The sequence below is a fragment of the Gloeotrichia echinulata CP02 genome (assembly GCA_038087035.1).
GTDB lineage: Bacteria > Cyanobacteriota > Cyanobacteriia > Cyanobacteriales > Nostocaceae > Gloeotrichia > Gloeotrichia echinulata.
The window spans coordinates 230,686-287,763 of the sequence record CP051187.1 but is presented as its reverse complement, the minus strand read 5'-3'; the positions used below and the strand labels follow the sequence as shown (position 1 = coordinate 287,763).

Below are 57,078 nucleotides of genomic sequence, written 5' to 3'. Positions count from 1 at the left end.
CAAGTAACTTATCTCATAATATCGTCTTAGAAGCGAAAGCTTTGACTCGTCGCTTTGGTGGTCTTGTGGCGGTAAATAATGTATCTTTCGCCGTCAGTAAAGATGAAATTTTTGGTCTGATTGGTCCTAATGGTGCTGGTAAAACAACATTGTTTAATTTGATTACGTCCTTAATTTCGCCTTCTAGTGGTGAGTTACTTTATCAAGGTGCTGCAATTTCTCAACTGCGTCCCCACCAAATTGCAGGTTTGGGTATCGCTCGCACTTTTCAAAATATCCGCTTGTTTGGTGAATTATCGGCTTTAGATAATGTCATTATCGGCAGACATTTACATACCAAAAGTGGTATGATTACAGGGGTTATGGGATTGCCTTCAGCGCTTAAAGAAGAACGCAAAACTAGGCGGAAAGCTTTAGATTTATTGGAGCTTGTAGGCTTGAGCGATCGCGCTGAGGAAAAAGCCAAAAATTTTCCTTACGGAGACCAACGCCGTTTGGAAATCGCCCGCGCTTTAGCCCTAGAACCGCAAATATTACTCCTCGATGAACCCGCAGCGGGGATGAATCCTCATGAAAAGCAGCAACTGAGTGAATTTATCCGCAATCTCAGAGAACTGTTTAATTTGACGATAATTTTGATTGAACATCATGTACCTTTGGTCATGGGTTTGTGCGATCGCATTGCTGTTTTAGATTTTGGTCAATTGATCGCTTTGGGTGAACCATCTGTGGTCAGAAATGACCCGGCTGTGATTGAAGCTTATTTGGGTAATGAATGAGGATTTTAACCGCAGATGAACGCCGATACACGCCGATATGTAGAGGATAAGCAAGATTTCACGATTTTAGAGGTTCAAGACCTTGATGTGAATTATGGTGGAATTCAGGCTCTGAAAAAAATTAATTTAACTATTAAAAAAGGCGAGGTGGTGACGTTAATTGGTGCTAATGGTGCGGGGAAAACTACCACGCTCCGCGCTATATCAAAAATAGTTAATCCTCAAAATGGGAATATTATTTATAATGGCAGAAATATTACTCGCCGTCAAGCGCATGAAGTGGTAAAACTTGGTCTAGCTCATTGTCCTGAAGGACGTAGGGTATTAGCTAGGCAAACGGTTTTTGATAACTTATTATTGGGTGCTTATATTCGCAGTCATCAAGCAGAGATTAAGGCAGATATTCAACACCAATTTGAGTTATTTCCCAGGTTAGCACAAAGACGCAATCAACTAGCAGGAACCCTCAGCGGTGGTGAACAACAAATGTTAGCGATCGCTCGTGCTATCATGAGTAGACCACAACTGTTACTCTTAGATGAACCTAGCCTGGGTTTAGCACCAGCTATTGTCAGAGAAATATTCACCATTATTCAAAATTTGCGGGCTACAGGCGTGACAATTTTATTAGTAGAACAAAATGCTAATCTCGCCTTGCAAATTGCAGACCGGGGATATGTACTCGAAGCCGGTTCTATTACTTTAACAGGTGCGGCTGCAGAATTAATTAGTGATGAGCGGGTGAAAAAGGCTTATTTGGGATAAAATTTGCGCGAAAGGTACAAATATATGATACAATTACCAACTAAAAGCCTAACTTTAGAAGAGTTCTTGAAACTACCAGAAACAAAGCCGGCTAGTGAATATATCAATGGTCAAGTAATTCAAAAGCCAATGCCTCAAGGAAAACATAGTATACTTCAAGGAGAACTAGTTACCAATATTAATGGTATAGTAAAGCCTCATAAAATTGCCCTTGCTTTTCCAGAATTACGGTGTAGTTTTGGCGGACGTTCGATAATCCCCGATGTAACTGTGTTTGCTTGGGAACGCATTCCCCTAGATGAAAATGGAGATGTAGCAAATGTTTTTGAAGCGCATCCAGACTGGACAATTGAGATTCTTTCCCCTGAACAAAGACCAACTAAAGTAACTGGAAATATTTTACATTGCCTCAAATATGGTACTAGTTTAGGTTGGCTACTTGATCCAGATGAGCGTTCAGTTTTAGTTTATCCGCAAAAACAACAACCAGAACTTTTACAAGAAGAACATGATATATTACCAGTTCCAGATTTAGTTAGTGGTCTCAACTTAACTGTAGGACAATTATTTGCATGGTTAAAGTTATAGCTTTTACTGAGCAACTGTAGGGTGTGTTAGGCGCATTATTTGAGCTAATTTCTCACCAAACAACTATCCTAGCGCCTAACGTAACGGCGCATCAGGTGCGTTACGGCTAATTCTAATTTTCTCCTTGTCACAAATTCTTTCATAGCCGTAACGCACCCTACTTATAGAGTTTCTCGCCCTAGTAAGGTACACCCGTAGGGCGCCGGCAAAACGTGCCCCTACACCGCGTGATACAATTTTGTACCTCACTTAACTGAGAATCGCTATTAAAACTGTATGACAATTATTTGAATTATTGAAATTATGAGGATATATAATAATGGGTTTTAAACTAGAAAACCTCATTCCCTGGGGACGTTCTCTCAGGGAATACATCAAAATGTTTAATTTAACTGCTGAAGAATTAAACTCAAATATACTTGATTGTGCTGGTGGTCCTGCTAGTTTTAATGCCGAAATGACCCGCCAAGGGTATAAAGTTATCTCTAGCGATCCCATTTATCAATTCACAGCAGATGCAATTTACCAACGTATTCAAGACACTTATCAACCAGTAATAGAAGGTGTCAAAGCAAATCTAGAAAACTATGTTTGGCAAGATATCCAGTCACCGGAAATGATGGGTGAACTTCGCATGTCAGCGATGAATCAATTTTTGGCAGATTTTCCTCTGGGAATTACAGAAGGAAGATATATCAAAGCTGAATTGCCTAATTTGCCTTTTGTAAATCATCAATTTGATTTAGCTTTGTGTTCCCACTTGCTATTTAGTTATTCTGACTTGTTATCAGCAGAATTTCATTTAGCATCAATTGTAGAACTGTGCCGAGTTGCCAAAGAAGTACGCATTTTCCCACTGGTAAATATATCTGGTGAACCGTCTCTCTGGGTGCAACCAGTGATAGATGAATTACAACGTCAAGGATATGCAGTAGAAATCAAAAAGGTGCCCTATGAATTTCAGAAAAATGGTAATCAAATGTTGCGTGTTCGAGAAAAACTCTAAATTACTTACTAACCATTGTCGGTAAATGTTACTATATAGCGGATACGTGGTTTCGCAAAAACAGGATGAACGATTTTCTTGATCGCAAACTCTCTAAACGCTTTCGCAGCTTTGATTATAATGGCAACGGCTTTATTGAGCGCAGCGACTTCGAGATGTCAGTCGCACGTCTGGCTGAGGAATTCGGTCATGAACTTGAATCCCCCGCTCGACAACGGCTGCTCGATCTCAGCCTAGGCTTATGGGATCAATACTTGCAAGTCGCCGACACAAACGGCGACGGACGTATCAGCGAGGCCGAGTACAAAGAAGCATTTGCGTTGGGACTACTAGAAACTCCTGAAGCATTTGACGCTGGCTATATGCCTTTCCTTTGGGCGATTATGGATATCGTTGACCAAGATGGCGACGGTAAGCTGACCGTTACTGATGAGATTCGCTGGACTAGCGCCTGGATGAATCTATCCGAGCAAGATTCTCGCGAAGTATTCCGCCACCTTGACCAGGACGGGGATGGCTTCATCACCACCCATGACCTGCTCGAAGCCATCCGCGCTTATTACTTCGACGACGATTCGCCCAATTCTCCCGCCTACTGGCTGCTAGGCCCCCTCGATTCATAGCTCAAATTCTGCGTGAGTAATCTCCTAGTCACGTATTTGCTGGACTTCCACCGACATTTATTAACAAACCGGTAAAGATGGTACAAACACCCACCGAACTAGAAACCATCTCCATTGAACTGCCAAATGCGATTACTTTGCACGTCACCCCTCAACAGTTCGAGGCGTTGGCGATCGCCAATCGAGATTTAAGGCTAGAACTCACAGCAGATGGAGAATTAATCGTGAATCCCCCCACAGGAGGCGAATCAGGTAAGCGCAACCTGAGTATCAGCAGACAACTCGGTAACTGGTACGAAGTTCATGAAGACTTAGGAGAAGCCTTTGACTCCTCCACTGGATTTATCCTTCCCAACGGCGCCCGTCTTTCCCCAGATGCTTCCTGGGTGAGTCGCCAACGGTGGGAAGCACTCACCCCCAAAGAGCGAAAAGGATTCGTACCGCTTTGTCCCGATTTTGTTGTCGAGTTGCGTTCTGAATCAGACAGCCTCACCCAACTGCGCTCTAAAATGCAGGAATACATGGACAACGGCGCCAGATTGGGATGGTTAATTAACCCGCAACAGCGACGTGTGGAAATTTATCGAGCCGGAGTCGCTGTCCAAATGTTAGAAAATCCTACCGAGTTGTCTGGTGAAGAGGTACTACCTGGGTTTGTTCTCCATCTCACGCGAGTGTTTGCGTAATAAACTAGGACTTACGCACTTTCGACGAGGAAAACTCTAAATTACCTACGAACCCTTGTCGGTAAATGTTACAATATAGCGGGTACGTGGTTTGGCAAAAACAGCATGAACGATTTTCTTGATCGCAAACTCTCCAAACGCTTTCGCAGCTTTGATTATAATGGCAACGGCTTTATTGAGCGCAGCGACTTCGAGATCTCAGTCGCACGTCTGGCTGAGGAATTCGGTCCCATAGCCGTATGTCATGGGTTTGTAATTTATGTGAATCTGTTGTGTCATTTTTAACTCATGCGAACCATGCTACTGAGCAGAAATGCCTTTACTAAATAATACTTAAAGCCATTATCTGTTCTGCCATTTCAAAATTAGATGTGACATTTTGCACATCATCTAAGCCTTCTAGGGTATCAATTAACTTGAGAAGCGATCGCGCTTGATCGGGGGCGGTAACTTCCACAGTATTACTGGGAATCCAGCGCAATTCGGTATCAATTACCTTAAAACCTTTGTTTTTGAGGGTTTGGCTGAGGTTCTCTAAATTTTCTACCTCGCTAAACACTTCAGCCGTTTCATCCTCGGTCATTTCATAGTAATCGGCGCTACCTTCAAGGGATGCTTCTAAAAGCTGTTCTTCGTCAACCACTCCCTCGACCACACAAACGCCTTTTTGAGCAAACATCCAGCCTACGCAACCAGTTTCACCAAGATTACCACCGTTTTTACTAAAAGCTACACGCAAATCAGCAGCGGTACGATTACGGTTATCGGTGAGGGCTTCAATCAAAATTGCTACACCACAAGGGCCATAACCTTCATAGCGAATTGCTTCTAAAGTGGTGTTATCCCCACCGAAAGTACCCGCACCTTTGGCGATCGCCCTTTCAATATTATCATTGGGAATACCCGCCGCTTTCGCCTTGTCAATGGCGGTGCGGAGTTGAAAATTCCCCGCTGGATCTGGAATACCGCTTCTAGCTGCAACTATAATCGCCCGCGACAGCTGCGTAAAGGTGTTTCCCCTTTTTGCATCCACTACCGCCTTCTGACGCTTAATATTTGCCCATTTACTATGTCCTGCCATAATCGGAAGTTATTTAGACTGTATTTCAAGATTAGGATACAAGTAGGGGATTCGGGAATGGGGATTGGGGAGAAGTTTTAGCCTCTCAACGAGAAACTTCTGGTTTGAAACGAGAAACTTCTGGTTTGAAACGAGAAACTTCTGGTTTAGAACGAGAACCTTCTGGTTTAGAACGAGAAACTTCTGGTTTAGAACGAGAAACTTCTGGTTTGAAACGAGAACCTTCTACTTTAGAACGAGAAACTTCTGGTTTGAAACGAGAACCTTCTACTTTAGAACGAGAAACTTCTGGTTTGGAAGAAAAACAAAGAACATGGGGAAATATTTTAGCAGTTTCATGCTGATAATACTGGTGGGAATATTGGCTGTAAGTGGATGTCAGGCTTTGTTACCTAGTGCTAAAGAAAGTAATGTGATTCATATTACCCTATGGCAAGGAGTGAATCCGCCGCCAAATCGGGATGTATTGCAAAAGCTGGTAGACAAGTTTAATCAAACCCACCCAGATATTGAAGTAGAGTCGCTGTATGTGGGACAACAAGACCAGCAAATGCCTAAGATTTTAGCAGCAGTGGTGGGCAATGCACCTTGTGATTTGTTGTGGTACAATCCCACAATTGCCGGTCAATTGGTGGAACTGGATGCGCTAATTCCTTTAGATGCAATGCTGGAAAATTCACCACTCAAAGCCGAAATTGACCCTGCTTTATTTGGATCAATGGAATACCAAAGGAAGCTTTGGTCTTTACCTTTTGCGACAAATAATGTTGGCGTGTTTTACCGTCCGAGTTTGTTCAAAGCAGCGGGAATTACTGAATTACCGCGCACGTGGGAAGAGTTACGCCAAATAGCCAAGCAATTAACCCGTGATACTAATGGGGATGGGCGCATAGATCAACATGGTATCATTCTACCTTTGGGTAAGGGAGAATTTACAGTATTTACCTGGTTGCCATTTATGTGGAGTGCTGGGGGAGAGTTGGTGAATGGTGATGGACAAAATCCAGCAGGTGTGATGTTGTCAGATAATCCAGGCGCGATAGCCGCTTTGCAATTTTGGCGGAATTTAATTACAGATAATAGCGCTATTTTGTCAGAACCGGAACGCGGTTATGAAATCGGTAACTTGGTAGCTGGTAAAGTTGCAATGCAGATAACTGGCCCTTGGAGTTTAGGAGAATTTAAACAGAGCGGCGTAGATTTTGCTGTGTTTCCCATTCCGGTAGATAAACAACCAGCAACTAGTATTGGTGGCGAGAATTTATTTTTATTCAAAACTACACCACAACGAGAAAAAGCCGCCTTTAAGTTTGCTGAGTATGCTGCTAGTGCAGAATTTCAGACTGAATTGGCGTTAGGAACAGGCTATTTACCTATAAATTTAAAATCGCGTCAAAGTGCAAAATATCGAGAATTTATGCAGCAACAACCACAGATAAAAGTATTTTTAGAACAGGCAAAAAATGGGCGTAGCCGTCCGATTTTTCCTGGTTATAATCGAATTTCTGATAGCTTAGGACGGGCGATTGAATCTGTATTGTTGGGTAAAAGTTCGCCTGTAGAAGCGTTGAAACTAACCCAGCAGAGATTAGATTTAATTTTTAAGTAATCCGCCGAACCCGTGACAAATGGGGATTGCACTTCTCTGCGAGACGCTACGCGAACGGCTCCGCTCAGTGACCAGGGATTGGGGATTAGGGATTGGGGATTGGGGATTACCCGAATTTCTCACCACATCTCAATAATTAAATGAGTAATGAGTAATGAGTAATGAGTAATGAGTAATGAGTAATGAGTAATGAGTAATGAGTAATGAGTAATGAGTAATGAGTAATGAGTAATGAGTAATGAGTAATGAGTAATGAGTAATGAGTAATGAGTAATGAATCTTACTTCTTACTTATTACTTCGCCCGTGAGGTTCGCGCTTTGGGAGAGACCAATGACAAATGACCAATGACAAATGACCAATGACAAATGACCAATGACAAATGACCAATGACCAATGACCAATGACAAATGACCAATGACCAATGACCAATGACAAATGACAAATGACAAATGACAAATGACAAATGACAAATTACTTCTGAAATTCAGCTAATAACCAAGCACCAACTTGACCCTGATTCATTTGACGAGTTCGGCGTAAAGCATCATTGAGTAAAGAAATTTGCAAACCTGGTAATACCTGAGATTCTGTAATTCTTCGACTACCTTGATTTTCCATAACAAAAGCGATTACTTGGGCATTCTTAACATCTATTATCCAGTATTCAGCTATTCCTAAATCTTCATAAAGTAGCCGTTTTTCACCTTTATCATCAGCTAGAGAACTATTGGCTACTTCTATTACTAAATTTGGCGGTCGATATATATCTAAATTAATGATTGAAGTTCCGAAAGGAATGACATCAGCATTTTCGCCAATGTAATAAGACACATCAGGTTGGGCATCATCAAAGCCTGTTTTGCGGTAGGTGCAGTTATCCTTACCATTTAAAGCAATAAATTTAATACTGCCAAACAGGTTAACAGCAAATATAATAATTGTGTGGTCACTGGCGTGATCATTTCCTACTGGTGGCATTTCAATCCTCATTTTTTGATTGTGGTAGTAGCACTTGGCTTTTTCATAGGCTGGGTCTTCAACTATTTGGATATATTCATCCCAAGTTGCTGTCACCCAGGTATCGGTGGGGATTTGTGTTTGGATTTTGTTCATAAATTATCATCCACTTCATCAACTTATTGGCTTTAGTCTAACGCACCACGTTGTGTGTCGGTGCGTTAGGCGCACCAAGGAAATGTTGTTTGCAACCAAGCAGATGGAAATCTGTGCCTAACAGACCCTACTTACAGCACTTCCTATTCAGATGAGGTACAAAATTGTATCACGCGATGTAGGGGCACGGCACTGCCGTGCCCTTACCGATGTACCTCACTAGGGCGAGAAACGCTATAATTGCTCAACTTTTCAAAACGACCTGAAAAGAATTTAAATACCCGGTAATGGTTTTAGCTAAAGTTTGGCGTTGTTTTTTACTAACTATAGCCGTGACTTGATACAAACGCCCCTCAGCAAAATACATCCTGGTTTTAGTAACTTTCCCGATAGAATTGATATACTCAATTTCTTTACCAGGATGACCATTAGAACTGCGAATATTTCTCTGACTAATCAGATTGCTTTTCGTAGTTTTCAAAGCCATAGTCTGTGCATTATTCAGTATTTGTTGAGGGTTTGCCATTTGACCATAGGCATAAGGAAAGTCATTGTAAGCAACTATATATGCTACTTCCTGCTTTGGCGGTTGAGCTACAAATAGTTCTAAATTAATTTCCCCCATGTAGGTTTTTTGAGATTGGGTATCTCGTTTAGGCACTCCTGGCATTAAAACACTAAAGCGCCCATCAGGAGCGTTGAATAATGTCCATTTAGGCTGTATTACCTCAGAAACTTTTGGTTTAACTGGTAAAACAGACTTCTTTGCTTGAGAGGTGCTGGCTTTAGCTGGCGCCACAGTCGTTTTTGGTTGACGAGCCTCAACTAATGCAGTTCCACTACATACACAAGTGGCGATAATTAATGACAAAAAAACCTTAATTGTCATGGTTTTTGCTTTTTATGCTGCTGATATAACGGATGATATTTGTAAGTTAGTGGAAATAAAAATCACTAAGTCAAAGTCCCAAATCAAGCATATTCTGCCATGTCCCATGCTCCATGCCCTATACTCAAACTAGTAATATTTATTTTCACCAACTTACTTAGTTGTTATAACCTAGCCGCAGATAAAGCAGCACCAATTAATCCGACTTGTTGATTGAGAATAATATACACCGGTATTTCTTCGAGGATGGAACGCATCCGGCCTTTTTGGGTGAAATTTAACAGAAAGCTGCTATTTTGCATCAAAGGCAGTATTTTTGGAGCAATGCCACCAGCAATATATAATCCACCGTAGGGTAGGAGTTTAATTGCCAAATTGCCGGCTTCTGCACCATAGGCTTCGATAAATAATTGTATCGTTTGTTCCGAGAGGCGATCGCGTCCTTCTAATGCAGCCTTACCAATTACCGCACCAGGATCAACGCTTTTCTCTGGTTGTCCGGCTTCTTGTTCCCAAGTTCTGACGGTTTGGGCGATGTCTGGTGATTCTGTAGCCATTTTGCGGTCGCGCAAAAATTGGTAAATGGAGACAATCCCCTGTCCCGAAACTACCCGTTCTACAGAAACACGTTGGATATCATGTTTATCCAGCAGGTATTTCAATAGCAGAAATTCTAACTCGTTACGAGGGGCAAAATCAGCGTGTCCACCTTCGGAAGGAAAGACTTGATAGTGATTTCCTTGCTTGATTAAAAATCCTTCTCCTAAACCAGTACCAGCACCGATGACAGCTATGGGTGCTTCTGGTTGGTGTTTACCGACTTGTAAAGTCAGCAAATCTTGTTTGGTTAAGCCAAAAATTCCATAACCAACAGCAGCAAAGTCATTGATCAGAGAGACGGAGGAAATGTTTAGTTCTTGTTGTAGACGTTCGGTATCCAAGTACCAAGCCAAATTCGTCAACTTGGCAGTATGATTAACCACAGGCCCAGCGATCGCAAAGCAAGCTTTTTGGGGTGTCGGTGCCTTAGCTTGTACCAAAAACTGCTGTACTATCGGCACTAAGTCAGGAAAATCTCCACTGGGGTAACTTGCTTCATGGATAGTACGTAAACCTGGTGAGTCGGATGTCTCAACCAATCGCAGAATCGTTTTTGTGCCGCCAATGTCTCCTGCTAATAGTAAGGTCATATAATTTGCAATTAGTTGAATCTAGTGAAATCGAATCGCCGTCTCTACCTGGGTCAAATGGGAAGTATCTCCCTTGAGTTCTAATAACCATTCTGAGTCTTGACGTACCACTTTGACTAAGGAACATAAGGAAGCCTTAACTTCCGTTTTCGCAATTTCCCCGACTAACCCCATTGCCCCACCTAGGACTGATGCACCATGTGCTACCAGTAGTATATCTTCGGGAAAGTATTCAGCCGCAAGACATCTAGCAGTTTGTCCAGAACGTTCCCGCACTTGTTCGTGAGTTTCAGGATACTTTGCAGCTATCCGTGGAGTGTAGCTGAGGTCAATTCTGGGAAATAATTTTTTTAACGCTAGAGTTGACAGTCTTTCTGGTTCTTCTGTCATCCAAGCCGGATTTAGCCATTCACTCAAGCCTGTTTCTAGTTTAATGGGCAAATCCAGCACTTGGGCGACGGCGTTGGCGGTTTGTACCGTTCGCAGAAAAGGTGAAGCAAAAATCTGAGTAATATTTTCTAAGTACAAGCGCTTGGCTAGCTGCTGTGCTTGGACAAAACCATCATCAGACAGAGGTGGATCGTAGCGTCGTTCAGCGGTGAGAAACCAATCAGGGTTTACGAAGTCGAGACGGTTGGCGTGTCTTGCTATCCAGACAATTTGACTCATGAGTTTAGAGATTAGGGCGAATTGATTTTTTCGCTGTACTGATACAGCCCGCTGATGCGGGCTGCAAATTACATCTTATGCTGAAGCTTTCTGCTCTAATTGTTGTAAATCGACCCACGCTGTAGGGGTTTAGCAATGCTAAACCCCTGCGAGAACTGTGGTTGTTCAAATCATTCATATTTAGTTTCTCCCGACAAAATCTTTACTCAATCATTCATTTTTCATTAAAAATAGAGAATATAGCGTTAATTATACTTGATAAACCAGTTAAATGACCGGAAATTTCTCAGCAATTGTAGCAGAAATATACATAGAAACTTCACATAAATAACAAGACTCTGACACATGAGTTTGTGATAGTTACATTGTTGGTTCGTTGAATGAAATCAATTAGGAGTCTCAAATGAATAAGTTTGCTAAAGCTTTACTTCTTTCTCTAGTACTTGTTGGACCTGTAGCTATTGCTGCGCCCGCTGTGAAAGCAGAAGTTGCTACTCCGGCTATGTCTAGTCATGTTAAAGCCAACAAAGGCGTTAAGAAGCATTCAGTCAAAACACATCACACCAAAAAACATCACGCTAAGAAAACTGTTCAACACTAAGGGATTGATAATTGAAACTCCCCTGGCTAAAGCCCTTCACGCAGCGTGTCCCAGACAGGGGATTCTCAATTCACCCTAGCAACCTCTACTCTGACAGGCTTTAGCCAGGCACAGTAGAGGTTGCTAGTCCTTTAGCGTTACTTCGGGATTGCCCATCCCTAGCTTGCATAGCAAGATTATAAAATATTGATTGCAGCGTTTTCATCTCTATGCAAATTACAACCACAGCGACAAACGTGGTTGTAATTTGCATAGAGATTTTTTCATATTGACGCCACAATCACTACATTTTTTATTTGTATAATGAGGTGCTAAAATTAAATTCCTTGCGTAGTTATGTTGAGTACTTATTGAGAGTAAATCTGTCAACTGCCCCACCCACGAGGGGATGGGGCTTGTAACTAGGAAACAGAATTTCCTGAAACATACGGGGTATTGACTGACCCCTGCTCCAAAGACCGGTAGGTAGAGGAGAGAATATAGTCATCACGGACATTTCTAGAAGCATTGAGATCCGCGTGAGTTTGGTGTCCACAGTTTTTGCAATGGAACTTAGACTTATGGCGGTTTGTTCTTTTAATATGCTGACAAACATTGCACTTTTGGGAAGTGTACCGAGGGTCTTGGTGTACCACTCGTTTTCCTAAAGCTTCTGCTTTGTAAGCTAAGAACTGCTCTTGTTGGTAAAATGCCCAACTACCCAACCATTTATTCATTTGCTTACCGCGTCGTTGGGTACGAATACTAGACAAGTCTTCCAGCACAAAAACCGCTATATCTGCTTGGTTAGCTAGCTTTTTACTTACACAATGGTTCGTGTCCTTCATGAACCGCTGCTCGCGTCCAGACATCGCCTTGAGGCGACGTTTAGCGCTACGAGTGCCTTTTTGTTGGAGCTGACGACGATTGAATAAGTAACGTCTTTGAGTATTTCTAATTTGGGAACTGGAGAAAAATTGTCCGTCAGAAGTTACTGCTTGATGGTAAAGCCCCTGGTCAATTCCCTGAATTCCCCCAGTAATTTCTGGCGGATTCTGTGATTCAAAAACCAGTCGAACCCAGAACTGTTTTGAAAGCTTTGAATAAGTTAAAGTTGCACCTCTAAATTCCCAAGTCTCAAAAACTTGTTTGAAATAATCAGGAATTTCTAGGATTAATTTAACTCGCTTACCAATACAGGACAAGGTTAACTGATGTCCACGCAATGTCATAGTGCGCTGATCATACCTCAATCCTGATGTTTGTTTTTTTCTGGGAAGGCGCTGGAATTTAGTGGCTTTAATTGCTTCTAAAGCATTTTCCCTGACTGTTTGCAATAACGCAGAAGGAACACTCGGATACTGTATTCTTAGTAAATGATACAGTTGCTTGTGTGCCTTATTTTTGTTGTAGCTACTGTTAGCTAATGCCCAGTCAATATGAGCATTAAAAATTTCTGCACACTGATTCATCAAAGGCAGGAACCTTGTAGATGGTAAATCAACTGGGATACTAACAGTACGCTTCATTAGAGAGCCACTCCGTTGCTTTGGCTGGGCATTTAATTACAGGCCAAATTGGGTGTAAAATGAGTATATCAGAAACTTTATATAGTTAAGCAATATACTCTAAAAATGAAAATACTTTCTAGTTCACACGCCAAACACTGCCTTGGCTACCACATCATATTTTGCCCAAAGTAATGAAATTAATCTCTGCTGTGCATATATTTAATACTTTTAAAGATTTGAAAAAGCGTAGATTTTGGGGATCTCGACTGTGGAGCGACGGAACATTCTACTCGTCTGTCGGTGGTACATCGTCCGAGGCAGTCAAACAATATATTGCCACCCAGAAGCAACGCGGATAGTGTTAGATTAGGGGGTATCGAACCCCCTAATTTAACCGTGCTTACATCCCCGCCCACAAGGGGACGGGGTTTTACGCACGATCAATAAAATTATCTGATCGCCAATACCTCGACAAGCTCAGTACAAGTACAAAATCGCCAATCTAAAACGCTTATGGCTGAAGAACTGAATTTTCAGGGAGATGGTAGCGATCGCCTACCACCCCAAAATATTGAAGCAGAAGAAGCGATTTTGGGGGGAATTTTACTAGATCCCGAAGCGATGGGTCGAGTGAGCGATCGCCTCAAATCAGAAGCTTTCTACATTAGCGCTCACAGAGATATCTATACTGCAGCCCTGCTGCTCCATCGCCAAGGTAAACCCACAGACCTGCTAGCGGTGACAACTTGGCTGGCTGATAACGATTTACTAACCCGAATTGGTGGGAGAAATAAATTAGTCACCCTGGTAGACCGCACCGTCTCAGCCGTTAACATCGACGCCTTGGCTGGGTTGGTGATGGACAAATTCCTGCGACGACAGTTAATTAAAGCTGGTAATGAAATTGTTCATCTCGGTTACGAAACTGAGAAAGAGCTACCAATTGTATTAGATCAAGCAGAACAGAAAGTTTTTGGCGTTACCCAACAACGTCCCCAATCAGGTTTAGTTCACATTTCTGATACCCTAATTAATGCTTTTCAAGATATTGAAAACCGTCATCAAGGTATTGCTTTACCGGGAATTCCCTGTGGTTTCTATGATTTAGATACCATGACCAGTGGCTTTCAGCGTTCTGATTTGATTATTGTAGCTGGCAGACCATCAATGGGGAAATGCCTCAGCTTTGATTCAGAAATCGTTCTCGCAGATGGTCGAATTGCCACAATTGAAGAATTATACAAGCACCGTCACGGCACATTATTAACGTTAAATGACAACTGGAAATTTACCTTTACCCAACCATCTGCGTTTGTGGATGATGGTATTAAACCAGTTTTTCGTGTTACTACTCGCTTGGGGCGGACTATTGAAACTACAATCACCCATCCATATTTGACTATTAAAGGCTGGCAAAGATTAGAACATCTGAAAGTGGGTGATAAAATAGCCGTTCCCCGCCAAATAGATGTGTTTGGTAGCGAAGCCATGCGTGAGTGCGAAGTCAAGTTATTAGGTTATTTAATTGGCGATGGTGGTTTAACTAACAGCAATCCACGATTTACAAATAGTAATCCATTACTACAAGCAGATTTTTCCCAAGCCATCATCAGTAAATCTAGTGGTAATTCACTAACAGCTTGGTTGGAAAAATTAGGTTTATGGGGCAAAGATGCTCATGCTAAAACTATTCCAGATATCGTCTTTAAATTAGAGCGATCGCAATTATCTCTATTACTTAACCGTCTTTTTGCTACAGATGGATGGGCTACACTACTTTCTAGTAGTCAATCACAGTTAGGCTATACAACTGTCAGCGAGAAACTAGCCAGACAGATCCAACATCTGTTATTAAGATTTGGCATTATTGCCAGTCTTAAAAAGCGTTCTGTAAAGTATAAAAACACCCGCAGATCAGCGTGGCAATTAGATATTACTGATGCCTTATCTATCAAGAATTTCATCTCAGAAATTGGTATCTTTGGCAAAAAAGAGGCCTTAGCAAAAGTTGCAGCAGCTATAGCTCAAAAGAGATATCAAACTAATTGTGACCTAATACCTATAGAAATTTGGGAACAAATAGCCGCAGCTAAAGGTAGTGAAACTTGGAATAGTTTAGCCAGACGGGCTGGTATTCAAGACCATACAAATATGCACGTAGGTAAACGTGCTTTAGGAAGAGAAAGGCTTTGGATTTTAGCCACGGCTTTAGATAATTTGCCACTTCAACAGTTAGCAAATAGCGATATTTACTGGGATGAAATAGTTGCTATTGAGTCAATGGGTAACAAGCAAGTCTATGACTTAACAATTCCAGAAACACACAATTTTGTTGCCAATGATATCTGTGTTCACAATACAGCATTTTGCTTAAACCTGGCTCATAATATTGCATCTGGCTACAAATTACCAGTGGCTGTGTTTAGCTTAGAAATGTCCAAAGAACAACTGGCGCAACGGTTATTAGCGAGCGAAGCTGGAATTGAAAGTAGTTATCTGCGGAGTGGACGTATTAGTCAAACCCAGTGGGAACCCTTAAGCCGTGCTATTGGTATGCTTTCTGATATGCCAATTTTTATGGACGACACGCCAAATATGACCGTTACAGAAATGCGTAGTCAGGCGCGGCGTTTGCAAGCAGAACAAGGTATGGAACTAGGATTAATAGTCATCGATTACTTGCAATTAATGGAAGGTGCAGGTGATAATCGTGTACAAGAATTATCCAGAATTACCCGTTCTCTTAAAAATTTAGCCCGTGAATTATCTGTCCCAATTATTGCCCTTTCTCAGTTGAGTAGAGGTGTAGAAGCACGCACTAACAAGCGCCCCATGTTATCAGATTTGAGAGAATCGGGTTCTATTGAACAAGACGCGGATTTAGTAATGATGTTATACCGCGACGATTATTATAATCATGACAGTCCAGATCGCGGCATTGCCGAAGTCATAGTAGCTAAACATCGTAACGGACCGACCGGCACTGTTAAACTCTTATTTGATCCGCAATTTACCAAGTTTAAAAACTTAGCTAGACCTAATCATTATTGAAGTGCAAAACCCTGTTTCTAGCTCCCAATCCCCAGCCCCCAATCCCCAATCCCCACTCCCCACTCCCTACTTCACACTCAACAATTGCACATCAAAAATCAAAGTAGCGTTGGGAGGAATTACGCCACCAGCACCACGAGAACCATAACCTAACTCTGGGGGGATAATTAACTTACGTTGACCGCCCACTTTCATCGTGCTAAGGCCTTCGTCCCAGCCTTGGATTACCTGTCCACGTCCGATGATAAAGCTGAAAGGACTGCGGCGATCGCGTGAACTATCAAACTTAGTACCATCTGTTAAAGTACCAGTATAGTGAACTTCAACCTTTTGTCCAGGTTGAGGAGTCTCTCCCGTTCCCTCCTCTATCTCGACATATTTTAATCCAGAGGCGGTAGTAATGGTATTGTCTTCAGGCATAGTATTCTTCGGAATTAAAGTATTGTTTTCAGTAACTGTAGTGGGTGCTGGTGTAGCTTGAGTCACATTATTAGCAATGGACGAATTTTGTTTATTACCAACTTGCGCTAACACCAAAACCACAACACAGATCAGCATGAACGCCACACTGAGTAAAATTGATTTCAAATTAGCCCTCCCTATTTAGGCAGTCTGGCAAAAAGATGACCAACTGGATATTAAATCACAATGGGTATCCTAACGCCAAAGCTTATTTTCTAGATCGCGCACTTGACGCTCTAATCGGTCAATTCTACCGCGTAATTCATCCACTTCAGACTGACGCGCCACCCCTAAATCCTGCATCATATTTCGCACTTGTCGTTGCATTTGGGCGTCCCAGGTGCCCTGGTCAGAGCGCAACTGCTGTACAATGTCATCCATGACCGCCTTGGCTTGCTCAGGATTGAGCTTACCATCCTTAACCAATTCATCCCCCACTTGTCGGAGTTTGTCCGCTACCAAAGATGTAGTACCAATACCCAGCATTAATATCTGCTGCATCCAATTATTGTTATCCATACTCCCTTCCTCTTAGTTGTGTTAAAGCAACGGGTCTTTGCTCCTGAGTGTACGCAATCAAGCTATGCTGGAAGCGTAGTTATTCTAGCCTACAACTCTATTTTGGCAAATCCACAAGCAGAGGAATAACCGACTGAGATACCCCATGCCTAAAGGCATGGGGTTCTAACTCACGTAGTGAGTTTCGTTTACCCTCACAGGTTCCGACTCCTCCCTACGGGACGCTACGCGAACACACGCTATTAGATTACTGCACATTTCCTCTGTCCCACCAACGGCAGGAGACTTTGGACTAGCCTCGGTTCTCGGAAATTGATTTGACCCATTCTGCCAACCGTGCAGCAGGGATTTCTCCATCCCTAGCCAACCATTTCGGTTCTTGCGTACTTAGCGTGCTTAATTATTAGTTAAAGTCTATAAATTTGCTTTAAAAGTAAGACTTACAGGCGTTCATAATTTAATTTTCAGCAATATGACCAAAAATACAGGAAATAATGGCTATTACCGTATCTCAGTAAGGGTTTCAAGCTGATTATTTAATAAATTTAGCACGCTAAGTACGGAAGAGCCAAGTTTGTTTGAGTTGGCGATTGAATGTGCGATCGCTCCTACCATGTTAAATTACAATCCCTTGCACTGCTTACCCTCCGCCAGGGTGAGTGATGGCTTTAGCCTAACGCACTATACTTAAGATTTATTGGCTCAATTAACTCTTAAGCTTCTCCCGCACCCAAGCACGAAAAGATTTCAACAAAGCAATTTCACCCATACTTTTACTCTGCTGAATAAATCTGCTCATATCACTAACAGATATTATAGGAAAGGCAATACTAAACTCACACTCAACATATTCCCCATCTAGCAACTGATAAAATTTTAAATCCTTCCCGTCATATCTCCAAAGTTCAGTTACACCCAAGGCTGAATAAATATTAAATTTATTCACCGAACTGCTAGTAATATCAATTTCAATTGCTAAATCAGGTGGCGGATCTGTTTCTAAATCTAAAGTTTCCTTCCCTCTGACTCTCGGTTCAGTTTTTATATAGTAGCAGTTATCTGGTTCTATACCACGTCTGGCTAATTTCCGCTTTAAAGTTGTAGAACCAGCGCTTCTGAGTTCAATATCTAATTCTTCAGCTAAAGCAATAATAAAATTTCCCAAATTACTTTTGGGATTTTCGTGTTCAAAAAGTGGAGTCATGATTTCTAAAGTACCGCAGTCATAAGCAAAGCGAGAACCTCTATCCTCACCTGTATCTGTCAGCAAGGCTTCAAAGGTTTCCCAGCTAACGTTGTGTAGCACTGTTCTTTGTTCTGCGGGTGTTGACGTTACAAGCATATTAAAATACTTCTTCAGTCCAATATGATATAAAATTCCGAAAATTTTACCTATATCATTAATATAATATTCACTCAGGTCAATTTCAACCACTTGCTCATAAATCTTGAGAAACTTCCAGTTAGTTCCCGTTGTCACAGTCCCGTAAATAGTCTTAATATTATTGAAAATAAGGGATTTTATCGTCACAAATAAGCCTAAATAGGGTCGTGATAGGAATATACTGCATTTTGTTTACTAGGATTTTCCTGACGAACATCAAGTCCCCGACTGTCAAAAACACAAGATTTACCATTTACTTTCTTCAAACCGGTAGCCATCTCACCAAACCTGGTTGGCTTTTTCTTTTGAAATGCTTCTTCGAGTAGGCGAATAGCTTGATTTTGTGTTTTTTCAGAAACAAATCTACTCCAGGTTTTTCGCCAAAACGCTTCAGGACGATATCGAGCGCGTACCAAAATCTCTTTGCACTCTTTTTTAGGATAGTCCTGTTCTCGCCTTGTTGGACGTAGAGAGAATTCTGCTGATGTCGGGGATGTTTTCTTGAACTTAACAACTTGATACTCCCAACTTGAACCTCCGGCGATCGCAGCATGAGGAATTAAAACCCCAAGCAAGCATACCAGACTTAAAAGTTGGACGTAGAGAGAATTCTGCTGATGTCGGGGATGTTTTCTTGAACTTAACAACTTGATACTCCCAACTTGAACCTCCGGCGATCGCAGCATGAGGAATTAAAACCCCAAGCAAGCATACCAGACTTAAAAGTTGGACGTAGAGAAAATTCTGCTGATGTCGGGGATGTTTTCTTGAACTTAACAACTTGATACTCCCAACTTGAACCTCCGGCGATCGCAGCATGAGGAATTAAAACCCCAAGCAAGCATACCAGACTTAAAATAGGCTTTTTCATAAAGGTGTTTTACCAGCTAATTAAGTATTATAAGTATTAATATAAATCCAAATCAAAAGGTGGGCTAAAGCCCACCGTACATTAAGCGAATACCCCAGCAAAAAAGTCAAGAGTTTCCTTGAGTGCTTTGATAAAAATATCAATTTCCTCGCGGGTATTGTAGAAAGACAAACTCGCCCTAGCGGTTGCGTTAAGATGCAAATAACGGTGTAATGGTTGAGTGCAATGGTGTCCAGAACGAATAGCGACGCCTTCTTGATCTAATAATGTAGATATGTCATTGGCGTGGACTTCACCCACGGTGAAAGCAGCTAAAGCCGCTCTACCTTCTCCTGTCGGAGACGCTACGCGAACTCCCTTAGCATCTGGCTTGGGGCCGTAAATCCGAAGTTCGGGAATTTGCGCTAATTGTTGGAACAAATAAGCTGTTAATTCAGCTTCATAGGCGTGGATTTTATCCATACCTATATTAGTAAGATAATCTATCGCCGAACCCAGAGCGATCGCTTCCCCAATTGCGGGTGTACCGGCTTCAAATTTATGGGGTAACTCAGCGTAGGTAGAATGGTCTAAATACACCTCAGCTATCATCTCACCACCACCAAAAAATGGTGGCATTGATTCTAGCAATTCTAACTTACCATATAAAAATCCTATGCCAGTTGTAGCACACATTTTGTGACCAGAAGCTACCAACCAATCGCAGTCTATTTCCTGCACATCGATAGGCATATGAGGTACACTTTGACAAGCATCAACTAAGAATTTCGCGCCGTATCTGTGAGCAATCGTAGCAATTTCTTGGACTGGGTTAATACAACCCAAGGTATTGGATACATGGACTATGGACACCAATTTTGTTTTTTCAGAAATCAGTTGTTTAAACTGTTCTAAATCAAAAGTTTCTGCTGGTGTCAGTTCCACAAATTTTAACACTGCACCGGTTTTTTGGGAAACAAATTGCCAAGGAACAATATTACTATGGTGTTCCATCACCGAGAGAATGATTTCATCTCCCGGCTGCAAATTGTTCATTCCCCAACTGTAAGCTACCAAATTAATTGCTTCAGTTGCATTGCGGGTGTAGACAATTTCTTGGCGAGATACAGCATTAATAAATTTAGCAACTTTATCTCTCGCACCTTCATAAGCATCAGTAGCTTTAGCACTGAGAGTGTGGGCACCGCGATGCACATTAGCGTTATATTGTTCGTAATAATCTCGTAGAGTATTTAAGACGAACAAAGGTTTTTGAGATGTCGCCGCATTATCGAGGTAAACCAAAGGTTTATCATTGACTTGCTGGTGTAAGATAGGGAAGTCAGCGCGGACTTGATCGGCGAGGGTTTTGGTAGGAGTAAAAGTCATTGGTAGATAAGTCAAGAGTCAAGTGATGTAGACTTAAGATTATTGACGGTATTTAAAAGGATTTCTCGCAGAGAAGAAAGTGGGATTTCGTTGATAATTTCCGCTGCGAAAGCGTTAATTAACAAATTGCGGGCAGCATTTTCATCAATGCCCCGACTTTGCAGGTAGAATATTTCATCATCCTCCAACTGGCTGACAGTAGCACCGTGGGCACATTTAACGTTATCGGCAGTAATTTCCAATTGAGGTTTAGTATCAACCCTCGCCTTGGATGATAATAACAAATTGCGATTCAACTGACCCGCATCAGTTTGCTGCGCCGGCTTAGGAACAAAAACCTTACCGTTGAACACAGCATGAGCGCGATCGCCTACAATACACTTATGCAATTGCCGACTCACACCATAAGGATAATTCAGGGCGATCGCACTGTGAGTATCCCCCAACTGATTACCCCAAATCATCGTCAAACCATTGAGAGTAGTTTGGGTTTGCTCACCAGTTTGCAAAATCTCCAAATTGTGACGTGACAGCTTACCACCCAAAGTAATCGCATTACAAATATATCGACTATCACGAGCCTGAGTCACAGCAGTCTTCCCAACATGAAAAGCCGCAGCAGCTTCCCGTACAACCCTAGTGTGACTCACCTCGGCATTCTGGGCCAGCCAAATTTCCGTAACCGCATTAGTCAGGTAAACTCCCTCTGCGTCTGTGTGGTGCGTATAATCTTCAATCACAGTCAGCTGAGAACCACTTTCAGTCACCACCAAACAACGGGGTTGGGAAATACTCGCCATTTCACCCGTCACAGAAATAAACACCAAATGAATAGGCGTCTCAACTGCGACATTCTTCTGGACCAAAATAATCGCCGCATCCGACAAACCAGCGGTATTGAGAGCCGTAAATACTTCCTTAGCTCCCTCAGCCTCAGCTAAATACTGCTTAACTCGCTCCTGTAAATCCACCGATAACCCTGTTAGATTACCGACGACAACCCCAGAAGGTAAATTGGCGATCGCCGATAACTGTGGTACATAAACACCATTGACAAATACCAAACGGCTATTAACCGCTTCCTTAAGAATATCAGGCTGTAGAGACTTTACCTCTAAAGGTTCTACAGATTTGAATTCCACCTTTCGCAAAGAAGACAAATCAGTAAAGCGCCATTCTTCATCACGGGTCGTGGGGATAGTCGAGTGACGTACCCAATTAGCAGCGCGATCGCGCAATTCCTGTAACCAAATCATATCAGTTGGGCGAGATGCAATCTTCAACAACTCAGATAGATAAGCATCTCTATCCGTCAAACTGACAGTATCTGAGTTAGGAATGGGAGAAACTTGAATACTCATTTAGATACTCGTGAAATCGTTATAGAATATAAGGCGGTGCTGATTAAAAGTTTGAAAATCTCACGCACAGGCGCATTCACGGAGCGTTATCGTTCGCTCTGCGTCCCGTAGGGAAGAGTAGGCGCAGAGAGAGAATAAGAGTTTCGGCGGTGCTGAATCAGAATTATCAAATGCCAAAAATACCTTTCTTTTTCTTTGTACCTTTGCGCCTTCTCTGCGAGACGCTCCGCGAATGCGCCTTCCCTACGGGACGCTCCGCGAATGCGTGAGACAAATTCATCTTTCCATTGCCAGAAACATTACACCAGCACCTCAACTGCAGCATCTTCCAACACCCAGTCATAACCACGAGATTCCAATTCCAGCGCCAATTCCTTACCACCACTGGTGAGAATTCGCCCGAAAGCCATCACATGGACAAAATCTGGTATTATATAATCTAGCAAGCGCTGGTAATGGGTAATCATAATCGTGGCGTTTTCGGAATTGGTGAGTTGGTTCACTCCATGCGCCACAATTTTTAGCGCGTCTATATCCAAACCAGAATCAGTCTCATCCAAAATCGCTAACTTCGGTTCTAGCAGCGCCATTTGCAGAATTTCGTTCCGCTTCTTCTCACCACCAGAAAATCCTTCATTCACACTACGTCCCAGGAAAGCGGGATTCATCTTCACCACTTCCAACTTTTGCTCTACCAAATCATCAAAATCAAACGCATCCAATTCTTCTAAACCTTGCGCCTTGCGACGAGAATTGTAAGCAACCCGCAAAAAATCCAAATTGCTCACACCAGGAATTTCTAACGGATATTGGAACGCCAAAAACACACCTGTTCTCGCTCTTTCTTCCGGCGTCAATTCTAGCAGATTTTGTCCTTGAAAAATTACCTCACCACCAGTCACAGTATACGCCGGATGTCCAGCCAACACCTTAGACAAGGTACTCTTTCCCGAACCATTCGGTCCCATAATCGCATGGATTTCACCATAGCGAACTTCCAAATTCACACCCTTCAAAATCGGTGTCCCATCAACTTCAGCCGTCAAGTCACGCACCGACAGCAAAACTTCACTATTTTCAATAATCATCTTCTCTCTCTCTCTGTTATTTTATAGTCAGCACTCCAACGCTTCCTCTCACATTAAAGTGCTAACTACCAGCCTGAATCCTTTTCCTGACTCCGCGTTCCTTTGCGTTTCCTTCGCGTCCCTCTGCGTTGAAAAACACTAAGATTTGATGCAAAGCAGTAATTAGTCAGCACTTTAGCGCTTTTTCAACCCCTAAAGTGCTGACTACAAGCATTATCCAACTGAACCTTCTAACTTCAAGCTCAACAACTTATCAGCTTCCACCGCAAATTCCATTGGTAACTGATTAAAAACATCCTTACAGAAGCCACTAATCATCATCGAAATTGCATCTTCTGCGGAAATACCCCGTTGAGCGAAGAAGAATAGTTGTTCCTCCCCAATTTTAGAAGTAGAAGCTTCATGTTCTACTTTGGCGGTATGGTTTTGCACCTGGATATAAGGGAAAGTATTGGCGTGAGCATTATCCCCAATTAGCATTGAGTCGCATTGGGAATAGTTTCTCGCCCCTTTAGCCGTTGGGTTGACTTTCACCAAACCCCGATAGCTGTTACTAGATTTACCAGCAGAAATTCCTTTAGAAATAATTGTACTGCGAGTGTTTTTACCAATATGAATCATCTTAGTGCCGGTGTCGGCTTGCTGCATATTATTTGTCAGCGCCACAGAGTAAAATTCACCCACGGAGTTATCACCCACCAAGACGCAACTGGGATATTTCCAAGTGATTGCTGAACCGGTTTCCACTTGTGTCCAGGAAATCTTGGAATTTACACCTTGACATAAACCCCGTTTGGTGACGAAGTTATAAATCCCGCCTTTACCATTCGCATCGCCAGCATACCAGTTTTGCACGGTGGAATATTTAATTTCCGCATTGTCTAAGGCGACAAGTTCCACAACCGCAGCGTGTAGCTGGTTGCTGTCATACATTGGCGCTGTACAACCTTCTAAATAGGACACATAGCTACCTTCCTCGGCGACAATTAAAGTCCGCTCAAATTGTCCCGTATCACCAGAGTTGATGCGGAAGTAGGTAGATAGTTCCATTGGGCATTTTACGCCTTTAGGAATATAGACAAAAGAACCATCGCTGAATACGGCGGCGTTCAAAGCTGCAAAATAATTATCTGCTATGGGGACGACACTACCCAGGTATTTTTTTATCAGTTCTGGGTATTCCTGCAATGCTTCGGAAATTGAGCAGAAAATTACGCCGTCTTTGAGGAGTTTTTCTTTAAAGGTGGTAGCGACAGAAACGCTATCAAAAATCGCGTCTACAGCTACGTTACTCAGTCGCTTCTGTTCCGACAGGGGAATCCCCAACTTCTCAAAGGTTTCCAGGAGGGTAGGATCAACTTCGTCTAAACTATTGAGCTTGGCTTTTTTTTGTTTCGGCGCTGAATAGTAAATGATATCCTGATAATTAATTGGTGGATACTTGACGCTAGGCCAAGTTGGTTCTGTCATTTTTAGCCACTGGCGATAAGCTCGCAGGCGAAATTCCAGCATGAATTCCGGCTCGTTCTTCTTGCTGGAGATTAAACGGATAACGTCCTCGTTTAGTCCACGCGGTATCGTGTCGGCTTCAATGTCGGTGACGAAGCCATACTTGTAGGGTTGGTTGACTAAGGTTTTGACAGTGGCGCTCATCGGTAATCTCTCGTGTTCAGAAATTGGCTCTCTCTAGCGATCGCAGACGGGATCGAATTTAGCCGATTCCCATCTCGCATTACCGAGCGGTTCAACGGCTGTTACAATGAGGATGAAGACTAAAACAACATCCAAGTTGTTTAACTTATCTTCATTTTACGCTAAATTAGCAACAACAATGTTGTTAAAGTCAAATTTTTCCAAAAAATTTTTGGGGCGTTCGCGGAGCGTCTCGTAGAGAAGATGGCGACTACCCACCAGTCCTCAACGAAGCAAGATATCCTAGAATATCTCCTGAAACACACGCAAGCAACGGCTTTCGAGCTAGCTGACATCTTAGATATTAGTCCCCAAGCGATTCGTCGCCATCTCAAGGATTTAGAGACCCAAGAGATGATATTATGCTCAACAGCGGAACAAGCCGGGATGGGGAGACCGCAGCATGTATATCAATTAAGTAATCAAGGACGCGATCGCCTCCAACGAACAAGCGATCGCCTAAGTGATGGCTATGGTGACTTTGCCGTTTCCCTGCTGGATACCTTAGCAGAAACCGTCGGACCAGACCAGGTGACAACGATTTTACAAAAACAGTGGGAGCGCAAAGCCCAAGAATACCACGAGCGCGTGGGTAAAGGTTCACTACAACAACGTGTGGCAAAATTAGTTCAACTCAGACAAGCCGAAGGATTCATGGCCCAGTATCATCCTGTAGAGCCGAATCACTCCCCAGCAGAAGAACGCTTTATTTTCATCGAACACACCTGCGCCATTTCCAACGTAGCCGAATCCTTCCCTAGCATCTGTGGTCATGAATTAGAAATGTTTGCCGCCATTCTTCCTGATTGTACAGTAGAACGTACCCACTGGATGATTCACGGCGAACATCGTTGTGGTTATTTATTTAGTACCAGATCGAAAACAAAAATTTAATCAGTACTTAGTAGGGTGCGTCAGTACCAAAAATTTCTTGGTATGTCGAGGGGGTATCTAACTGGCGCACCAACAAGATTGGATATTTTTTAATTTGTCAGTCCCTAAATTTGTTTTCCAATCCAGTGTAGATTATGGATAATGGCTAAGTGGTAATCAGCTTTACCATGCCATGAAACGCTCACTTTTAGATAAAACTTAATAAAATTTAGAAATTCTATGGATTTACCATCACAGCAACCATCAACACAATTTTTGACCCTAGAAGAATCAGCAAAAGTAGACGCCGCTTTGTTGTCTTCCCCAGAAAAGTTTTTAACCAGATTGACCATTTCATCACTTAAACTCTTGCAGCATATCGCCCAAGAGTATAGTGTGGCTATAGAAGATTTGACGACACAGCAAGTAATTGACTGGTTTGAAAAAGATGGTAAGATTCGCCGAGAGCAAGGAATCGAAGCTTCATTTTTGAAGTGGTAAAACTCTGATAAATAGCTAAGATGGTGCGTTACGGCAAAAATATTGATTTTCGCTATGTTTTTTAATCTTGTGCCGTAACGCACCCTACGCAATAATATACCCTCGTAAGGGCACGGCATTGCCGTGCCCTTACTGGTTTGAAAAAGATGGCAAAATTCGCCGAGAACAGGGAATCGAAGCTTCATTTTTGAAGTGGTGATTTGTCATTGGTCATTGGTCATTTGTCATTTGTCATTGGTCATTGGTCATTTGTCATTTGTCCAGTGGCACCCATAGCTATTTTTTCAAAGTTTATTGTTTTGATAATACAAGAGATCTAGTCAGGGCAAACGCACCTTGTCAATAAAAATGCCATCTTCTCAATAAACCCCTAATTTTTCGCATTAACCCCTATTTATTGAGAATCAATGGAATGATAATTTTTACCTTAATTCTACGGATAAAAAATAAAATTAACGAAAAACCTTATTTATACGTCAAATACACCAAATTAGTTTTTTGTCCATTTAGTTTTGTTAATTTTAGGTGCGTTTGCCTGGAGATCTAAATATAGTTGTAAATGTAAATTAATTGTGCAGGAAAGTCAAACTTAAAATATGCCATTAAATCAAGGGTTCATCGTAGATTCCTATCGTTTCTATCAAATTGCGAAGGATGGTTATTCTAAAGCAAGGGAAGGTTTTGAAATTCACACACAAAATGATGCTTTGGTATCTATAATTTTTTCTGCACTAGCATTAGAGGCTTTTATTAATGAAATTCCTGCTATTGCTAAATGTGAAAAGCAAGCGGGATCAACTGAGGCTTTTTTGGATAAGTTGATTGATGCCATTGAAGAATCTAATTCTAACAGGAAAAACACACAACATAAGTTTATGCTCGCTAGTGAAGCCTTAAATAGTCCTTTGGAAAAAGGAAAACCACCTTATCAAGACTTTGCAGACCTATTCAATTTGCGTAATTGTTTAGTTCATCTTAAACCCGAAGATGTCATTGAAGAACAAGAGGATGGTGAAATGAAATATTTTGGAAGAGATTTAATTAAACGTCTTCGTGATAAAAATATGTTTTTAGATACATCAGTGGATTCAATAATATTGAAAGTCAGCACTGCTAAAGCTGCTTTCTGGGCTTGCAATACAGCTTCAGAAATGGTTAAAGAAATTCTAGACAAACTTCCTGCATCTTTTACTGATAAAAATCCACAGATAGATAAGTATAGGAGAGAGTTTCAACCTCTACAAAAATAACTTTGTGATTGAGTAGTAGAGTTGGTAATGCCCACCAAAAGCAGAATGTGGTCAGCATTACCCACCCTACGAAATCATCATATTTCTGAAGTTTTAAGTTCGCTATTGTGACAAAACTAACGCATCCTCACAGCGGTACCTGTGGCAGTAATCAACATCAAAACCCCAGACTGGTCAACATTGATTGTACCAGTATCGATTTCAATACCGATAACAGCGTTGGCACCTAAAAGCTGTGCCCGTTGCTGTAATTCTTGTGACGTACTCCACACACTCCCTTTCAGGTGAGTGTGGGCTTCTCAGCGACTCTTCTATGAAGACATTGACTGAGCTTTAAGACCGTGCGCCCCACGGTTCTTTGGTTAAGCCAAACAATTAGCTTTTATTTTAATAGGCTGCTTTTCAGCATTTAATTGGATTACACCTACTGGTTAAAATTATATCAAATATTTTGAAAAAAAACAAGAAAGTGTTCATTCCTCACCGACCAACATTGCTGATTTCGCTATGCTCAATTTCGCTCGTTGGTCAATTCGTCACCGAATTTTAGATTTTAGATTTTGGATTGAAGATTCAAAATTTAAAATCTAAACTGGTCCCAAGCCCCCGAATTTATTCGTGGAATAAATCTAAAATCCAAAACTTGTACTGAGCGAAGTCGAAGTATCAAAAAATTTTAATTGAAGCCCCTGCATTCATAAGCCACTGCGGTGGACGGGTTTCCCGGCTTAAAGCAAGTGGCGTGCATGGGGTCAATCTAAAATCCAAAACTTGTACTGAGCGAAGTCGAAGTATCCAAAATCCAAAATTGATTCACGCGCCATTCATCCCACGCTCATTCGAGTGAGCGTGGGGCTTCTGTCGGGAAAGCTAAATATGATTGATACTCCCCACGTCTAAAGCCGGGGGATTCTTAAAGAGTCCATAAACGAACTTTTAATGGTGCTATCAAAGACACCCTAGACGCTCATAACAACTACCACGGCAGTGCTGCAATTGCGCTTACGTTTCTTTTTTTTCGTTTTCCGAGTCCATCACAACGCCAGTTAGGTACGCTCAACATCCTGCCATTATTTGCCCTTTAACTATTCCAAATCAAGTTGGATATGTCCGTTGCCGGGATTGCTCCGTACTAGGATGAATCAACGCGCAGATGGTTGTTCTTACTCACAAGCTCTTCAATTATACCACTGTGGCCCAAGCCACACAATCGTTTCACGGAACTTAAAAGTTCCTACCGACTTATCCCCATGTCTAAAGCCAGGGGCTTGCGTCTCGCTTTTTGGTCAATCACAGCTCCTTGGATGACATCAGTCGTGGTTAAAATCATAAATTAGCCCTGAGTTGCCTACAGATTGATGATATCCACTATCCACCTTCTGCTTTTTCTTGCGATAATTCCCAAGGGGCGTACGCTCTCATTGGTTAGTTCTAGGGGTTAATAGATGACTATCAAACGGTTGGGTTTAATTTTGCTGACGGTGGTAGCAGTCTGGATTGCTGGTCAGTCTTTATTCAGCAGTTGGCAAAAACCGCAGATCCAAAGCAACCTGGAATTGTACCAAACAAATCTGGTGCTACAAGCCCAAGTCTGGGAAGCAGAAGATAGCCAGGACGAGAATTTGCAGGGATTTCGCGAAGCAATACTGGGTGAGAAATCTCTAGAAAATGCTACGAAGCAATATCAACAGGCGCGGAAATCGGTACAAGCTAATTTGGTAAAGGTGAAAAAGGAATTGGCGCAACTGCGATCGCCTGCTGTCAATATTACCACTCCCCCACAACCACTACCAGATATCCCGCGTACTACCAAAACTTCTAGCCCTGTAGAACCGCAACAGCTACAGCAGTCTCTCAAGCAACTGGAAAAATTGCTGGGGGAATTAGATTTGCGCGTGGGAATTTTACAAGCACAGCCAGGAAAGACGGATACAGCCATCAAGACCTGGACTGAATTAGAGCAACGCTTAGATAGCAATCGTGAGTTTAGCGAAACTGCTGCTGTGTTGAAGGGACTTTGGAGTAATCCTCCCCTTCTCCTACCAAATGCCGAGCAGTTGATTCAAAATAATTTAGACGGTTGGTTTCGCTCTACGGCGTTGATTCAATTATATCAACTCCAGCAACGTCCAGACGCATTATCAGAGGTGAAAGCCTTACAACAGCAAGTAGCTGCTAAATCTGTGTTGAAATTAGCGCTGATTAGCATCATCCCCACGGGAGCAGCTGTGATTGGTACGTTACTGCTAATTGTTTTGCTAGGTCAATGGTTGTTCAAGGGTAACGCCGCCTTATTAGCTCAAAATGCTGATATCCCTTGGTCTACCCCTTGGGATGGTGAAACGATTTTGCAGGTTTTCATCCTGGGCTTTTTCTTGATGGGACAAGTCTTTGTGCCCTTGATTTTATCCTTGATCCCTATCCCCCGTCCCCTGGGTAATGTCCGCATTCAAGCTTTCTACGTCTTAGTCAGTTATCTGCTGGTAGCATCAGGTGCTTTGTGGGTGCTTTATAGCTCCATCAGGCGTTTTTTCCCCCTACCAGAATTATGGTTTCAGTTCCGTTTGCAGGGTAAGTGGTTTTTGTGGGGACTGGGTGGCTATTGCACCGCTTTACCCATAGTCGTGTTGGTGTCTTTGCTCAATCAACAACTATGGCAAGGACAGGGTGGCAGTAATCCTCTACTCCAACTGGCATTAGAAAGCCAAGATTTTGTGGCACTAGGGATATTCTACATCACAGCTGCGATCGCTGCTCCATTATTTGAAGAAATTCTCTTTCGCGGCTTTTTGTTACCCTCCCTCACTCGTTACTTACCAGTATGGGTATCTGTTCTAGCTAGTAGCCTGTTATTTGCTGCTGCTCACCTGAGCTTGTCGGAAATTCTCCCACTTACCGCCTTGGGAATCGTCTTAGGCGTAGTCTACACGCGATCGCGCAATCTCCTCGCTCCCATGCTCCTCCACAGCCTCTGGAATAGTGGCACCCTACTCAGCTTATTTATTTTAGGGAGTGGTAATCAATAATACTAAAAATCCACTGTTGTTTTCAGTCAAAAAATTTGCTTTTATCGTGTCAAGTACAAACAATTTATCGGTTATAATTTATAAGAAAGCATGAATCAATGCTAGCTTCAGGGCAAACGTTGCTGATGACAAATTCTACTCCAGCAATTCTGTTAAATAGATAACAAAATATCTAAGTAAGCATCTAGTATGATCTGGGTGAAATTCGTTATTTTCGATATTTGATATCCTTCCCAAGCCTTTCTTGGCTGGAATTATGGGAAATGGGAATCGGCAAGTGAACAGGGTTTTGAAAACCCTAATACTTTGTATTGGTGAATACCACATTCTTTGGGTGCATAAGGCTGGTAATCGCCAAAAATTGCCTTCTCATTATTGGAGTCATCTGGAAAAAAGTCCGGACGTAAAACTCTATGACTTGAAAACAGTGCTATTACAGCAGAACAGTTTTTGCTGATTATTCAGGTTAGGGAAATCCAAAAAATCAAAACAACCACTTGAAGTTGTTGATGGTTGACGGTTGACGATTTACTGTGAACTGAATATTTTTTTATTTGGAATTCCCTTAATTCTCCTCAACAGAGATGTCTAACCGATAAATCTGCCAAACTGTTGTGCTGAAATTTGTAGTCAAACTCAACAAGATTCAGTAGTGCTGAATGCTGAGTGTCATCAGGTTCCCTATGGAATATTGGCACGCTAGTTTTGGCTATTTATTTGCGATTATGCTGGGACAAAAATAAAAGTTTAAATATATTTAACCAATAAATATATTTACTTCAATAGGAGTCCTGTATATATATTATTGAACGGAAAAATTTACAACTATATCTCATTTATTAAGGAACTGCAGTTATATGGCTAATCTCAATACTAATCACACTAGCAAACAACTTATATCTGGTTATTGTGGCATTATTCTCGGAGGCTTTGGCGTCCACAAATTTGTTCTTGGATACGCTCCAGAAGGCTTTATTATGCTGGTAATTTCTGTTGTAGGTGGTTCCTTCACCTACGGTTTTAGCTTCATAATTATGCAACTTGTCGGTTTGATTGAAGGCATGATCTACTTGAACAAATCCCATGAACAATTCGTCAATACTTACTTTCTGAATAAGCAGGGCTGGTTCTAGAAAAAGTCAATCCAAAATCCAAAATCCAAAATCGGTTGACCTTTGTTAATTCTTTATTGAAAAACTGCTAAATGCTAACCCTCAAACGTAACAAGCTGACCTTAAGCATATTCCTATTGTTGGGCTTTGGGTATTTCAGCGCTATGTCCAATTTAGAAATTCATTATCTTTTGAAAAGCCTGATTTCTTTCATACCAATACAACTGGGAGCAATTATCTACGTAACTTCTCAACGCTGGAACCGTCCTTGATACCCTATTACACCTGACGGGGCACAAGTCCACTGGTCAGGGGCGCAAGGCCTTGCGCCCCTACGAGGATCTGTAGTTATTTATGATCTACTCTGGGGGCACAATAATAATCGTAGGGTGCGTGACGCAGCGATAAATATTGTACGTAGTCACAAGACTTGTGGCGTCACGCACCATTCTTTAAATGTGACACTAGCGTAAGCCCTGGTTATTGCTTGAAAATTTATGTTAAAATAAAAATATAATTTTGACATGCAGTCGTAGTTGCAGATTTCGCCTACCCTCGAAATAGGGACGCTTTTAGTGAGGCGTTGTCTTTTCGTAGCGAATCTAACTAAACTCTTGCCATGCAACTTGTACCGACAACAAAGCTTGCCCCAGAACAAACCCCGATAACTGAGAAAATCATTCTAGATGTAGGGGGAATGAAGTGTGCTGGGTGTGTAAATGCCGTAGAAAGACAGCTAACCCAACATCCAGGAGTCGAGAGTGCTTGTGTGAACCTGGCTACAGAGGTAGCAGTCGTAGAAGCGGCGGCTGGTGCGGTAGATCCAGACGCATTGGCAAAGCGATTGACAGCGGTTGGGTTCCCAACTCAACCCCGAACAGCTAAAGATTTGGCTGGGGAAACATCTGCTATCCCCGACCCCGAAGCACGACAGCAGCGAGAAATGCAATCTGCACTCCAACAACTGGTGATTGCTGGTGTGTTGCTGGTGTTATCGGGAATTGGACATTTTGGTAATATCGCGACATCACTATTGCCATTTTGGAATAACATCTGGTTCCATTGTGGATTGGCAACGGTAGCGCTACTATTTCCCGGACGCCCGATTTTAGTAGATGGCTGGCTGGGTTGGAGGCGGAATGCACCCAATATGAATACCCTAGTGGGATTAGGAACGCTGACAGCCTACAGCGCTAGTTTAGTGGCGTTGCTGTTCCCCCAATTGGGGTGGGATTGCTTCTTTGACGAACCAGTGATGATGTTAGGCTTTATCCTCCTGGGACGCACCTTGGAACAACAAGCTAGAGGTCGCGCCGCCGCTGCATTTAGACAATTGTTGGCACTCCAGCCACAATTAGCGCGATTGATAGCCAACCCAGAGAAAATTGGCAATGACTTGGTTATTGGGTCAACTAGTATCGAGATTCCCGCCGCCCAGGTGCGTATTGGTGAGTGGTTGCAGGTACTACCAGGCGATAAAATCCCTGTTGATGGAGAGGTGCGCCTTGGGCAAACAACAGTGGATGAGTCGATGCTAACTGGGGAAGCCGTGCCAGTGATCAAGCAACCGGGAGATTTGGTGACAGGAGGTACCCTCAACCAATCGGGAGCGATCGCCATCCAGGCAACCCGTACCGGCAGTGATACCACTCTAGCTCACATTGTCGCCCTAGTAGAAGCTGCCCAAACCCGCAAAGCACCAGTCCAGAAATTAGCAGACACTGTAGCTGGTTACTTTACCTATGGGGTTTTGGCTGCAGCTTGCTTGACATTTGTCTTTTGGTACTTCTTTGGTACCCACATCTGGACAAATATCACCATTTCAGGCGGTATGGAGATGATGGGTCACGCCACCCATCACACTCAGCTAACACCATTGTTACTCAGTTTAAAATTGGCGATCGCCGTTATGGTCGTCTCTTGTCCCTGTGCTTTGGGTCTGGCTACACCCACGGCGATTCTGGTGGGCACTGGTATGGGTGCAGAACGTGGTCTGTTAATCAAAGGCGGCGATGTTTTGGAACGGGTACACCAGCTAAATACCGTTGTTTTTGATAAAACTGGCACCTTGACCACAGGTAAGCCCACAGTAACTGATTGTCTGTGCATTGAGGAATCCCAAACAGCAAATCCCCAATCCCTCCTCCAGTTAGCAGCGGCTGTAGAAAGCGGCACATACCATCCCCTAGCCAAAGCCATCCAGCAAGCAGCGCAGCAGCAGGAGTTATCTATCCCAGACGCTGTGGACTTTCACACCGAACCAGGATTAGGCGTATCCGCTGTGGTAGAGGGCGCTACTGTCTTGTTAGGCAACGGGGACTGGTTGAGTTGGCACGGTATAGCCATTAGTGATACTGCCCAACAGATGGCTCAGAAATGGGCAACAGATGGTAAAACAGTCGTTTACGTGGCGATTAGGGGGACTTTAGCCGGACTGATTGCGGTGTCCGATTCCCTCAGATCCGATGCTCAAGCTACGGTTGACAAATTGCGCCAAATGGGATTAAGGGTAATTTTGTTGAGTGGCGATCGCCAAGAAGCCGCGACGGCGATCGGCAAACAACTGGGACTAGATAGTGCTGATATCATGGCGGGTGTTCCTCCCAGCAAAAAAGCTGCTGCTATTCAATCCCTTCAGACTGGGGAGATGGGGAAAATACCCAATCAAAAATCCGTTGTCGCAATGGTTGGGGATGGAATTAATGATGCGCCGGCTTTATCCCAAGCAGATGTAGGAATTGCTTTATATTCTGGGACGGATGTGGCTATGGAAACCGCTGCTATTGTGTTGATGCGGGATAGCTTAAGCGATGTTGTCCAATCAATTTACCTCAGTCGTGCCACCTTCAACAAAATTCGTCAAAATTTATTTTGGGCTTTTGCATATAATACAATTGGAATTCCCCTAGCAGCGGGTGTTTTGTTGCCTAGTTTGGGCTTTGTCCTTAGTCCCTCTGGCGCCGCTGCTTTAATGGCGTTTAGTTCAGTTAGTGTGGTCAGCAACTCAGTATTATTACGTCGCCTGGGTCATAGAACCTCGCGGTAAGTGGGAAACTCAGTGTCTTTAGACCGCTCGTGGGAAACGACTCTTTAACTTTAGTCGCTGTGGTCTTCTGATATAATTAAGAAGCAAGTAGGGCAACTTCAACGTGTTGAACCATTCCTAGTTCGGTGGAATCCCGGCTACTTAGTACACCTATTAAAGGCAACACAAAAAGAGCGAGAAATGTCAGGATGGTGAGCGTACCGAATTGGCAAAGTGATAGACTCCCAAAGCAATTTAACAAAAAAAGTAAGCGCAATTGCAATACCTTTGGGTAGTTGTTTTGAGTGTCTAGTGGGATACTTGACTATCCCTGAAAACAAAGTAATTACGAGCTTCGTAGCGGGGCGTAGCCCATTACGAATTACGAATTACAAAAAGTTTCCAGGAAATTAATAATTTTAATGCTTATTACCACACACTGTAGTGGGCGACAATGGCAAAAAACTATAATAAACAAATTTTGATCAATCACAGTGCCAGCGATTTTAGCAAAGACGCACCAATGCCAGCAGACACTAATGAAAACCATCTACTAATTCTTGAAGACGATCAAGGTCGTAAGGAATTTTCTCTCGATCAAGCCGTTTATTCTATTGGTAGAGACCGAGACTGCAATATCCGTTTGATGTCACAGTTTGTCTCCCGCCGCCATGCCACATTAGTTAGATTACCACGAGAACACAATGGTAATAGCTATTATTACCGAATTGTGGATGGTGATGCCAAAGGCAAGCCTAGTTCCAATGGTCTGATGATTAATGGACGCAAGATGCCAGCCTACGACCTCAAAAATGAAGACGAGATCGTTTTTGGTCCGCAGGTACGTGCTATTTATTACCTACTGAAAAACATTGAACGTTGTGGACAAACGGATGCAAGCGAGTATGATATTACACTAATAAACCCAGGTATGACTGAAGATCTTGAGGAATAAATGTCCGTGTTTAGTAGTAAGTGCTGTTAGCGTAGCGGGGCGTAGCCTATGTTAAATAAAATACTTATGCCCAGGTAAATGCCCCATTCCCTGTGGGCGGAATCATCTGATCTGGAGAACTGCAAAGGGTTGATACCCCGTCCCTTGTTGGCGATCTTTTAACTCACTACGGGCTAACCCCGCTACGCTGCACTTTTAACTCAGCATTCTTCTACCCCGCCAGACTTTCAATCAAATGCCAATGACGGCTATGTTCAATTGCCTGCTTGACAAATTCAAACATTTGTCGGCAGTGATTATCAAGTTGGAGTGGTAGTTCCTCGTTTTTAACCACAATACTCAAGCGAGTTTCCGTTTCGGTGGCTGTTGATTTATCAATCAATACTTCCACCGTCACTAACTTAGAAAAAGAAACATTACCAGGGATCTCACGAGCCATGATGTAATCGGCTGTGTAGTATTGAACATCCAACTCACAGTCCTGTAGGAGTCCTACAAGTAACGGTTGGAGATGGTCAATAGCAACAGAAACAATAAATGAACAGGTATAGCGAGCCATAATAGCCCCGAGCCTTGCAACACTCCGTCCATCCTATAATACCCAAGCCTCTAAACGGCAAGTCTTTAGACATTCCTTCAAAAAATCAAGTTTTTTAGTGATCAAAGCAAGTAGTCTTCCGGCGACAGGCAGGTGTAAGCTGAAAATTTGATCACAAAATTTAATAAAATGAAGATTTGGCAAAGAGCATATGAAAGTCGCAATTACTGGAGCCACAGGATTTGTGGGTAGTCGTCTAGTCGCACGACTCCACAAGGAAGGTCATAAAGTGCTGGTGTTCACACGTAGCACTGATTTCGCTCAAAAGGTTTTTCCCTCTCAAACCTTCCCGAATGTAGAAATTGTTGCCTATACCCCTACTGTATCCGGTGCTTGGCAAAATGCGATCGCTCTTTGTGATAGTGTCGTTCATCTCGCCGGAGAACCCATCGCCGAGGAACGCTGGACGCCAGAACAACAGCAAAAAATCCTCAATAGCCGTAAACTAGGTACACAAAAAATAGTCGAAGCCATAGCCAACGCTAACCCTAAACCAACTGTGTTAGTCAACGCTTCAGCTATCGGCTACTATGGCACCAGTGAAACTGCTACCTTTGACGAAACTAGTTTATCTGGCAATGATTTTCTCGCTCAAGTATGCCTTGCTTGGGAAGCAGAGGCGACAAAGGTTAAGGATGCTGGTGTGCGCCTGGTAATCCTGCGTTTGGGCATTGTCCTAGGTTTGGGTGGTGCTTTAGGCAAAATGATTACTCCTTTCAAACTCTTTGCTGGTGGACCACTTGGCAGCGGTAGGCAGTGGTTTTCTTGGATACATTTAGACGACGTAGTTAGCCTGATACTCCAAGCCTTAACTAAACCCGAAACACAAGGTGTATATAATGCTACTGCCCCTCATCCAGTCCGCATGACAGATTTATGCCAAGCTTTGGGTCTAGTACTGAATCGCCCTTCCTGGTTACCCGTTCCAGCTTTTGCCCTCGAAGCCCTCTTGGGAGATGGGGCGATAGTAGTTTTAGAAGGTCAACAAGTCCTCCCTAAGCGCACCGTGGCTGCTGGCTTTGAGTACCAATACCCTGATTTGCAATCAGCACTTAAACAAATTTTAACCTGAAATTAAGGGTCAAGGGTCAAGGGTCAAGGGTCAAGGGTCAAGGGTCAAGGGTCAAGGGTCAAGGGTCAAGGGTCAAGGGTCAAGGGTCAAGGGTCAAGGGTCAAGGGTCAAGGGTCAAGGGTCAAGGGTCAAGGGTCAAGGGTCAAGGGTCAAGGGTCAAGGGTCAAGGGTCAAGGGTCAAGGGTCAAGGGTCAAGGGTCAAGGGTCAAGGGTCAAGGGTCAAGGGTCAAGGGTCAAGGGTCAAGGGTCAAGGGTCAAGGGTCAAGGGTCAAGGGTCAAGGGTCAAGGGTCAAGGGTCAAGGGTCAAGGGTCAAGGGTCAAGGGTCAAGGGTCAAGGGTCAATGATGACAAATGACAAATGACCAATGACCAATGACAAATGACAAATGACCAATGACCAATGACAAATGACTAATCCTTAGCAAATTTGCGAGAAATCCAACTGATGAGACCGCTGAGAATAGCACCACCCATCAGAATGCCAATAGCTGGGTTGAATACAGGTTGCCACAGCTGATGCCACAAATCCAGACCGAGATTTACTCCTGAAGCATCACCAATCGCTGCGATCGCTAACCACCCAAAACCAAACAACACCAAAAACACATCCGCAACTAAAACTAGATTTAGCCAATTTAATATTCTATCTTTCATGACATGCAAAAACAAGAAGTTAGGAATTAAAATTAATCCTAACTCCTAACTCCTAACTCCTAACTCCTAACTCCTAACTCCTAACTTTTAACTCCTAACTTTTAATTTCTCACTCCTCAAACAGCCAGGTTTTGACTTTTGCCAAACTTTGCCAATCTGGTTTGCGGCTGAAACCATCTTCAATGCTGTTGATAATTTCATCCCGCCATTCTGGGTTCACAAAAATTAACTGTTTGGCAAAATTAACGTGTTCTCGCAGACCTTTTTGATTGCTTTCGAGCATAGCGAGGGCGAGATTAATCCTGGCTTGTACGTCTTGTGAATTTAACTTTACTGCCTTCTGTGCGGCTTTGTAAGCCAAGTTGGGTTGGTTATCGAGTAGATACAACCAAGCCAAACAAGTCCAAGCAGGACTACTTCTAGGGGCGCGATCGCACACTTCTTTAAATACAGGGATTAAAGAATCAACAGATTCTCCGGCTTTATAACGTTCTAAACCTGTATCAAACAGGGATTCAACTGTATTAGTCATTGGTCAATAGTCATTGGTCAATAGTCAATAGTCATTTGTCCAGAGTCTAATGACAATGGACAACTGACAATCTTACACCCCAAATGACTTACCGCAACCGCAGGTTTGATTGGCGTTGGGGTTAGTGAATTGAAAACCGCCGCCAATCATGGCATCACTATAATCAAGCATTAAACCATAGAGGTATAATAGACTTTTGCGATCGCTGACAATCTTAAAGCCTTCATAATCAAAAATTTCATCCTGATGAGTGATCTTACCAAGGTCTTCAAAGTCCATCATGTAAGACATCCCAGAGCAGCCACCTTGTCGGACTCCTACCCGTAAGCAGAAATCTGAGCCTTGCTTGTCCCGCAGGAATTTTACATGGCGTAATGCGGCTTCACTCAAGAGGATTCCCCTCTGTTGAGACTGAGTTGCTTGTGTCATCTGCTTTTTCAACTCCTTAAGTGGTCTAACTATTACCCTGTATAGGCTGGTTACTGCCCTTGGGTAGCCGTTCAGTTTTTGTATTCATTCTAGCGACATTAATGACCTTAGTTGGTAAATTGTCAACACTCTGTCAAAAGCAGCTACAGATTTTTATTCTAGAATTAAGAGATTCGGTGTGTTTAGAGATTCGGTATTTTGACATACTCCCTGATCTGAAAGTTCAGGGATTCTGGATTCAAACAGCAATAGCAGGCATAGCCCGTCTTACATCACCTAGCCCGACAGACAATGCCCTGCCTGTTGCCACTATTTTACCAAAAAGCCGTCCTAGAAGGACGGGGCTTTAGACCCAGTTTTTTTGGTAAGAGTTAAAGTTTTGTGGCAGCCTGAGTCGGAAAGACTCTTGGTGTGCAGCGAGGAAATTGTCAGCCCAGGCTCGCCATTCCTAAAAGTTTACGAACGTATTGCTTCTACTGATCAACTTACTCTATGACAAGTTTTAATCGCTCTACCAGTCGTCGATTGAAGAAATTAACTCAAATTCCTTCTGTATGGGAGGGCGATCGCCGTCCATTATCAGGATCACCAACCCAGCCACAAGACTCAGAAGGCAAGGGAGAATGTATTCTTTGGGTGGATGGTTCCCAAGGTATTGTTCGCTCAATGGATGTAGTCGCACCAGAAACGGGGACAGAAGCAATTGTTCGCACGTTAATGCGGGCAATGGAGCATCCCCATAGTCCCGCTAAACCTGCTCGACCGCAAAAAATTGTGGTGCGAGACCGCGAAATTCAATTTTACCTGCGCGGGGTGCTGCAAGACTTGGACATTACTATCGACTATGTACCAGAATTACCTTTGATTGATGAACTGTTTCGCTCTTTTGCGGAAGTCATCGATAGCCAAACGCCTGATTTACCCCCACAGTATGCCCAAGCCTTAACAGATAAGGCCTTTGCCATTTGGGAAACAGCACCTTGGGAATTTTTGGAAGAACAGCAAATCTTGTCTATCGAAATTAATAACTGGGATGTTGGTACACTGTATGCCTCGGTGATGGGAATGCTGGGGATGGAATATGGAATTTTGTTGTATCGTTCCGAAGATTCTCTCAAGCGGTTTCGTGCAGCAGTTTTAGTGGATGATGAATCACAAGGGCATTTAGAAGAAGCTTTTCTCAAACAAGATTGTCTGTTTCTTACTTTTGAGCGTACTGAGGAAATTGATGAAGATGAGGAGGATGAAAGTGATTTAGCTGATCTGCCATTATCAGAAATTGAGCCTACCTTTGGTAATATCCACCCCCTAGAAGGACTGCGGTCTGTTTTATATGAGGAAGAAGCACTGGTAGTTTTTGTTGCCATAGAGAGCCTGAATCGCTTTATCCGCGATTACCAGCGTCAACTTTATGGAGAGACTTTCCCCAGCCTCAATCATCGCTATCGCATTGCACTCCCGAACTCAGATGAAGCCACTAAATCTTTGTCTGTTACTGTTGCTACCATGCCGGAGTTAGCAGCAGAATTAGAGGAAATGGCAGGCTTTGATGAAGATGAAGAGATGACGGAAGACTCAGAAGATTCTGTTTTCCAGTCATTGCGAGATGATTTAATCCCAGAAGATTCTTTTCTCAGCTTGGGTGTGGTGTCTTGGGAGATGTTGGAACATCTCCGCCAAGGAGTCGCATATCACGCAGTGGGTGACATCAAGCCAGTGGGTGATGGGTTGCCTGTAATTTTAATTCAAACTTCCCGTCCCAAGGCTAAAACTGTCATTGAAAATCTGGAGGCTGCTGGCGGACTCAAAGCAATTTGCTTTAATCCCGGTGCTGACCCATTTGATGGTAATCGTTATGACTTAGGTTTGTTACAAACGCAAAATAGCGAATTATTCCTATTTGGTGAGTTTTTAGATGACGACCCTATCCATGTAGAAGCCCGTAAAAAATGGAATCAGCGTTGTAAAAATACTAAGGGCTACTGTGGTTTGATTATTGCCAAAGGACTCACAGGATCAGCCCGTGGTAATCCCCAATTGCGAGATATGATGGCTCTGTTTGAGGCGCGATCGCTTTCACCTAAAGATTTAGGTCTTGGTACTCTCCAACTCATGCCTCAAGTTTAAATCAGCATCACCAATCCACCCACAATGACCACAAACAAATTTCGGCGTTGCATAATTGCGGGATGAAATAGTTAAATTCAACCCAGCGTCACTGATTGATTTAGCTAGATGTCAATTTCTGACAAACCTTCTAGTAGTCTGTCAATTTTGTTTTGAGGGATTTTTGGTAGTGTGAGCGTCTCGCTCACGCGGGCAAGATGCCCGCACTACAGTCCATCATTTTTATCTTGACAGAGTACTAGCAACGCTGAACTTTTTTGACTTTTGGCGAATTACATCCGAACTTTGTTTGGATAGCTTCACCATGCGCGGGTGTCGGTGAGTTAGAAATCCCAGAACTAGGGCGTTAGGTGTTTCGCTTGATTTTCTACATGATGTGAAAAACCATTGACATACTCCCTGAACTTTCTCTTCAGGGATTCTGGATTCAAACTGCAACAGCAGGCATAGCCCGTCTTACATCACTGAGCAACGAGTGCCACTATTGTACCAAAAGCCGTCCTTGTGGACTTGGATCTAGACCGAAATTTTCGGTAACCAAAGGCGGGCGTCTCAGCCATATAACAAGATTTGATAATTTCTTTTAGTCCCGTTACTTTTAACTCTTGACTTTTAACTTTTGTTAATGTCAGTGATCGCCAGTAGGTGGGCGTTTATCACAATATCTTCTAGCTACAGATAGCTTGGATAAATCCGTTTGTACTTGATGCAATTTTTATGAAGTATTTATGTTATTCTGTGGTTTCGTTATTTTCTAGGTAAATTCAGAAAGGATAAACCACTACAAAACCCAAAAACTATCTCTGCCAAGGTTAGACTAGCAAAAATCCAGTCAAGTTATTTAAAGTACGTATCGGCTCTTGGTAATTATTGGATGTTAATATGCTGTTATTAGCATATCTAATTCATAAAAATTTTATGTTCATCCAGTTTTCTGGGTATTTTTTTATAAAAACTTATAAATTATGTGAGATGGTCTGTGAATAAAGATTATTTAAAGATTGACAATCATCTCTATAATTAACACAATCAAAGAGTTTGAACGTGTACAATATTTTTTATCCCGCTGGTGTAAAATAAATAATGCCAATAAATTAAGTGGTTTTATCAAATAATTGCTAAGGGAGGTAAAAAATGATAAATGAGCGTGGGATAAAATTGTTAGTCCAGCCAGATACTAGAAAGTACAAGCAGAAAATCCAGGTTATGAATATGTTCAAGAAACTAAATACCAGTTGAGTTCAAAACAGGTGATTTTGTCCAAGTAAAGAGACACTATAGCCTCAGAATTTAGATCAGAGAATATTTACAGACAGTTAGTTCCCCAGCATCAAGAACAACTGAACTAATCCTGCTGGGGTAAGTGAAGTAGCTTGGGAAGAAAGAACTTTGACGACAGTAATCACCATTTAGATATACCACCGCCAAGGTCCCATAAGTCAGGGTGTCCGAATGATAATGGTTCTCAACGTGAATTTTCAGGTGTGATTGCAAATTCTATATTTAGAGGTGTATCCTTACCTTGGGCTAATACACAGAAAATTCTTCGCTCAAAGAAAAATCTCTAGGCCTTGATGCATCTAAATGGAAGGAAATTAAATTCATTCCAGGAGACAATTTCATTTTAAGATGTGATTTATCCTGTCATTGAGGTTATTTCCTTGCATAAAGAGTGTCCGATATCCCCAATATCACAGTACTAACAAATTAGTCAAACTTTTTAGAGTCTACTGTACAATGAACCACCCTTGAGCCAAAGACAATTTTTAGGATTAATGCAATTACTTGTTTAATGGCACTAACTTTGAGAATATTATTTTCTTCATCTTATTAGTTAGATGTCTTCGGTGATGTTAAAATACAGCAAATAACAGGATAATGACAAATAAAAAATGGGCGGTAAAACGTATAACTGTCAACCTCGCAGCGCAGGAAGCAGAAAAACTTGAAAAATATTGTCAACAGACAGGTAGACCTGCGACCGATATAATTCGAGAACTAATTAGAGGTTTACCCATCGCTGAAGATGTCAAGGAAACAAGCAGTTAGAACCCAGCAAATAAACAAATATTCAATTCACTGTTGGCTGTTGACAGTTAGCACTTAACAGTGAAGAAAGACCACTGGTTGCTTTAATTTTTTGATGTTCCCTTCGCAACTGTGGACTTTTGATTGTTGAGTCCTGTGCCAATTCCGACACCAACCCAGTTACAATTTGTAAAGAAACTGAAAAGGAACGAGGGAATGCGTGTCGCCATCGTAGGTGCGGGACTGGCTGGGCTAGCAACCGCTGTAGATTTAGCAGATGCTGGCTGTGAAGTAGAAATTTTTGAATCTCGTCCGTTTGTGGGTGGTAAAGTCGCCAGCTGGGTTGATGGCGATGGTAACCATGTGGAAATGGGACTACATGTGTTTTTTGGCTGCTATTACCAACTGTTCGAGTTAATGAAGAAAGTTGGGGCTTTAGACAATTTACGTCTCAAAGAACATACCCACACCTTTGTCAACATTGGTGGAAAGATAGGTGCTTTAGATTTTCGCTTCTTTACAGGTGCGCCATTTAATGGGTTAAAAGCATTTTTTACCACTTCCCAACTTTCGACGCTGGATAAATTACAAAATGCGATCGCCTTGGGAACTAGCCCGATAGTTCGTGGGTTGGTAGACTTTGAAGGGGCAATGAAAACCATCCGCAATTTAGATAAAATCAGCTTTGCTGACTGGTTTACTCGTCATGGCGGAAGTGTTGGTAGCATCAAACGCATGTGGAATCCCATCGCCTACGCCCTGGGATTTATTGATTGCGAAAATATTTCTGCCCGTTGCATGTTGACAATTTTCCAGTTTTTTGCAGTCAGAACCGAAGCCTCAATACTGCGGATGCTGGAAGGTTCTCCCCATGAGTACCTGCACAAGCCCATCTTGGAATACCTGGAAGCCAGAGGCACCAAAGTTTATACTCGTCGCCAGGTGCGGGAAATTCAGTTTACAGAATCAGGGGCACAAACCGAAGTTACTGGCATTTTAGTTGCCCAAGGAGATGCTGTAGAAACCATTACTGCAGACGCCTACGTCTTCGCCTGTGATGTCCCAGGAATCCAGCGCATTTTACCCCAAGAGTGGCGCAAATGGTCAGAATTTGACAACATTTACAAACTCGATGCCGTGCCGGTCGCCACAGTCCAGCTGCGGTTTGATGGTTGGGTGACAGAATTAGAAGATGGGGAGAAACGAAAACAGCTAAATCAGGCAGTGGGACTGGATAATTTGCTATATACTGCTGATGCTGATTTTTCTTGTTTTGCTGATTTGGCGTTGACTAGCCCTGCTGATTATTATCGCCCAGGGCAAGGGTCATTATTGCAGCTGGTGCTAACACCAGGAGATCCGTTTATTAAACAAACTAATGAAGCGATCGCCCAGCATGTTCTCCAGCAAGTGCATGAACTGTTCCCCTCGTCAAGAGAATTAAATATGACTTGGTACAGTGTGGTGAAACTGGCTCAGTCCCTTTATCGGGAAGCACCGGGAATGGATGTTTACCGTCCCAACCAAAAGACGCCTGTGCCTAACTTCTTTTTGGCGGGTAGTTATACTCAGCAGGATTATATCGACAGTATGGAGGGAGCGACCATTTCTGGACGGCGTGCGGCTAAAGTAATTTTGGAAAGTGTGAAGAAATAGGGGCTGGGGACTGGGGGCTGGGGAGTGGGGAATGGGGAATGGGGAATGGGGAATGGGGAATGGAAACAATACCCAATGACCAATGGACATCTGGGAAAATGAGGTAAGGGCGCAAGGCCTAGTACTCTGTCAAGATAAAAATGATGGACTGTAGTGCGGGCATCTTGCCCGCATGAGCGAGACGCTCACACTACCAAAAATCCCTCAAAACAAAATTGACAGACTACTAGGTCCCCTACCAAGACTTTCGGGAAAAGCATAATTAATTTCCCCAGATGACCAACGACCAATTACTAATGACCAATTACTAATAAAATCTCATGGCTGACTGGCTAGAGCATAGTGTGCAGGTTGAAGTTGAGGCTCCAATAGATTTAGTCTGGAGTTTGTGGGCTGATTTAGAGCAAATGCCTCGGTGGATGAAGTGGATTGATTCGGTGAAGATTTCGCCAGATGATCCAGAGATATCTCTTTGGAAGCTGAGTACAGGCGGACTGGATTTTAGTTGGAAATCCCGGATTCTCAAAGTCATTCCTAATCAGATTATCCAGTGGGAATCGATTGATGGGTTGCCAAATCAGGGAGCGATTCGCTTTTACGATCGCCAAAGTACTAGTATTGTCAAACTGACAGTTTCCTATGCTATCCCTGGTATTATTGGCAAAATTATGGATAACTTGTTTTTGGGACGGGCGGTGGAATCGACAATTCAAGCTGATTTGGAGCGATTTAGAGAATATGCTCTCAATATTCAAAAGTGAATCTATGGCAAAAGTATTACAAAAACCGAAACTGCAATATCAGCATCAGCTATCCACCAAAACGAAACCCAACATTTGGCGGTTTTCATTCCTCAACCCAACCTACGTATATCAAGGTTTTTGGCTCTAACTGAAGCGTAAGTAGGTCGGCGCAAATAAACGGTACTGGCTTTGGTCGTCATTTGTCATTTGTCATTTGTCATTTGTCATTGGTAAGCATTTGGGAGATATTTACATGTAGTAATATAGTTTTGTTTTTTCGTGCCGACTTACTTATTTGGTTAAAATAAGCTTATGTTTTTGGATTGCGTCTGCGAAATGTTGATATTTTAAAGGAACAAAAATCTATGAATATTCAGCTTGTTGAATCTTTAGCTAATGCCATTAAAGCTTTGTCTGTTGAGGAACAAGAGTTATTAAACCAAAAATTAAAACATAAATCTAATTGGCAAAATTTACGAGCTAGAATTTTAGCTAATACTCAAGCTATCCAGCAACGGCGTAGTGGTCAACCTTTGCAACCAGATATTGACCAAATTATTCAGCAAATGCGAGAAGAACGGGAGCAACAATTGTTAGCAGATGGATTTGATAGTGAAGAACAATCATGACCCGACAAATTATTTGTGTGGATGCTAATTTCGTAGTTAAGTTAATCAACAATCCCTCAGAAACATCACCATATTTGAAATTGTGGGATAACTGGGAGCAAAACCAAACCCAGATTATTGCTCCCACCTTGTTATGTTACGAAGTTACAAATGTATTTCATCGAATGCAATTATCCAAGCAATTATTGAATACAGAAGCGCAGGAATCTCTCAACAATGCTCTAAAATTACCCATTCAATTTTACAGCGATCAGCAACTTCATCAACAAGCTTGGAATATTGCCCAACAATTTAACATCCCTGCTACGTATGATGCTCATTATTTAGCATTATCTCAGCAATTTATGGCAGATTTTTACACAGGTGATAAACGCCTGTTTAATGCGGTTAATTTTTCCTTACCTTGGATTCATTTAGTTGAATAATTAATGATCAAGGCTATATCCTTGGGATTAAATTTTATTGTCAATGCGTAAGTCCTAGAATTGCAGAAATTATCCCAACTACCAGCTATCCATTGGCAGCGAAACAGTCCGATTAGCCCCAACTAGGAGCAATATTAATTATGGCGCCTGATCCAAGATATTTAAGTGATCCTACGCTACTACACAAACATAGACGCGGAGCGGCTTAAGGCAGGGTAGTCCACCGACCTGGACTAACACAAAATCACTGCGTAGGTTTTGGAAAAAGGCGATCGCCTACCAATGGAAGATAACAAAAGGTGATGCCTTCATTCGCCCAATACTTTTCAAACATCCTCCGAGGAAGAGATAAATTTTCCGCCTGTATCAAGTTAAAATAAACTTATGTTTATAGATTCAACTATGAAACCAACTACAATTTATTTACCCGAAGAAACTGAAGCTCACCTGCAACAGTTAGCAATTGAAATTGGGCGATCGCCTGCTGAACTCATTCACGAGGCTATCTCAAATTACTTGGCTTTACAATCTCGAAAATTACCTAAATCTGTGGGTATGGGATCTAGTAAAATTTCAGATTTGGCTGCGAGAAGTGAGTCACTTCTGTGGAAAGAAGAGTAATAGCCGATACCAGCGGTATCATTGCTTTTTTAAACCGAGACGATCAATATCATGGTGCTGCTGTTGAAATTGTCAGAAATCATAATATTCTGATTCCAGTTACTGTCCTACCTGAAGTTGATTATCTAGCTACGAAATATCTGGGCGAAAGAGTTGCAAGAGCATTTCTAGAAGACCTTGCTGAAGGAAACTTTACTTATTTGTCTGTAGATATAGAAGACTTGGCTCAGGCAAATTTGGTTATGGCGCGTTACAAAGATTTACCATTAGGCTTAGTAGATGCCAGCTTAGTTGTTCTAGCCGAACGTTATCATATTCAACAAATTCTCACCTTAGATCGAAGACATTTTGGCTTGATTAAAACTGAGAGAATTAAATATTTAGAACTTTTACCCTAAATTTTGCGGAATTTTTAACTGTCCATCTGGGGTCACTTGAACTATTAAAGTTTTACTCATCTTTACTATAGGCTAGAACTATGCGCTATGTTACGAGTGTTGAGCGAATTGGGATTGAACAAGGGATTCAACAAGGATTAATTAAGGGGATATCCTTGGGATTAAAACTCAAATTCTGCGAATCGGGTCAAAGTTTGTTACCGGAAATTGAATCGATTGGGGATGTTAATTTGTTGTCAGCAATTTTAGAGGCGATAGAAACTGCGAATACGACCGAAGAGTTGCGACAAATTTATCAGTCAGCAAATGAGTAAACGAGTAAGTTGATATTATGCTTAGGCGATACTCGCGTTAGTATCGCCTAACAAAATTGGTAAGGGTTTGGGGCATATTTACGTTTCAGTTTTGATATGTATCCTAGCTATTTTTTTCGCCCGTTCAGGTAACCAGCATGAGTAAACAATATAAAATTTATCTTGATGCTTGTTGTTTTAATCGTCCGTTTGATGACCAGACGCAATCTCGTATTTATTTAGAAGCACAGGCAGTTATGACGATTCTGAATCAATGTCAATCAGCGACTTGGAAACTTATCAACAGCAGTGCTTTAATTGCGGAATTAAACCAAACACCTGATTTAGAGAGACTACAAAATGTCAAAAAATTACTCGACATTGCTAAAATAAAAGTTATTAGTAGTGTGTTTATTGAAAACAGAGCAGCCCAACTTCAACTCTTAGGATTTTCCAGCTATGATGCTACCCACATTACCAGCGCCGAGAGAAGTCAGGCTGATGTATTTCTCACAACAGATGACAGACTCTTCAAAAAAGCTCAAAGAAATTCTCAATTAATTAACGTATTGATCAATAATCCTGTTCAATGGCTGGCTGAAGTAATACAAGCTGAGGAAAGCAATGATGAAAACCCAAAATGAAATTATTAAACAGGGCTACGATGCCTTGATCAATTCTCTGGGAGTTGCCGATACTATTCGGTTTATTCAATATTTCAGTTCCGGTAAAGGAGACTATACCAAAGAACGTCATCAATGGCTAAATGAAAAAACTTTGGCGGATGTGTTGGAGGAAATGAAACAATTACCCCAAGACGACACCAATCAATATGACGAAATTATTGAGTAGGTTTTACTCATCTTTACTATCGCGATCTGACTACTATTTTATTTTTGAAATTCACAACGAAAATTGTCGTAGGGAACATCCAAAATCTTTTCTTCTAATGACAATTTTATTCGTGCCGTGCCCCTACACTGTATACCATTGGAGTCTAACTGAACTGTATCGCCTAAGAGGATGTTTGAAAAGTTAATGATAGTGAATAACAATCATGACCCGATAAATTATTTGTATTGAGTGCTTATTTGCTGGGATAATAAACCAGGAAATCAGGAGCAGAAAAATCTACTTTCATGACCAATCCTCAAACAGAATTTGATTCACCTTGGAAAGACATTTTACAACTGTATTTTGAAGAATTCATGTTATTCTTTTTCCCGGAAGCACATGCAGAAATTGACTGGAGCCGACCACCGGAGTTTTTAGATAAGGAGTTACAGCAAGTCATTCGCGATGCGGAACTGGGAAAGCGAGTGGTTGATAAATTGGTGAAAATCTATCGCCGTTCTGGTGAAGAATCTTGGATTTTGGTGCATGTAGAGGTGCAAGCCCAGGAAGAATCTAATTTCCCTCGGCGGATGTATAATTGTCACTACCGGATATTTGATATATACAATCGCTCGGTAGTGTCGATAGCAGTGTTAGGAGATGAGGCAATTAACTGGCGACCAAATCGGTTTAGTTATGATTTGTTTGGTTGTCGGCTGGATTTTCAGTTTCCGATTGTGAAGTTGTTAGACTATCAGCAAAGACAATCGCAATTGCTGGCAAGTCGTAACCCATTTGCTACAGTAGTAATGGCACATTTGGCAGCATTAGCAACGCGGAATAATCGCCTAGAACGTAAGCAGCAAAAGTTGGCTTTGGTGAGAAGGTTGTATGAGCAAGGGCTGGAGAGAGAAAATATTATTAACTTATTCCAATTTATTGATTGGATGTTGACGTTACCATCGGAGTTAGAGAAGGATTTTTGGCAAGATTTTCGTGAATATGAAGAGGCTAGAACTATGCGCTATGTTACCAGTGTTGAGCGGATTGGGATTGAACAAGGGATTCAACAAGGGATTCAACAAGGGATTCAACAAAGTCAAAATCAGCTACGACAAGGATTAATTAAGGGGATATCCTTGGGATTAAAACTCAAATTTGGTGAATCGGGTCAAAGTTTGTTACCGGAAATTGAATCGATTGGAGATGTTAATTTGTTGTCAGCAATTTTAGAGGCGATAGAAACTGCGAATACGACCGAAGAGTTGCGACAAATTTATCAGTCAGCAAATGAGTAAACGAGTAAGTTGAGATTATGCAATGGCGATACTCGCGTTAGTATCGCCTAACAAACTTGGTAAGGGTTTGGGGCATATTAGAGAAAATATTATTAACTTATTCCAATTTATTGATTGGATGTTGACGTTACCATCGGAATTAGAGAAGGATTTTTGGCAAGAATTTCGTGAATATGAGGAGGCTAGAACTATGCGCTATGTTACGAGTGTTGAGCGGATTGGGATTGAACAAGGGATTCAACAAGGATTAATTAAGGGGATATCCTTGGGATTAAAACTCAAATTTGGCGAATCGGGTCAAAGTTTGTTACCAGAAATTGAATCGATTGGGGATGTTAATTTGTTGTCAGCAATTTTAGAGGCGATAGAAACTGCGAATACGACCGAAGAGTTGCGACAAATTTATCAGTCAGCAAATGAGTAAACGAGTAACTTGAGATTATGCTTAGGCGATACTAAGGTGAGTATCGCCTAAGAGGACTTTTCAAACATCCTCTAAGCCTGGCAATAAGCCATCTGTGGCTTAAGTTGACACCACTGGGCAAGGCAGTGCCCCTACTGCGTGGTCTATTTATTCCTTGATAGTAAAAGCGATCGCTCTGACCCAGAGATAAATTGAGCGCCTGTTTCAAGTTAAAATCAACTTAGTTTCTAGACAATGACCAAGTAATTGCCCATATTGTCCCAGAATCTTGTCCAGTAACCAAATTCCTGTGATCAACTATGAACCTGACAACCACCGAATATAAATATGTAGAAATAAATGATCACCAAGTGCCGATCATTGCGGGAACTACAATGAAAGTCATTGAATTAGTTACAGGTTATCTGGCTCACGGTTGGAGTCCTGAAGAACTTCACTTTCAACACCCCTACTTAACCATGAGCCAAATTCATTCAGCCTTAGCTTATTACTGGGATCATCAAGAAGAATTAGATACGGATATAGAACAGCGAGAAAAATATGCTGAACAATTAAGACAGCAAGCTGGGGAATCTGCTGTCGCTAAAAAACTTCGCGCTCAGGGTTTAATCTAGTGACTATTGCTTTATACATGGATGAGCATGTACGTAGAGCAATTACAATTGGATTGCGTCTGCGAAATGTTGATATTTTAACTGTGCAAGAAGATGGACGTGCTGGGACACCAGATCCAATTTTACTTGACCGAGCAACAGAACTTGGGCGCGTCATTTTTTCACAAGACCAGGATTTTTTAATTGAAGCTAATCGCCGTCAAGCTGAAGGAATTGCTTTTTTAGGTGTTATTTATGCTTCTCAATTATCTGTCTCTATTGGTGATTGTATCAGGGAATTAGAAATAATTGCTAAAGCAAGCGAACAGGAAGATTTAGCGAATTTAGTTTTATATTTGCCTTTGTAATTGTATTGGTTTATGGCTAGGATGAAATTAGCTGCGTCCCTTGAAGATGATTGTCAAAAATAACACTTAATTAGAAGCGATATAGCGCAATACGGTTCAGTTAAGGAAAATTGTAGGTTGGGTTGAGGCTTTGCGTACTCCTTCGGAGAACCCGCAGGGTAACCCAACAAACCCGCCAAATGTTGGGTTAGCCTTCGGCAAGCCCCTTCGGGTCTACGTTCCTCAACCCAACCTACATGGGTCAAGGTTTTTGGCTCTAACTGAACCGTATTGAATGATAGTGAATAACAATCATGACCCGATAAATTATTTGTATTGAGTGTTTGTTTCCTGGGATAATAAATCAGAAAATCAGGAGCAGAAAAATCTACTTTCATGACCAACCCTCAAACAGAATTTGATTCACCTTGGAAAGACATTTTACAACTGTATTTTGAAGAATTCATGTTATTCTTTTTCCCGGAAGCACATGCAGAAATTGACTGGAGCCGACCACCGGAGTTTTTAGATAAGGAGTTACAGCAAGTCATTCGCGATGCGGAACTGGGAAAGCGAGTGGTTGATAAGTTGGTGAAAATCTATCGCCGTTCTGGTGAAGAATCTTGGATTTTGGTGCATATAGAGGTGCAAGCCCAGGAAGAATCTAATTTCCCTCGGCGGATGTATAATTGTCACTACCGGATATTTGATATATACAATCGCTCGGTAGTGTCGATAGCAGTGTTAGGAGATGAGGCAATTAACTGGCGACCAAATCGGTTTAGTTATGATTTGTTTGGTTGTCGGCTGGATTTTCAGTTTCCGATAGTGAAGTTGTTAGACTATCAGCAAAGACAATCGCAATTGCTGGCAAGTCGTAACCCATTTGCTACAGTAGTAATGGCACATTTGGCAGCATTAGCAACGCGGAATAATCGCCTAGAACGTAAGCAGCAAAAGTTGGCTTTGGTGAGAAGGTTGTATGAGCAAGGGCTGGAGAGAGAAAATATTATTAACTTATTCCAATTTATTGATTGGATGTTGACGTTACCATCGGAGTTAGAGAAGGATTTTTGGCAAGAATTTCGTGAATATGAGGAGGCTAGAACTATGCGCTATGTTACCAGTGTTGAGCGGATTGGGATTGAACAAGGGATTGAACAAGGGATTCAACAAAGTCAAAATCAGCTACGACAAGGATTAATTAAGGGTATATCCTTGGGATTAAAACTCAAATTTGGTGAATCGGGTCAAAGTTTGTTACCGGAAATTGAATCGATTGGGGATGTTAATTTGTTGTCAGCAATTTTAGAGGCGATAGAAACTGCGAATACGACCGAAGAGTTGCGACAAATTTATCAGTCAGCAAATGAGTAAACTGCGTAGGTTTTGGAAAAAGGCGATGCCAGAAGTGGGCTACGCCATCGCCTACCAATGGAAGATAACAAAAGGCGATGCCAGAAGCGGGCTACGCCATCGCTACGCCTTGAAGGCGATCATTTTACGCCTATTTCAACTTAGAGCAATTTTAATGCAATAAGCACATATCCTCTCCTGGGCACGGCAATGCCGTGCCCCTACCACGTGGTCTATTTACAAGAAGATACTGTAAAATAAACTTAGTTTCTAGATTTAACAATAACCAAAATCCTCAATTAATTGAGCTCCCCATGAAAGAATTAATGAAACAGCCTTCATCTTGGCTACAAAATGGAATAAAACTTAATCTTTCTGATCAGTTTCGTCCTTTTTCTTTTACTGAAGAATTACAAATTCGTTTAGAGGAACTATTAGAAAAAAATCAAGAAAATTTACTCAATCCAGATGAACAAGCAGAATTAGCTGGGTTATTGGAATTAGATAAAATCTTCAGTTTTATCAATGCTAAACTTGCTTCTTAATTGTGGTTATCAACAATTTTGTTCGCTTAAACGTCCGTAAAAGGGCAAAATACTTGTGTGAATATTGTCACTCGCCAGAACGCTCAAATGCAACACCCTTTACCATTGATCACATTATTCCTCAATCTTTAGGAGGAACAGACGATCTCAATAATTTGGCTTTAGCTTGTCATCGTTGTAATCAAAGACGGTATAATTTTACAAATGGGATTGATCCAGAAACACAAACAGAAGTTCCATTATTTAATCCGAGAAATCAAAATTGGTCAGAGCATTTTATCTGGACAAAAAATGGGTTAAACATCATTGGAACAACTCCTATAGGTCGTGCAACTTGCAGTCGTTTTGATTTTAATGATCAAGACCATGATGATGGATTTATTCTAAATTCCCGTCAACTTTGGTTAACAGCAGGTTGGCATCCACCTATTGATGATATACGTCAATAGTAATGGCACATTTGGCAGCATTAGCAACGCGGAATAATCGCCTAGAACGTAAGCAGCAAAAGTTGGTTTTGGTGAGAAGGTTGTATGAGCAAGGGCTGGAGAGAGAAAATATTATTAACTTATTCCAATTTATTGATTGGATGTTGACGTTACCATCGGAGTTAGAGAAGGATTTTTGGCAAGAATTTCGTGAATATGAAGAGGCTAGAACTATGCGCTATGTTACCAGTGTTGAGCGGATTGGGATTGAACAAGGGATTCAACAAGGATTAATTAAGGGGATATCCTTGGGATTAAAACTCAAATTTGGCGAATCGGGTCAAAGTTTGTTACCGGAAATTGAATCGATTGGGGATGTTAATTTGTTGTCAGCAATTTTAGAGGCGATAGAAACTGCGAATACGACCGAAGAGTTGCGACAAATTTATCAGTCAGCAAATGAGTAAACTGCGTAGGTTTTGGAAAAAGGCGATGCCAGAAGTGGGCTACGCCATCGCCTACCAATGGAAGATAACAAAAGGCGATGCCATTCGCGGGCTACGCCATCGCTACGCCTTCAAGGCGATCATTTTACGCCTATTTCAACTTACAGCAATTTTAATGCAATAAGCACATATCCTCTCCTGGGCACGGCAATGCCGTGCCCCTACCACGTGGTCTATTTACCAGAAGATGCTCTAAAATAAACTTAGTTTATTGACTTAGTTTATTTAAGTTCATGGAAAGTGTAAATATCCATCAAGCTAAAACCAATCTCTCGCGGCTGTTGTCGCGTGTAGAAATGGGAGAAGAAATCATTATTTCTAATCGCGGCGTTCCGATTGCAAAGTTAGTACCGTTTCGTCCTGGTGGTAATCGACGCCATAGTTTAGGGCAGGATCGAGGACGTTTTGTAGTACCAGAAGATTTTAATGCCCCCTTACCAGAAGAGATTTTGGCAGCATTTGAGGGTGGTGATTAATGCGTTCCAGGTTCCCAGAACTGGAGCGACGGACTAGGCCAAATACTTGGTAGCCTTTGGCTAGGAGGAGTTAGGCTAGATAAGAGCCATCTTGGCCAGTTAATCCGGTGATTAGGGCTTTTTTAGTCATTTGCTTATGTCTGAAATAATTTGGATTTTATCTACCAACCACTGATTCTTAAAACTCTATGCCTGAATAACTGATAGGCGTAACCGGAAGAGTGAGCAATTGGCATTGTTAATAAGGCGACTCCGCAGAAAAACCAGCGACTCAGAAATGAGGGAATTTTATCTTCATCGCCTCGCCAAATTTCTTCCCTAAAGGTTTTACGGAACTTCCAGGTGATTCGCCAGCTTTCCACAAATGGTAATAAGAGACCCAACAAAACTAATGTTTTAATGGGTAGTCCTAGACTAGGAAATAACAAATCAAGAAGCAACATTAAAATTGTCAGAGATATTACGAGAAATGGTATTATACCTCTAATCTGCGACTTAATTGAGTGCTTAGTAGTTGTTCTGTAGCGACTACCACCGTATTTGAAATATTGAATCCACAAAGATTGCCAAGTCTTTCTGGGATAGTACCAAACATGAATTTTGGAACTAATATAAATTGGTTGATAATTTTGATTAACTAATTTTTGCTTTAATTCGTCATCTTGATTAATATTTATTGCATTTTCTAATGTATATTCTTTCAATTTTAAGTTCAATTCAGCATCTTCATTGGGAGTTGCTTCAATAGAATAACCAGATACTGCTAGTAAAGCCTTTTTCCAAAAACACCCTAAATAAACAGTTTCAGCATAACCGTCATAATTTGGATCTCTATATTTTGCGCCACCACTACCTAAAATGCTCTTGGAACTTAAAGCTATTCCTGCTTGAAATGGCGTTTTGGCTGCAAAACGTTGCGCTCCGCCAACATTAAGAGCATTGGATTCTAGTAATGCTTCTACACATCTTTCTATATAGTCAGGCGCGTAATCTGAGTGAGCATCGGCTCGGAGAAAAATTTCTCCTTTACATTCTTGTAGAATTAAATTAAGACCAGCAGATTGAATTTTTAACGGGTTGTGTATGAGTTTGATTCGGGAATCTTCTGTAGATAATCTTTTTACTATATCTTGAGTATTATCCGTACTCCCGCCATCAGCGACTATGATTTCAATTAAATTCTGATATCCTGTTGCCAATAAATCTTTGATTACTCGTTCTATGTTAGTTGATTCGTTGTATGTGGGAATGGCGATAGAAGTTGTAGGTAAATTATTCATAATATTGCTGAATTAGCTCAGATAAATATCGAATTTTTTCATGCATAAAGCCTCTGCATTGAAGTTAATTAGCTATTACATACTCCCAAGAGTGAAATTAAATTATTATTGTAGTATTTTTATATTAAAATATTTTTTCATTTGTCGCCAATACCAAATCATGTAAAAGTATGCATTCCAAACTAAATCGTAACACTCAAAGTATATGTTTTTCCAGAGTGATGCTCTAGGACGATTTTCTAAAAAATGAAAGACATTTTCATTCTTCAGAAGTTTTATTCCTCTCCACATAAGTTTACCTTTAGAAATTAAATGTATATCTAGAAGTGGAGGATGTGAGAAAACTCTAATAGGTAAAGCATAAAACCTATCATCTATTTCATTAGCTCGCTGTATCCCTCCTCGTTTCTCAATATCCCATGCTGTTTCACCAGCTTTTAGAATTTTCAGCAGAGTTTCTTTCTTCCATAAAGCAACTGTCATAGAAATACGGTAACAAGAGCCTTTAGGAAGTTCTCCTATTTCTTCTGCTTCATTTACCAAAGCTGGAGGGCTACAAGGAATTAGCTTCAAATACCCTGCATTTTTGGACTGAGCTAACTGAATTAGCTTTACTAATCGAGCAGTATCTACAGGAACCGCAGGAGGACGATCCTCAACCCAAAAAATAACCCATTCTTGTGGAATCTGGTTTAGAGCTTTGATCAGGTTAGAACTGTAGTCCATATCAGGATTAATTAGCACAGATGATACTCGATTATCTGGATATTTGAGTGTATTGGATACTAAGTAAACTGGGTATGGACAGTCTGGCCAATTTTTGAAAAAGCAATGAAAAAAGGGATGCCACACATCCTGATACTTATCGCATGATACAACTAAAATAGGTATACTCATTTAAATTAGTCCGAATATTTTTGGAAATTCACTTTTGATATTGCATGACTACTGTTAGATAATTCGATTTGTCACATAATATTCCTTAGGGTTATCACCTGTATAATAGAATGGAATTTTTAAGGTTAATTCTGTACTTTGGATATCTTCATGATTAAAAATCGCATATTTACTTGAGTAATAGCTTAATTTAAAAAATTTATGCCTATAACCATTCTAAAAATTCAGGTATAACTTCATCGATGATTGGATCATTAGAA

General features: G+C 41.7%; 64 protein-coding genes and 2 pseudogenes (2 of these 66 cut by a window edge). 41 read left to right on the top strand and 25 right to left on the bottom strand.

All coding sequences use genetic code 11. The annotated features are described in order from the left end of the window. The 7 genes from HEQ19_01320 to HEQ19_01290 all read left to right on the top strand — a co-directional run. Positions 1–779, top strand: partial view of an ABC transporter ATP-binding protein gene (locus HEQ19_01320; protein WYL98368.1) — the 3' portion only. Its footprint begins 40 nt before the window's first position; only the last 779 of its 819 coding nucleotides appear in the window; its start codon lies beyond the left edge, outside the window; it ends in the stop codon at positions 777–779. A 15-nt stretch (positions 780–794) separates the two neighbouring features. Further along, positions 795–1,544: an ABC transporter ATP-binding protein gene (locus tag HEQ19_01315; protein WYL98367.1), complete on the top strand. Its 750-nt coding sequence runs from the start codon at positions 795–797 to the stop codon at positions 1,542–1,544. A gap of 24 nt (positions 1,545–1,568) precedes the next feature. After that, positions 1,569–2,132 carry a Uma2 family endonuclease gene (locus HEQ19_01310; protein WYL98366.1) on the top strand — a complete coding sequence of 188 codons (564 nt, stop codon included), beginning with the start codon at positions 1,569–1,571 and terminating at the stop codon, positions 2,130–2,132. 319 nt (positions 2,133–2,451) lie between these two features. Then, entirely contained in the window at positions 2,452–3,138 is a 687-nt protein-coding gene (locus HEQ19_01305) for an SAM-dependent methyltransferase (GenBank protein ID WYL98365.1), read from the top strand. A 65-nt stretch (positions 3,139–3,203) separates the two neighbouring features. Further along, the gene (locus HEQ19_01300; GenBank protein WYL98364.1) at positions 3,204–3,761 is read left to right on the top strand and encodes an EF-hand domain-containing protein; all 558 of its coding nucleotides are present in this window, start codon (positions 3,204–3,206) and stop codon (positions 3,759–3,761) included. Between the two features lie 77 nt (positions 3,762–3,838). Beyond that, positions 3,839–4,447, top strand: a complete 609-nt coding sequence (locus HEQ19_01295; protein ID WYL98363.1) for a Uma2 family endonuclease — start codon at positions 3,839–3,841, stop codon at positions 4,445–4,447. 105 nt (positions 4,448–4,552) lie between these two features. Further along, positions 4,553–4,732: a hypothetical protein gene (locus HEQ19_01290; protein WYL98362.1), complete on the top strand. Its 180-nt coding sequence runs from the start codon at positions 4,553–4,555 to the stop codon at positions 4,730–4,732. A gap of 37 nt (positions 4,733–4,769) precedes the next feature. Here HEQ19_01290 and HEQ19_01285 read toward each other — a convergent pair whose 3' ends face one another. Beyond that, positions 4,770–5,528 (bottom strand): YebC/PmpR family DNA-binding transcriptional regulator, encoded by a 759-nt coding sequence (locus HEQ19_01285; protein WYL98361.1) that lies wholly within the window; start codon positions 5,526–5,528, stop codon positions 4,770–4,772. Between the two features lie 104 nt (positions 5,529–5,632). Between HEQ19_01285 and HEQ19_01280 the strand changes: the two genes are divergently transcribed. Together HEQ19_01280 and HEQ19_01275 are read left to right on the top strand one after the other, a co-directional pair. Then, positions 5,633–5,872: a hypothetical protein gene (locus tag HEQ19_01280; protein ID WYL98360.1), complete on the top strand. Its 240-nt coding sequence runs from the start codon at positions 5,633–5,635 to the stop codon at positions 5,870–5,872. Continuing rightward, a complete protein-coding gene (locus tag HEQ19_01275; protein ID WYL98359.1) occupies positions 5,842–7,137 on the top strand; it encodes an ABC transporter substrate-binding protein in 1,296 nt (431 codons plus the stop codon). Before HEQ19_01280 ends, HEQ19_01275 begins: the two co-directional genes overlap by 31 nt. A 294-nt stretch (positions 7,138–7,431) precedes the next feature. Here the strand turns inward: HEQ19_01275 and HEQ19_01270 are convergent, their stop codons facing one another. From HEQ19_01270 to HEQ19_01250, 5 genes are all read right to left on the bottom strand, one after another. Continuing rightward, positions 7,432–7,602: a hypothetical protein gene (locus HEQ19_01270; protein ID WYL98358.1), complete on the bottom strand. Its 171-nt coding sequence runs from the start codon at positions 7,600–7,602 to the stop codon at positions 7,432–7,434. 8 nt (positions 7,603–7,610) lie between these two features. Beyond that, on the bottom strand, positions 7,611–8,252 hold the full coding sequence (locus HEQ19_01265) for a Uma2 family endonuclease (protein ID WYL98357.1): 642 nt from the start codon (positions 8,250–8,252) through the stop codon (positions 7,611–7,613). 244 nt (positions 8,253–8,496) lie between these two features. Beyond that, positions 8,497–9,141: a hypothetical protein gene (locus HEQ19_01260; protein ID WYL98356.1), complete on the bottom strand. Its 645-nt coding sequence runs from the start codon at positions 9,139–9,141 to the stop codon at positions 8,497–8,499. 164 nt (positions 9,142–9,305) lie between these two features. Next, positions 9,306–10,331, bottom strand: a complete 1,026-nt coding sequence (locus HEQ19_01255; GenBank protein ID WYL98355.1) for a glucokinase — start codon at positions 10,329–10,331, stop codon at positions 9,306–9,308. A 21-nt stretch (positions 10,332–10,352) separates the two neighbouring features. Next, positions 10,353–11,000 (bottom strand): histidine phosphatase family protein, encoded by a 648-nt coding sequence (locus HEQ19_01250; GenBank protein ID WYL98354.1) that lies wholly within the window; start codon positions 10,998–11,000, stop codon positions 10,353–10,355. A 403-nt stretch (positions 11,001–11,403) separates the two neighbouring features. Between HEQ19_01250 and HEQ19_01245 the strand changes: the two genes are divergently transcribed. Beyond that, positions 11,404–11,601 (top strand): hypothetical protein, encoded by a 198-nt coding sequence (locus tag HEQ19_01245; protein WYL98353.1) that lies wholly within the window; start codon positions 11,404–11,406, stop codon positions 11,599–11,601. Positions 11,602–12,002: 401 nt separating this feature from the next. Here the strand turns inward: HEQ19_01245 and HEQ19_01240 are convergent, their stop codons facing one another. Further along, complete coding sequence (locus HEQ19_01240) at positions 12,003–13,109, bottom strand: transposase (protein WYL98352.1); 1,107 nt, start codon at positions 13,107–13,109, stop codon at positions 12,003–12,005. A gap of 495 nt (positions 13,110–13,604) precedes the next feature. Between HEQ19_01240 and dnaB the strand changes: the two genes are divergently transcribed. Then, positions 13,605–16,142, top strand: coding sequence for a replicative DNA helicase (gene dnaB, locus HEQ19_01230; GenBank protein ID WYL98350.1), 2,538 nt, complete (start codon positions 13,605–13,607; stop codon positions 16,140–16,142). Between the two features lie 66 nt (positions 16,143–16,208). Here dnaB and HEQ19_01225 read toward each other — a convergent pair whose 3' ends face one another. The 9 genes from HEQ19_01225 to sufB form a co-directional block, all read right to left on the bottom strand. Beyond that, the gene (locus HEQ19_01225) at positions 16,209–16,730 is read right to left on the bottom strand and encodes an FKBP-type peptidyl-prolyl cis-trans isomerase (protein WYL98349.1); all 522 of its coding nucleotides are present in this window, start codon (positions 16,728–16,730) and stop codon (positions 16,209–16,211) included. Positions 16,731–16,799: 69 nt separating this feature from the next. After that, the gene (locus HEQ19_01220; GenBank protein WYL98348.1) at positions 16,800–17,123 is read right to left on the bottom strand and encodes a phasin family protein; all 324 of its coding nucleotides are present in this window, start codon (positions 17,121–17,123) and stop codon (positions 16,800–16,802) included. A 706-nt stretch (positions 17,124–17,829) separates the two neighbouring features. Then, a complete protein-coding gene (locus tag HEQ19_01215; protein ID WYM03189.1) occupies positions 17,830–18,465 on the bottom strand; it encodes a Uma2 family endonuclease in 636 nt (211 codons plus the stop codon). A 197-nt stretch (positions 18,466–18,662) separates the two neighbouring features. Next, positions 18,663–19,154 (bottom strand): hypothetical protein, encoded by a 492-nt coding sequence (locus HEQ19_01210; GenBank protein WYL98347.1) that lies wholly within the window; start codon positions 19,152–19,154, stop codon positions 18,663–18,665. After that, positions 19,148–19,378 carry a hypothetical protein gene (locus HEQ19_30590; GenBank protein WZI67084.1) on the bottom strand — a complete coding sequence of 77 codons (231 nt, stop codon included), beginning with the start codon at positions 19,376–19,378 and terminating at the stop codon, positions 19,148–19,150. Before HEQ19_30590 ends, HEQ19_01210 begins: the two co-directional genes overlap by 7 nt. Positions 19,379–19,459: 81 nt before the next feature. Next, complete coding sequence (locus HEQ19_01200; GenBank protein ID WYL98346.1) at positions 19,460–20,746, bottom strand: cysteine desulfurase; 1,287 nt, start codon at positions 20,744–20,746, stop codon at positions 19,460–19,462. Between the two features lie 11 nt (positions 20,747–20,757). Then, the gene (sufD, locus tag HEQ19_01195; GenBank protein ID WYL98345.1) at positions 20,758–22,107 is read right to left on the bottom strand and encodes a Fe-S cluster assembly protein SufD; all 1,350 of its coding nucleotides are present in this window, start codon (positions 22,105–22,107) and stop codon (positions 20,758–20,760) included. A 299-nt stretch (positions 22,108–22,406) separates the two neighbouring features. Further along, the gene (sufC, locus tag HEQ19_01190; GenBank protein ID WYL98344.1) at positions 22,407–23,195 is read right to left on the bottom strand and encodes a Fe-S cluster assembly ATPase SufC; all 789 of its coding nucleotides are present in this window, start codon (positions 23,193–23,195) and stop codon (positions 22,407–22,409) included. A gap of 213 nt (positions 23,196–23,408) precedes the next feature. Beyond that, positions 23,409–24,848 carry a Fe-S cluster assembly protein SufB gene (gene sufB, locus HEQ19_01185; GenBank protein ID WYL98343.1) on the bottom strand — a complete coding sequence of 480 codons (1,440 nt, stop codon included), beginning with the start codon at positions 24,846–24,848 and terminating at the stop codon, positions 23,409–23,411. 243 nt (positions 24,849–25,091) lie between these two features. Here sufB and sufR point away from each other — a divergent pair, with 243 nt between their 5' ends. The 3 genes from sufR to HEQ19_01170 all read left to right on the top strand — a co-directional run bounded on the left by sufR (position 25,092) and on the right by HEQ19_01170 (position 27,511). Then, positions 25,092–25,781, top strand: a complete 690-nt coding sequence (sufR, locus tag HEQ19_01180; protein ID WYL98342.1) for an iron-sulfur cluster biosynthesis transcriptional regulator SufR — start codon at positions 25,092–25,094, stop codon at positions 25,779–25,781. Between the two features lie 219 nt (positions 25,782–26,000). After that, complete coding sequence (locus HEQ19_01175; GenBank protein ID WYL98341.1) at positions 26,001–26,261, top strand: hypothetical protein; 261 nt, start codon at positions 26,001–26,003, stop codon at positions 26,259–26,261. Between the two features lie 596 nt (positions 26,262–26,857). Further along, positions 26,858–27,511, top strand: coding sequence for a hypothetical protein (locus HEQ19_01170; protein WYL98340.1), 654 nt, complete (start codon positions 26,858–26,860; stop codon positions 27,509–27,511). A 116-nt stretch (positions 27,512–27,627) separates the two neighbouring features. Here HEQ19_01170 and HEQ19_01165 read toward each other — a convergent pair. Further along, positions 27,628–27,793 (bottom strand): annotated as a pseudogene (locus tag HEQ19_01165) (heavy metal-binding domain-containing protein). 1,163 nt (positions 27,794–28,956) lie between these two features. Here HEQ19_01165 and HEQ19_01160 point away from each other — a divergent pair. From HEQ19_01160 to HEQ19_01145, 4 genes are all read left to right on the top strand, one after another. Beyond that, positions 28,957–30,537 (top strand): CPBP family glutamic-type intramembrane protease, encoded by a 1,581-nt coding sequence (locus tag HEQ19_01160; protein WYL98339.1) that lies wholly within the window; start codon positions 28,957–28,959, stop codon positions 30,535–30,537. An 857-nt stretch (positions 30,538–31,394) separates the two neighbouring features. Further along, a complete protein-coding gene (locus HEQ19_01155; GenBank protein WYL98338.1) occupies positions 31,395–31,670 on the top strand; it encodes an NINE protein in 276 nt (91 codons plus the stop codon). A 598-nt stretch (positions 31,671–32,268) separates the two neighbouring features. Then, positions 32,269–34,695 (top strand): heavy metal translocating P-type ATPase, encoded by a 2,427-nt coding sequence (locus tag HEQ19_01150; GenBank protein ID WYL98337.1) that lies wholly within the window; start codon positions 32,269–32,271, stop codon positions 34,693–34,695. A gap of 433 nt (positions 34,696–35,128) precedes the next feature. Next, positions 35,129–35,629: an FHA domain-containing protein gene (locus HEQ19_01145; protein WYL98336.1), complete on the top strand. Its 501-nt coding sequence runs from the start codon at positions 35,129–35,131 to the stop codon at positions 35,627–35,629. A 211-nt stretch (positions 35,630–35,840) separates the two neighbouring features. Here the strand turns inward: HEQ19_01145 and HEQ19_01140 are convergent, their stop codons facing one another. Further along, positions 35,841–36,188, bottom strand: a complete 348-nt coding sequence (locus HEQ19_01140) for a hypothetical protein (protein ID WYL98335.1) — start codon at positions 36,186–36,188, stop codon at positions 35,841–35,843. Positions 36,189–36,378: 190 nt separating this feature from the next. Between HEQ19_01140 and HEQ19_01135 the strand changes: the two genes are divergently transcribed. Next, entirely contained in the window at positions 36,379–37,299 is a 921-nt protein-coding gene (locus tag HEQ19_01135) for a TIGR01777 family oxidoreductase (protein WYL98334.1), read from the top strand. Between the two features lie 411 nt (positions 37,300–37,710). On the opposite strand, the gene HEQ19_01130 is transcribed toward HEQ19_01135, so the two are convergent. The 3 genes from HEQ19_01130 to HEQ19_01120 all read right to left on the bottom strand — a co-directional run bounded on the left by HEQ19_01130 (position 37,711) and on the right by HEQ19_01120 (position 38,914). Then, entirely contained in the window at positions 37,711–37,953 is a 243-nt protein-coding gene (locus HEQ19_01130; protein ID WYL98333.1) for a hypothetical protein, read from the bottom strand. A gap of 109 nt (positions 37,954–38,062) precedes the next feature. Then, a complete protein-coding gene (locus HEQ19_01125) occupies positions 38,063–38,485 on the bottom strand; it encodes a hypothetical protein (protein WYL98332.1) in 423 nt (140 codons plus the stop codon). 72 nt (positions 38,486–38,557) lie between these two features. Beyond that, complete coding sequence (locus tag HEQ19_01120) at positions 38,558–38,914, bottom strand: iron-sulfur cluster assembly accessory protein (protein ID WYL98331.1); 357 nt, start codon at positions 38,912–38,914, stop codon at positions 38,558–38,560. A 492-nt stretch (positions 38,915–39,406) separates the two neighbouring features. Here HEQ19_01120 and HEQ19_01115 point away from each other — a divergent pair, with 492 nt between their 5' ends. The 22 genes from HEQ19_01115 (at position 39,407) to HEQ19_01010 (ending at position 54,641) form a co-directional block, all read left to right on the top strand. Further along, positions 39,407–41,041 (top strand): hypothetical protein, encoded by a 1,635-nt coding sequence (locus HEQ19_01115; GenBank protein ID WYL98330.1) that lies wholly within the window; start codon positions 39,407–39,409, stop codon positions 41,039–41,041. Between the two features lie 1,878 nt (positions 41,042–42,919). Next, complete coding sequence (locus HEQ19_01110; GenBank protein WYL98329.1) at positions 42,920–43,090, top strand: ribbon-helix-helix protein, CopG family; 171 nt, start codon at positions 42,920–42,922, stop codon at positions 43,088–43,090. Positions 43,091–43,285: 195 nt separating this feature from the next. Further along, the gene (gene zds, locus HEQ19_01105; GenBank protein WYL98328.1) at positions 43,286–44,725 is read left to right on the top strand and encodes a 9,9'-di-cis-zeta-carotene desaturase; all 1,440 of its coding nucleotides are present in this window, start codon (positions 43,286–43,288) and stop codon (positions 44,723–44,725) included. Positions 44,726–45,045: 320 nt separating this feature from the next. Further along, positions 45,046–45,486 carry an SRPBCC family protein gene (locus HEQ19_01100; protein WYL98327.1) on the top strand — a complete coding sequence of 147 codons (441 nt, stop codon included), beginning with the start codon at positions 45,046–45,048 and terminating at the stop codon, positions 45,484–45,486. Positions 45,487–45,833: 347 nt separating this feature from the next. Continuing rightward, positions 45,834–46,097 (top strand): hypothetical protein, encoded by a 264-nt coding sequence (locus HEQ19_01095; GenBank protein ID WYL98326.1) that lies wholly within the window; start codon positions 45,834–45,836, stop codon positions 46,095–46,097. Continuing rightward, on the top strand, positions 46,094–46,522 hold the full coding sequence (locus HEQ19_01090) for a type II toxin-antitoxin system VapC family toxin (GenBank protein ID WYL98325.1): 429 nt from the start codon (positions 46,094–46,096) through the stop codon (positions 46,520–46,522). The genes HEQ19_01095 and HEQ19_01090 overlap by 4 nt, the downstream gene beginning before the upstream one ends. Before the next feature lie 402 nt (positions 46,523–46,924). After that, on the top strand, positions 46,925–47,143 hold the full coding sequence (locus HEQ19_01085; GenBank protein WYL98324.1) for a CopG family transcriptional regulator: 219 nt from the start codon (positions 46,925–46,927) through the stop codon (positions 47,141–47,143). Further along, positions 47,128–47,541 carry a PIN domain-containing protein gene (locus HEQ19_01080; GenBank protein ID WYL98323.1) on the top strand — a complete coding sequence of 138 codons (414 nt, stop codon included), beginning with the start codon at positions 47,128–47,130 and terminating at the stop codon, positions 47,539–47,541. Before HEQ19_01085 ends, HEQ19_01080 begins: the two co-directional genes overlap by 16 nt. An 80-nt stretch (positions 47,542–47,621) precedes the next feature. Next, positions 47,622–47,855 (top strand): hypothetical protein, encoded by a 234-nt coding sequence (locus HEQ19_01075; protein ID WYL98322.1) that lies wholly within the window; start codon positions 47,622–47,624, stop codon positions 47,853–47,855. Between the two features lie 137 nt (positions 47,856–47,992). Then, entirely contained in the window at positions 47,993–48,478 is a 486-nt protein-coding gene (locus HEQ19_01070; GenBank protein ID WYL98321.1) for a PIN domain-containing protein, read from the top strand. Continuing rightward, entirely contained in the window at positions 48,462–48,686 is a 225-nt protein-coding gene (locus HEQ19_01065) for a hypothetical protein (GenBank protein ID WYM03188.1), read from the top strand. Before HEQ19_01070 ends, HEQ19_01065 begins: the two co-directional genes overlap by 17 nt. 287 nt (positions 48,687–48,973) lie before the next feature. After that, positions 48,974–49,966: a cytosolic protein gene (locus HEQ19_01060; protein ID WYL98320.1), complete on the top strand. Its 993-nt coding sequence runs from the start codon at positions 48,974–48,976 to the stop codon at positions 49,964–49,966. Between the two features lie 22 nt (positions 49,967–49,988). Continuing rightward, positions 49,989–50,390, top strand: a complete 402-nt coding sequence (locus tag HEQ19_01055; protein WYM03187.2) for a hypothetical protein — start codon at positions 49,989–49,991, stop codon at positions 50,388–50,390. A 299-nt stretch (positions 50,391–50,689) separates the two neighbouring features. Continuing rightward, positions 50,690–51,004 carry a DUF433 domain-containing protein gene (locus tag HEQ19_01050; protein ID WYL98319.1) on the top strand — a complete coding sequence of 105 codons (315 nt, stop codon included), beginning with the start codon at positions 50,690–50,692 and terminating at the stop codon, positions 51,002–51,004. Then, positions 51,004–51,351, top strand: coding sequence for a DUF5615 family PIN-like protein (locus HEQ19_01045; GenBank protein ID WYL98318.1), 348 nt, complete (start codon positions 51,004–51,006; stop codon positions 51,349–51,351). The genes HEQ19_01050 and HEQ19_01045 overlap by 1 nt, the downstream gene beginning before the upstream one ends. 375 nt (positions 51,352–51,726) lie before the next feature. Continuing rightward, positions 51,727–52,707, top strand: coding sequence for a cytosolic protein (locus tag HEQ19_01040; protein ID WYL98317.1), 981 nt, complete (start codon positions 51,727–51,729; stop codon positions 52,705–52,707). Beyond that, positions 52,700–52,870: a hypothetical protein gene (locus HEQ19_01035; GenBank protein WYL98316.1), complete on the top strand. Its 171-nt coding sequence runs from the start codon at positions 52,700–52,702 to the stop codon at positions 52,868–52,870. The genes HEQ19_01040 and HEQ19_01035 overlap by 8 nt, the downstream gene beginning before the upstream one ends. A gap of 142 nt (positions 52,871–53,012) precedes the next feature. Next, positions 53,013–53,231, top strand: coding sequence for a hypothetical protein (locus tag HEQ19_01030; GenBank protein ID WYM03186.2), 219 nt, complete (start codon positions 53,013–53,015; stop codon positions 53,229–53,231). A gap of 2 nt (positions 53,232–53,233) precedes the next feature. Next, a complete protein-coding gene (locus tag HEQ19_01025; GenBank protein WYL98315.1) occupies positions 53,234–53,680 on the top strand; it encodes an HNH endonuclease in 447 nt (148 codons plus the stop codon). A 2-nt stretch (positions 53,681–53,682) separates the two neighbouring features. Beyond that, positions 53,683–54,126, top strand: a complete 444-nt coding sequence (locus tag HEQ19_01020) for a hypothetical protein (protein ID WYM03185.2) — start codon at positions 53,683–53,685, stop codon at positions 54,124–54,126. Further along, positions 54,119–54,289, top strand: a complete 171-nt coding sequence (locus HEQ19_01015) for a hypothetical protein (protein ID WYL98314.1) — start codon at positions 54,119–54,121, stop codon at positions 54,287–54,289. Before HEQ19_01020 ends, HEQ19_01015 begins: the two co-directional genes overlap by 8 nt. Before the next feature lie 109 nt (positions 54,290–54,398). Next, positions 54,399–54,641, top strand: coding sequence for a type II toxin-antitoxin system Phd/YefM family antitoxin (locus tag HEQ19_01010; protein WYL98313.1), 243 nt, complete (start codon positions 54,399–54,401; stop codon positions 54,639–54,641). Here the strand turns inward: HEQ19_01010 and HEQ19_01005 are convergent. From HEQ19_01005 to HEQ19_00990, 4 genes and pseudogenes are all read right to left on the bottom strand, one after another. Continuing rightward, positions 54,595–54,771, bottom strand: a pseudogene (locus tag HEQ19_01005) (GDP-mannose 4,6-dehydratase). The gene HEQ19_01010 and the pseudogene HEQ19_01005 sit on opposite strands and share 47 nt — an antisense overlap. Positions 54,772–54,802: 31 nt before the next feature. Further along, complete coding sequence (locus HEQ19_01000) at positions 54,803–55,921, bottom strand: glycosyltransferase family 2 protein (GenBank protein WYL98312.1); 1,119 nt, start codon at positions 55,919–55,921, stop codon at positions 54,803–54,805. Between the two features lie 105 nt (positions 55,922–56,026). Next, on the bottom strand, positions 56,027–56,818 hold the full coding sequence (locus HEQ19_00995; protein ID WYL98311.1) for a hypothetical protein: 792 nt from the start codon (positions 56,816–56,818) through the stop codon (positions 56,027–56,029). Positions 56,819–57,023: 205 nt separating this feature from the next. Continuing rightward, positions 57,024–57,078 carry the 3' end of a hypothetical protein gene (locus HEQ19_00990; protein ID WYL98310.1) on the bottom strand. 1,178 nt of this gene lie beyond the right edge of the window, so only the last 55 of its 1,233 coding nucleotides appear in the window; the start codon falls outside the window, past its right edge — the gene reads right to left on this strand; the stop codon is at positions 57,024–57,026.

Bases quoted from the DNA above. Each gene is read 5' to 3' on its own strand.
- HEQ19_01315 (WYL98367.1), top strand. From the start codon at position 795: ATGAACGCCGATACACGCCGATATGTAGAGGATAAGCAAGATTTCACG.
- HEQ19_01310 (WYL98366.1), top strand. From the start codon at position 1,569: ATGATACAATTACCAACTAAAAGCCTAACTTTAGAAGAGTTCTTGAAA.
- HEQ19_01305 (WYL98365.1), top strand. From the start codon at position 2,452: ATGGGTTTTAAACTAGAAAACCTCATTCCCTGGGGACGTTCTCTCAGG.
- HEQ19_01300 (WYL98364.1), top strand. From the start codon at position 3,204: ATGAACGATTTTCTTGATCGCAAACTCTCTAAACGCTTTCGCAGCTTT.
- HEQ19_01295 (WYL98363.1), top strand. From the start codon at position 3,839: ATGGTACAAACACCCACCGAACTAGAAACCATCTCCATTGAACTGCCA.
- HEQ19_01290 (WYL98362.1), top strand. From the start codon at position 4,553: ATGAACGATTTTCTTGATCGCAAACTCTCCAAACGCTTTCGCAGCTTT.
- HEQ19_01285 (WYL98361.1), bottom strand. From the start codon at position 5,528: ATGGCAGGACATAGTAAATGGGCAAATATTAAGCGTCAGAAGGCGGTA.
- HEQ19_01275 (WYL98359.1), top strand. From the start codon at position 5,842: ATGGGGAAATATTTTAGCAGTTTCATGCTGATAATACTGGTGGGAATA.
- HEQ19_01265 (WYL98357.1), bottom strand. From the start codon at position 8,252: ATGAACAAAATCCAAACACAAATCCCCACCGATACCTGGGTGACAGCA.
- HEQ19_01260 (WYL98356.1), bottom strand. From the start codon at position 9,141: ATGACAATTAAGGTTTTTTTGTCATTAATTATCGCCACTTGTGTATGT.
- HEQ19_01255 (WYL98355.1), bottom strand. From the start codon at position 10,331: ATGACCTTACTATTAGCAGGAGACATTGGCGGCACAAAAACGATTCTG.
- HEQ19_01250 (WYL98354.1), bottom strand. From the start codon at position 11,000: ATGAGTCAAATTGTCTGGATAGCAAGACACGCCAACCGTCTCGACTTC.
- HEQ19_01245 (WYL98353.1), top strand. From the start codon at position 11,404: ATGAATAAGTTTGCTAAAGCTTTACTTCTTTCTCTAGTACTTGTTGGA.
- HEQ19_01240 (WYL98352.1), bottom strand. From the start codon at position 13,109: ATGAAGCGTACTGTTAGTATCCCAGTTGATTTACCATCTACAAGGTTC.
- dnaB (WYL98350.1), top strand. From the start codon at position 13,605: ATGGCTGAAGAACTGAATTTTCAGGGAGATGGTAGCGATCGCCTACCA.
- HEQ19_01220 (WYL98348.1), bottom strand. From the start codon at position 17,123: ATGGATAACAATAATTGGATGCAGCAGATATTAATGCTGGGTATTGGT.
- HEQ19_01215 (WYM03189.1), bottom strand. From the start codon at position 18,465: ATGCTTGTAACGTCAACACCCGCAGAACAAAGAACAGTGCTACACAAC.
- HEQ19_30590 (WZI67084.1), bottom strand. From the start codon at position 19,378: ATGAAAAAGCCTATTTTAAGTCTGGTATGCTTGCTTGGGGTTTTAATT.
- HEQ19_01200 (WYL98346.1), bottom strand. From the start codon at position 20,746: ATGACTTTTACTCCTACCAAAACCCTCGCCGATCAAGTCCGCGCTGAC.
- sufD (WYL98345.1), bottom strand. From the start codon at position 22,107: ATGAGTATTCAAGTTTCTCCCATTCCTAACTCAGATACTGTCAGTTTG.
- sufC (WYL98344.1), bottom strand. From the start codon at position 23,195: ATGATTATTGAAAATAGTGAAGTTTTGCTGTCGGTGCGTGACTTGACG.
- sufB (WYL98343.1), bottom strand. From the start codon at position 24,848: ATGAGCGCCACTGTCAAAACCTTAGTCAACCAACCCTACAAGTATGGC.
- sufR (WYL98342.1), top strand. From the start codon at position 25,092: ATGGCGACTACCCACCAGTCCTCAACGAAGCAAGATATCCTAGAATAT.
- HEQ19_01175 (WYL98341.1), top strand. From the start codon at position 26,001: ATGGATTTACCATCACAGCAACCATCAACACAATTTTTGACCCTAGAA.
- HEQ19_01170 (WYL98340.1), top strand. From the start codon at position 26,858: ATGCCATTAAATCAAGGGTTCATCGTAGATTCCTATCGTTTCTATCAA.
- HEQ19_01160 (WYL98339.1), top strand. From the start codon at position 28,957: ATGACTATCAAACGGTTGGGTTTAATTTTGCTGACGGTGGTAGCAGTC.
- HEQ19_01155 (WYL98338.1), top strand. From the start codon at position 31,395: ATGGCTAATCTCAATACTAATCACACTAGCAAACAACTTATATCTGGT.
- HEQ19_01150 (WYL98337.1), top strand. From the start codon at position 32,269: ATGCAACTTGTACCGACAACAAAGCTTGCCCCAGAACAAACCCCGATA.
- HEQ19_01145 (WYL98336.1), top strand. From the start codon at position 35,129: ATGGCAAAAAACTATAATAAACAAATTTTGATCAATCACAGTGCCAGC.
- HEQ19_01140 (WYL98335.1), bottom strand. From the start codon at position 36,188: ATGGCTCGCTATACCTGTTCATTTATTGTTTCTGTTGCTATTGACCAT.
- HEQ19_01135 (WYL98334.1), top strand. From the start codon at position 36,379: ATGAAAGTCGCAATTACTGGAGCCACAGGATTTGTGGGTAGTCGTCTA.
- HEQ19_01130 (WYL98333.1), bottom strand. From the start codon at position 37,953: ATGAAAGATAGAATATTAAATTGGCTAAATCTAGTTTTAGTTGCGGAT.
- HEQ19_01125 (WYL98332.1), bottom strand. From the start codon at position 38,485: ATGACTAATACAGTTGAATCCCTGTTTGATACAGGTTTAGAACGTTAT.
- HEQ19_01120 (WYL98331.1), bottom strand. From the start codon at position 38,914: ATGACACAAGCAACTCAGTCTCAACAGAGGGGAATCCTCTTGAGTGAA.
- HEQ19_01115 (WYL98330.1), top strand. From the start codon at position 39,407: ATGACAAGTTTTAATCGCTCTACCAGTCGTCGATTGAAGAAATTAACT.
- HEQ19_01110 (WYL98329.1), top strand. From the start codon at position 42,920: ATGACAAATAAAAAATGGGCGGTAAAACGTATAACTGTCAACCTCGCA.
- zds (WYL98328.1), top strand. From the start codon at position 43,286: ATGCGTGTCGCCATCGTAGGTGCGGGACTGGCTGGGCTAGCAACCGCT.
- HEQ19_01100 (WYL98327.1), top strand. From the start codon at position 45,046: ATGGCTGACTGGCTAGAGCATAGTGTGCAGGTTGAAGTTGAGGCTCCA.
- HEQ19_01095 (WYL98326.1), top strand. From the start codon at position 45,834: ATGAATATTCAGCTTGTTGAATCTTTAGCTAATGCCATTAAAGCTTTG.
- HEQ19_01090 (WYL98325.1), top strand. From the start codon at position 46,094: ATGACCCGACAAATTATTTGTGTGGATGCTAATTTCGTAGTTAAGTTA.
- HEQ19_01085 (WYL98324.1), top strand. From the start codon at position 46,925: ATGAAACCAACTACAATTTATTTACCCGAAGAAACTGAAGCTCACCTG.
- HEQ19_01075 (WYL98322.1), top strand. From the start codon at position 47,622: ATGCGCTATGTTACGAGTGTTGAGCGAATTGGGATTGAACAAGGGATT.
- HEQ19_01070 (WYL98321.1), top strand. From the start codon at position 47,993: ATGAGTAAACAATATAAAATTTATCTTGATGCTTGTTGTTTTAATCGT.
- HEQ19_01065 (WYM03188.1), top strand. From the start codon at position 48,462: ATGAAAACCCAAAATGAAATTATTAAACAGGGCTACGATGCCTTGATC.
- HEQ19_01060 (WYL98320.1), top strand. From the start codon at position 48,974: ATGACCAATCCTCAAACAGAATTTGATTCACCTTGGAAAGACATTTTA.
- HEQ19_01055 (WYM03187.2), top strand. From the start codon at position 49,989: ATGGCGATACTCGCGTTAGTATCGCCTAACAAACTTGGTAAGGGTTTG.
- HEQ19_01050 (WYL98319.1), top strand. From the start codon at position 50,690: ATGAACCTGACAACCACCGAATATAAATATGTAGAAATAAATGATCAC.
- HEQ19_01040 (WYL98317.1), top strand. From the start codon at position 51,727: ATGACCAACCCTCAAACAGAATTTGATTCACCTTGGAAAGACATTTTA.
- HEQ19_01035 (WYL98316.1), top strand. From the start codon at position 52,700: ATGAGTAAACTGCGTAGGTTTTGGAAAAAGGCGATGCCAGAAGTGGGC.
- HEQ19_01030 (WYM03186.2), top strand. From the start codon at position 53,013: ATGAAACAGCCTTCATCTTGGCTACAAAATGGAATAAAACTTAATCTT.
- HEQ19_01020 (WYM03185.2), top strand. From the start codon at position 53,683: ATGGCACATTTGGCAGCATTAGCAACGCGGAATAATCGCCTAGAACGT.
- HEQ19_01015 (WYL98314.1), top strand. From the start codon at position 54,119: ATGAGTAAACTGCGTAGGTTTTGGAAAAAGGCGATGCCAGAAGTGGGC.
- HEQ19_01010 (WYL98313.1), top strand. From the start codon at position 54,399: ATGGAAAGTGTAAATATCCATCAAGCTAAAACCAATCTCTCGCGGCTG.
- HEQ19_01000 (WYL98312.1), bottom strand. From the start codon at position 55,921: ATGAATAATTTACCTACAACTTCTATCGCCATTCCCACATACAACGAA.
- HEQ19_00995 (WYL98311.1), bottom strand. From the start codon at position 56,818: ATGAGTATACCTATTTTAGTTGTATCATGCGATAAGTATCAGGATGTG.